The 55,719-nt window shown below is 68.5% G+C and carries 52 protein-coding genes (1 of these 52 only partly in view); 22 read left to right on the top strand and 30 right to left on the bottom strand.

Annotated elements, in window-relative coordinates:
• Positions 1–1,400, top strand: partial view of a TonB-dependent receptor gene (locus CHC02_RS10785; protein WP_089391468.1) — the 3' portion only. 1,090 nt of this gene lie to the left of the window's left edge; the window shows 1,400 of its 2,490 coding nt (coding positions 1,091–2,490); the start codon falls outside the window, past its left edge; the stop codon is at positions 1,398–1,400.
• A 682-nt stretch (positions 1,401–2,082) separates the two neighbouring features.
• Here CHC02_RS10785 and CHC02_RS10780 read toward each other — a convergent pair.
• The 5 genes from CHC02_RS10780 to rpoE are packed head-to-tail and all read right to left on the bottom strand — an operon-like array spanning position 2,083 to position 6,165.
• Complete coding sequence (locus tag CHC02_RS10780; protein ID WP_089391467.1) at positions 2,083–3,498, bottom strand: DegQ family serine endoprotease; 1,416 nt, start codon at positions 3,496–3,498, stop codon at positions 2,083–2,085.
• Between the two features lie 34 nt (positions 3,499–3,532).
• Complete coding sequence (locus CHC02_RS10775; RefSeq protein ID WP_089391466.1) at positions 3,533–3,988, bottom strand: SoxR reducing system RseC family protein; 456 nt, start codon at positions 3,986–3,988, stop codon at positions 3,533–3,535.
• Positions 3,985–4,941, bottom strand: a complete 957-nt coding sequence (locus CHC02_RS10770) for a MucB/RseB C-terminal domain-containing protein (RefSeq protein ID WP_089391465.1) — start codon at positions 4,939–4,941, stop codon at positions 3,985–3,987. Before CHC02_RS10770 ends, CHC02_RS10775 begins: the two co-directional genes overlap by 4 nt.
• A gap of 18 nt (positions 4,942–4,959) precedes the next feature.
• Positions 4,960–5,547: a sigma-E factor negative regulatory protein gene (locus CHC02_RS10765; RefSeq protein WP_089391464.1), complete on the bottom strand. Its 588-nt coding sequence runs from the start codon at positions 5,545–5,547 to the stop codon at positions 4,960–4,962.
• A gap of 30 nt (positions 5,548–5,577) precedes the next feature.
• Entirely contained in the window at positions 5,578–6,165 is a 588-nt protein-coding gene (gene rpoE / locus CHC02_RS10760) for an RNA polymerase sigma factor RpoE/AlgU (RefSeq protein WP_009616435.1), read from the bottom strand.
• A 394-nt stretch (positions 6,166–6,559) separates the two neighbouring features.
• Between rpoE and nadB the strand changes: the two genes are divergently transcribed.
• The 5 genes from nadB to pdxA all read left to right on the top strand — a co-directional run bounded on the left by nadB (position 6,560) and on the right by pdxA (position 12,487).
• Positions 6,560–8,164 carry an L-aspartate oxidase gene (gene nadB, locus CHC02_RS10755; protein WP_089391463.1) on the top strand — a complete coding sequence of 535 codons (1,605 nt, stop codon included), beginning with the start codon at positions 6,560–6,562 and terminating at the stop codon, positions 8,162–8,164.
• A 73-nt stretch (positions 8,165–8,237) separates the two neighbouring features.
• A complete protein-coding gene (locus CHC02_RS10750; protein WP_089391462.1) occupies positions 8,238–9,014 on the top strand; it encodes a DeoR/GlpR family DNA-binding transcription regulator in 777 nt (258 codons plus the stop codon).
• A gap of 207 nt (positions 9,015–9,221) precedes the next feature.
• Entirely contained in the window at positions 9,222–10,226 is a 1,005-nt protein-coding gene (locus CHC02_RS10745; protein ID WP_089391461.1) for a 2-keto-3-deoxygluconate permease, read from the top strand.
• Complete coding sequence (locus CHC02_RS10740; RefSeq protein WP_089391460.1) at positions 10,223–11,467, top strand: four-carbon acid sugar kinase family protein; 1,245 nt, start codon at positions 10,223–10,225, stop codon at positions 11,465–11,467. The genes CHC02_RS10745 and CHC02_RS10740 overlap by 4 nt, the downstream gene beginning before the upstream one ends.
• Before the next feature lie 18 nt (positions 11,468–11,485).
• Complete coding sequence (gene pdxA, locus CHC02_RS10735; protein WP_089391459.1) at positions 11,486–12,487, top strand: 4-hydroxythreonine-4-phosphate dehydrogenase PdxA; 1,002 nt, start codon at positions 11,486–11,488, stop codon at positions 12,485–12,487.
• A 2-nt stretch (positions 12,488–12,489) separates the two neighbouring features.
• Here the strand turns inward: pdxA and CHC02_RS10730 are convergent, their stop codons facing one another.
• A complete protein-coding gene (locus tag CHC02_RS10730; protein WP_089391458.1) occupies positions 12,490–12,942 on the bottom strand; it encodes a protein YgfX in 453 nt (150 codons plus the stop codon).
• Positions 12,926–13,180, bottom strand: coding sequence for an FAD assembly factor SdhE (locus CHC02_RS10725; RefSeq protein WP_089391457.1), 255 nt, complete (start codon positions 13,178–13,180; stop codon positions 12,926–12,928). Before CHC02_RS10725 ends, CHC02_RS10730 begins: the two co-directional genes overlap by 17 nt.
• Before the next feature lie 163 nt (positions 13,181–13,343).
• On the opposite strand from CHC02_RS10725, the gene ygfZ reads away from it, so the two are divergent.
• Positions 13,344–14,288, top strand: a complete 945-nt coding sequence (gene ygfZ / locus CHC02_RS10720) for a CAF17-like 4Fe-4S cluster assembly/insertion protein YgfZ (protein WP_089391456.1) — start codon at positions 13,344–13,346, stop codon at positions 14,286–14,288.
• A gap of 48 nt (positions 14,289–14,336) precedes the next feature.
• Positions 14,337–15,173, top strand: coding sequence for an HDOD domain-containing protein (locus CHC02_RS10715; protein ID WP_089391455.1), 837 nt, complete (start codon positions 14,337–14,339; stop codon positions 15,171–15,173).
• Positions 15,174–15,353: 180 nt separating this feature from the next.
• Here CHC02_RS10715 and CHC02_RS10710 read toward each other — a convergent pair whose 3' ends face one another.
• Both CHC02_RS10710 and CHC02_RS10705 read right to left on the bottom strand, forming a co-directional pair.
• Positions 15,354–16,742, bottom strand: coding sequence for a sensor histidine kinase (locus tag CHC02_RS10710; RefSeq protein WP_089391588.1), 1,389 nt, complete (start codon positions 16,740–16,742; stop codon positions 15,354–15,356).
• A 19-nt stretch (positions 16,743–16,761) separates the two neighbouring features.
• Positions 16,762–17,433 (bottom strand): response regulator, encoded by a 672-nt coding sequence (locus tag CHC02_RS10705; RefSeq protein ID WP_089391454.1) that lies wholly within the window; start codon positions 17,431–17,433, stop codon positions 16,762–16,764.
• Positions 17,434–17,617: 184 nt separating this feature from the next.
• Between CHC02_RS10705 and CHC02_RS10700 the strand changes: the two genes are divergently transcribed.
• The 4 genes from CHC02_RS10700 to CHC02_RS10685 are packed head-to-tail and all read left to right on the top strand — an operon-like array spanning position 17,618 to position 21,929.
• Positions 17,618–18,910, top strand: a complete 1,293-nt coding sequence (locus CHC02_RS10700; RefSeq protein WP_089391453.1) for an OprD family porin — start codon at positions 17,618–17,620, stop codon at positions 18,908–18,910.
• Positions 18,911–18,935: 25 nt separating this feature from the next.
• Entirely contained in the window at positions 18,936–19,913 is a 978-nt protein-coding gene (locus tag CHC02_RS10695; protein ID WP_089391452.1) for a Bug family tripartite tricarboxylate transporter substrate binding protein, read from the top strand.
• A gap of 17 nt (positions 19,914–19,930) precedes the next feature.
• A complete protein-coding gene (locus tag CHC02_RS10690) occupies positions 19,931–20,401 on the top strand; it encodes a tripartite tricarboxylate transporter TctB family protein (RefSeq protein ID WP_089391451.1) in 471 nt (156 codons plus the stop codon).
• Positions 20,402–20,411: 10 nt separating this feature from the next.
• The gene (locus CHC02_RS10685) at positions 20,412–21,929 is read left to right on the top strand and encodes a tripartite tricarboxylate transporter permease (protein WP_089391450.1); all 1,518 of its coding nucleotides are present in this window, start codon (positions 20,412–20,414) and stop codon (positions 21,927–21,929) included.
• A 118-nt stretch (positions 21,930–22,047) separates the two neighbouring features.
• Here CHC02_RS10685 and recJ read toward each other — a convergent pair whose 3' ends face one another.
• The 3 genes from recJ to CHC02_RS10670 all read right to left on the bottom strand — a co-directional run bounded on the left by recJ (position 22,048) and on the right by CHC02_RS10670 (position 25,574).
• Entirely contained in the window at positions 22,048–23,763 is a 1,716-nt protein-coding gene (recJ, locus tag CHC02_RS10680; RefSeq protein ID WP_089391449.1) for a single-stranded-DNA-specific exonuclease RecJ, read from the bottom strand.
• A 29-nt stretch (positions 23,764–23,792) separates the two neighbouring features.
• A complete protein-coding gene (locus CHC02_RS10675) occupies positions 23,793–24,332 on the bottom strand; it encodes a YaeQ family protein (RefSeq protein WP_089391448.1) in 540 nt (179 codons plus the stop codon).
• Positions 24,333–24,401: 69 nt separating this feature from the next.
• Positions 24,402–25,574 (bottom strand): GGDEF domain-containing protein, encoded by a 1,173-nt coding sequence (locus CHC02_RS10670; RefSeq protein WP_089391447.1) that lies wholly within the window; start codon positions 25,572–25,574, stop codon positions 24,402–24,404.
• A gap of 250 nt (positions 25,575–25,824) precedes the next feature.
• Here CHC02_RS10670 and CHC02_RS10665 point away from each other — a divergent pair, with 250 nt between their 5' ends.
• Both CHC02_RS10665 and CHC02_RS10660 read left to right on the top strand, forming a co-directional pair.
• Positions 25,825–27,024, top strand: a complete 1,200-nt coding sequence (locus CHC02_RS10665) for a CaiB/BaiF CoA transferase family protein (RefSeq protein WP_089391446.1) — start codon at positions 25,825–25,827, stop codon at positions 27,022–27,024.
• A gap of 853 nt (positions 27,025–27,877) precedes the next feature.
• Positions 27,878–28,201 (top strand): hypothetical protein, encoded by a 324-nt coding sequence (locus tag CHC02_RS10660; protein WP_089391445.1) that lies wholly within the window; start codon positions 27,878–27,880, stop codon positions 28,199–28,201.
• Between the two features lie 59 nt (positions 28,202–28,260).
• On the opposite strand, the gene CHC02_RS10655 is transcribed toward CHC02_RS10660, so the two are convergent.
• From CHC02_RS10655 to xerD, 5 genes are all read right to left on the bottom strand, one after another.
• Positions 28,261–28,545 carry a DUF3509 domain-containing protein gene (locus tag CHC02_RS10655; protein ID WP_089391444.1) on the bottom strand — a complete coding sequence of 95 codons (285 nt, stop codon included), beginning with the start codon at positions 28,543–28,545 and terminating at the stop codon, positions 28,261–28,263.
• A 131-nt stretch (positions 28,546–28,676) separates the two neighbouring features.
• A complete protein-coding gene (gene thrC, locus CHC02_RS10650; RefSeq protein WP_089391443.1) occupies positions 28,677–30,086 on the bottom strand; it encodes a threonine synthase in 1,410 nt (469 codons plus the stop codon).
• Between the two features lie 95 nt (positions 30,087–30,181).
• Positions 30,182–31,486, bottom strand: a complete 1,305-nt coding sequence (locus CHC02_RS10645; protein WP_089391442.1) for a homoserine dehydrogenase — start codon at positions 31,484–31,486, stop codon at positions 30,182–30,184.
• 172 nt (positions 31,487–31,658) lie between these two features.
• On the bottom strand, positions 31,659–32,387 hold the full coding sequence (locus tag CHC02_RS10640; protein WP_089391441.1) for a DsbC family protein: 729 nt from the start codon (positions 32,385–32,387) through the stop codon (positions 31,659–31,661).
• 390 nt (positions 32,388–32,777) lie between these two features.
• Positions 32,778–33,674, bottom strand: a complete 897-nt coding sequence (gene xerD / locus CHC02_RS10635; RefSeq protein ID WP_089391440.1) for a site-specific tyrosine recombinase XerD — start codon at positions 33,672–33,674, stop codon at positions 32,778–32,780.
• 93 nt (positions 33,675–33,767) lie between these two features.
• On the opposite strand from xerD, the gene CHC02_RS10630 reads away from it, so the two are divergent.
• Both CHC02_RS10630 and CHC02_RS10625 read left to right on the top strand, forming a co-directional pair.
• Positions 33,768–35,591, top strand: coding sequence for a cation:proton antiporter (locus CHC02_RS10630; protein ID WP_089391439.1), 1,824 nt, complete (start codon positions 33,768–33,770; stop codon positions 35,589–35,591).
• 123 nt (positions 35,592–35,714) lie between these two features.
• Complete coding sequence (locus CHC02_RS10625) at positions 35,715–36,389, top strand: cyclic di-GMP-binding domain-containing protein, MshE-related (protein ID WP_089391438.1); 675 nt, start codon at positions 35,715–35,717, stop codon at positions 36,387–36,389.
• A gap of 229 nt (positions 36,390–36,618) precedes the next feature.
• Here CHC02_RS10625 and rplS read toward each other — a convergent pair whose 3' ends face one another.
• The 5 genes from rplS to ffh form a co-directional block, all read right to left on the bottom strand.
• A complete protein-coding gene (gene rplS, locus CHC02_RS10620) occupies positions 36,619–36,969 on the bottom strand; it encodes a 50S ribosomal protein L19 (protein ID WP_089391437.1) in 351 nt (116 codons plus the stop codon).
• 43 nt (positions 36,970–37,012) lie between these two features.
• The gene (trmD, locus tag CHC02_RS10615) at positions 37,013–37,756 is read right to left on the bottom strand and encodes a tRNA (guanosine(37)-N1)-methyltransferase TrmD (protein ID WP_089391436.1); all 744 of its coding nucleotides are present in this window, start codon (positions 37,754–37,756) and stop codon (positions 37,013–37,015) included.
• A gap of 24 nt (positions 37,757–37,780) precedes the next feature.
• Positions 37,781–38,314, bottom strand: coding sequence for a ribosome maturation factor RimM (gene rimM / locus CHC02_RS10610; RefSeq protein ID WP_425262380.1), 534 nt, complete (start codon positions 38,312–38,314; stop codon positions 37,781–37,783).
• Between the two features lie 5 nt (positions 38,315–38,319).
• On the bottom strand, positions 38,320–38,568 hold the full coding sequence (gene rpsP, locus CHC02_RS10605; protein WP_089391435.1) for a 30S ribosomal protein S16: 249 nt from the start codon (positions 38,566–38,568) through the stop codon (positions 38,320–38,322).
• A 142-nt stretch (positions 38,569–38,710) separates the two neighbouring features.
• A complete protein-coding gene (ffh, locus tag CHC02_RS10600) occupies positions 38,711–40,084 on the bottom strand; it encodes a signal recognition particle protein (RefSeq protein ID WP_089391434.1) in 1,374 nt (457 codons plus the stop codon).
• Positions 40,085–40,276: 192 nt separating this feature from the next.
• Between ffh and CHC02_RS10595 the strand changes: the two genes are divergently transcribed.
• From CHC02_RS10595 to CHC02_RS10585, 3 genes are all read left to right on the top strand, one after another.
• Positions 40,277–41,077, top strand: coding sequence for a cytochrome C assembly family protein (locus CHC02_RS10595; RefSeq protein ID WP_089391433.1), 801 nt, complete (start codon positions 40,277–40,279; stop codon positions 41,075–41,077).
• A gap of 48 nt (positions 41,078–41,125) precedes the next feature.
• Positions 41,126–42,424, top strand: coding sequence for an HlyC/CorC family transporter (locus tag CHC02_RS10590; protein WP_089391432.1), 1,299 nt, complete (start codon positions 41,126–41,128; stop codon positions 42,422–42,424).
• Between the two features lie 269 nt (positions 42,425–42,693).
• Positions 42,694–43,995 (top strand): MFS transporter, encoded by a 1,302-nt coding sequence (locus tag CHC02_RS10585; RefSeq protein ID WP_089391431.1) that lies wholly within the window; start codon positions 42,694–42,696, stop codon positions 43,993–43,995.
• Positions 43,996–44,208: 213 nt separating this feature from the next.
• Here the strand turns inward: CHC02_RS10585 and CHC02_RS10580 are convergent, their stop codons facing one another.
• From CHC02_RS10580 to CHC02_RS10560, 5 genes are read right to left on the bottom strand one after another with little or no spacing between them, the layout of a single operon-like run.
• Positions 44,209–44,940, bottom strand: coding sequence for an SGNH/GDSL hydrolase family protein (locus CHC02_RS10580; RefSeq protein ID WP_089391430.1), 732 nt, complete (start codon positions 44,938–44,940; stop codon positions 44,209–44,211).
• Complete coding sequence (gene purT / locus CHC02_RS10575) at positions 44,937–46,118, bottom strand: formate-dependent phosphoribosylglycinamide formyltransferase (protein WP_089391429.1); 1,182 nt, start codon at positions 46,116–46,118, stop codon at positions 44,937–44,939. The genes CHC02_RS10580 and purT overlap by 4 nt, the downstream gene beginning before the upstream one ends.
• A 38-nt stretch (positions 46,119–46,156) precedes the next feature.
• A complete protein-coding gene (locus CHC02_RS10570) occupies positions 46,157–46,345 on the bottom strand; it encodes a DUF1289 domain-containing protein (RefSeq protein WP_089391428.1) in 189 nt (62 codons plus the stop codon).
• Entirely contained in the window at positions 46,342–46,866 is a 525-nt protein-coding gene (locus CHC02_RS10565) for a gamma carbonic anhydrase family protein (protein WP_089391427.1), read from the bottom strand. Before CHC02_RS10565 ends, CHC02_RS10570 begins: the two co-directional genes overlap by 4 nt.
• Before the next feature lie 39 nt (positions 46,867–46,905).
• The gene (locus tag CHC02_RS10560) at positions 46,906–47,502 is read right to left on the bottom strand and encodes a CoA pyrophosphatase (protein WP_089391426.1); all 597 of its coding nucleotides are present in this window, start codon (positions 47,500–47,502) and stop codon (positions 46,906–46,908) included.
• A gap of 137 nt (positions 47,503–47,639) precedes the next feature.
• Between CHC02_RS10560 and CHC02_RS10555 the strand changes: the two genes are divergently transcribed.
• Both CHC02_RS10555 and CHC02_RS10550 read left to right on the top strand, forming a co-directional pair.
• Positions 47,640–48,194 (top strand): NUDIX hydrolase, encoded by a 555-nt coding sequence (locus CHC02_RS10555; RefSeq protein WP_089391586.1) that lies wholly within the window; start codon positions 47,640–47,642, stop codon positions 48,192–48,194.
• A gap of 59 nt (positions 48,195–48,253) precedes the next feature.
• Complete coding sequence (locus CHC02_RS10550) at positions 48,254–48,754, top strand: L,D-transpeptidase family protein (protein WP_089391425.1); 501 nt, start codon at positions 48,254–48,256, stop codon at positions 48,752–48,754.
• Positions 48,755–48,805: 51 nt separating this feature from the next.
• On the opposite strand, the gene CHC02_RS10545 is transcribed toward CHC02_RS10550, so the two are convergent.
• From CHC02_RS10545 to purL, 3 genes are all read right to left on the bottom strand, one after another.
• Positions 48,806–49,123: a YqfO family protein gene (locus tag CHC02_RS10545; RefSeq protein ID WP_089391424.1), complete on the bottom strand. Its 318-nt coding sequence runs from the start codon at positions 49,121–49,123 to the stop codon at positions 48,806–48,808.
• A gap of 190 nt (positions 49,124–49,313) precedes the next feature.
• The gene (locus CHC02_RS30525; RefSeq protein ID WP_244160899.1) at positions 49,314–49,451 is read right to left on the bottom strand and encodes a CDGSH iron-sulfur domain-containing protein; all 138 of its coding nucleotides are present in this window, start codon (positions 49,449–49,451) and stop codon (positions 49,314–49,316) included.
• Positions 49,452–49,891: 440 nt separating this feature from the next.
• The gene (gene purL / locus CHC02_RS10535; RefSeq protein WP_089391423.1) at positions 49,892–53,788 is read right to left on the bottom strand and encodes a phosphoribosylformylglycinamidine synthase; all 3,897 of its coding nucleotides are present in this window, start codon (positions 53,786–53,788) and stop codon (positions 49,892–49,894) included.
• Between the two features lie 316 nt (positions 53,789–54,104).
• On the opposite strand from purL, the gene mltF reads away from it, so the two are divergent.
• Complete coding sequence (gene mltF / locus CHC02_RS10530; protein ID WP_089391422.1) at positions 54,105–55,574, top strand: membrane-bound lytic murein transglycosylase MltF; 1,470 nt, start codon at positions 54,105–54,107, stop codon at positions 55,572–55,574.
• Positions 55,575–55,719 lie beyond the last annotated feature (145 nt).

The raw sequence follows: 55,719 nt of genomic DNA, 5'->3' as shown, positions 1-55,719 counted from the left end.
AGAAATGCACCGGGATGATCAACCGCACCCGCACCACGCAGAGCAACATCGGCCTGTTCGAGCAGTTCTCGCTGCGCAACCGGCTGTTCGGCAAGGACAACCTGCTGTCCCTGGGCGGCGGCTTCGACTACAGCCAGGTACGCTTCCGGCAATCGGCCGAATACGGCGCGCTCACCGCCGACCGCGGCATCGTCGGCACGGGCGTGTACGCCGAGGCCGGCAACGCCTTCAGCCTGGACGGCGAGCTGGACGACCGGGCCGCGCGCCTGAAGGGCAACACCCGTACCTGGAGCCTCTACGGCAGCGACACCCTGAGCCTGGCCCCGACGCTCGACCTCACGCTGTCCGGGCGCTACAACGCCATCTCGGTGCGCAACCACGACCAGCTCTCCCACTACGAACTCGACGGCGACGCCCTGGGCGACAGCGTCGACGAGAACGCCTCGCTCAGCGGCAAGCACAGCTTCAACCGCTTCAACCCGGCCGTCGGCCTGACCTTCCACCCGACCCGCAGCCTGACCGCCTATGCCGGCTACAGCGAAGGCAGCCGGGCCCCGACCACCATCGAGCTGGGCTGCGCCAACCCGGAATCGCCCTGCCGCCTGCCCAACTCCATGGCCGGCGATCCGCCGCTCGACCAGGTGGTGACGCGGACCTGGGAAGCCGGCCTGCGCGGCCTGATCGGCGACAACCTGCAATGGAACGCCGGGCTGTTCAGCGCGCGCAACAGCAACGACATCCTGTTCGTGTCTTCCAGCACCAGCGGCAGCGGCTACTTCGCGAACTTCGGCGAAACCCGCCGGCGCGGCATCGAAACCGGTATCTCCGGGAACTGGGGCGACTGGGCGCTGGCCGCCAACTACACCTTCGTCGACGCCACCTACCGCTCGGGCGAGACCTTCCTGGGCGAGGCCAACAGCAGCACGGACGACGGCAACATCAGCGTGAAGTCCGGCGACCGCATTCCGCTGGTGCCGCGCAACATCCTCAAGCTGTCGGCCGACTACGCGGTGACCGAGCGCCTGAGCATCGGCGCCGACGCCATCAGCGTCTCCGGCTCCTACGTGCGCGGCAACGAGAACAACGACCATCAGAGCGGCGGCCTGTACCAGGGCGGCGGCGAGATCGGCGGCTACACCCTGTTCAACCTCAACGGCTCCTACCAGCTCACCCCGGCCTGGCGCATCTTCGCCCAGGTCGACAACCTGTTCGACCGCGAGTACGCCACCGCCGGCATGCTCGGTGCCAACCCGTTCGACGCCAATGGCGTGATGCGCACTGACGGCGCCGCCGGCAACGGCACGGTCAACGGCAGGCGCAGCAACTCCGTGGGTGAAACCTTCGTCGCCCCGGGGGCGCCGCGCACCGCCTGGCTGGGCGTGCGCTGGGCGTTCCTCTGAGCCGCGCTGAATGCACCCAAGAAAAAACGCCGCTTCCTGATGGGGAAACGGCGTTTTCGTGGGAGGTTAGCGCGGCGTAGCGCTCCGGGTGCTCGGATGTTTCTGTGGCGCTATCCGCCGAATCGCGGACAGAGTCCGCTCCTACGCTTACAGGGAAGCACGGGCGTAGGAGCGGACTTTGTCCGCGATTGGACTCACCGGCCACGCCGGACACTCCCGCGGCACGGCCGACGGCGGATAACCGCGAACGGTTATTCGCCCTACGCGGGAATGACATACGGTTCCAGGCAAGCACGGGTGTAGGAGCGGACCCTGCCCGCGAATCGCGCGCAGGGCGCGCTCCTACAGGTGGAGCAGCGGTGGTTGGGGTAGGAGGACCTTGCCCGCGATTGGATTCACCGGCCACGCCGGACACTCCCGTGGCACGGCCGACGGCGGATAACCGCGAACGGTTATTCGCCCTACGCGGGAATGACATACGGTTCCAGGCAAGCACGGGTGTAGGAGCGGGCCCTGCCCGCGAATCGCGCGCAGGGCGCGCTCCTACAGGTGGAGCAGCGGTGGTTGGGGTAGGAGGACCTTGCCCGCGATTGGATTCACCGGCCACGCCGGACACTCCCGCGGCACGGCCGACGGCGGACAACCCGAACGGTTATCCGCCCTGCCTACCCCTACCCGCCGGTCATTCGTCCAGCTTGAAGGTGATGAAGCTGGCACGGCCCTGGCGCAGAACGCGCATGGACACCGACTTGCCCTTCGGCAACGCCTTGGCGATCTCGGAGAAGGCCTTGGCGGATTCCACCGTGCGGTTGTTCAGGTGGGTGATGACGTCGCCCGGACGCAGGCCGATCATCGCCGCCGGACCGTCCTGGACGTCCTTGATCACCACGCCGCCCTTGATGTCCAGCGACTTGCGCTGCTCGGCGGTGAGGTCGGCGACGGTCACGCCCATGCGGTTGCTGCTGCGCTCGGCGCCCTGCCCTTCGACGGCGGCGACTTCCTCGTCCTCGTCCGGCAGGTTGCCGATGGTCATGTTCAGGGTCTTGCGCGAGCCATCGCGGAACACGTCCAGGGCCGCCTTGTCGCCCGGCTTCATGCCGCCGACCAGGTGCGGCAGGTCGGCCGACTCGTTGATGGTCTGGCCGTTCAGGCTGAGGATCACGTCGCCGACCTGCAGGCCGCCCTTGGCCGCCGGGCCGTCCTGCACCAGCTGGGCCACCAGGGCGCCGGCCGGCTTGTCCAGGCCAAGGGATTCGGCGAGGTCCTTGCTGACTTCCTGGATCACCACGCCCAGCCAGCCGCGGCTGACCTTGCCGCCTTTCTTCAACTGGTCGGCCACGTTCATGGCGACGTCGATCGGGATGGCGAAGGACAGGCCCATGAAGCCGCCGGAGCGGGTGAAGATCTGCGAGTTGATGCCGACCACCTCGCCCTGCAGGTTCAGCAGCGGGCCGCCGGAGTTGCCCGGGTTGATGGCCACGTCGGTCTGGATGAAGGGCACGTAGTTCTCGTTGGGCAGGCTGCGGCCCTTGGCGCTGACGATACCGGCGGTCACCGAGTGGTCGAAGCCGAAGGGCGAGCCGATGGCCAGCACCCATTCACCGACCTTCAGCTTGTCCGAGTCGCCCAGCTTGAGGGTCGGCAGGCCCTTGGCGTCGATCTTCAGCAGGGCCACGTCGCTGCGCGGATCGGCGCCGATCAGCTTGGCCTTGTGCTCGCTGCGGTCGGACAGGCGCACGACGATCTCGTCGGCGTCGGCGACCACGTGGTTGTTGGTGAGCACGTAGCCATCATCGGAAATGATGAACCCCGACCCCAGGGACTGTGCCTCGCGCTGCGCCCCGCGCGGCGGGCGCTGGCCACGCGGCATGCTGCGCTCGATGAAGTCGCGGAACATCGGCGGCAGGCCTTCCAGGTCGGGCATCTGCCCGCTGGCGACCTGGTCCGGCACCTTCTGGGTGGTACTGATGTTCACTACGGCCGGCGAAGCCTTCTCCACCAGCGGGGTGAAATCCGGCAATTCGGCGCGGGCGACCACAGACAGGCTCAAGGCCAGCAGGGCGACCATCGCGGCCATACTGCGTTTCAGGGTTTGCATGGACTACTGCTCCCGTATTCAAAGGGAAGTGGACTTAGGCGGGGCCCTCGGCCCCTGTGACCAGCGCACGCAGCACAACCGGCTGCAACGCCGGGTCATCCGAATGGCGCCGGGCATGGCGCCGTACCCACAGCCAGGTCACGAGGAAACCCGCGAGGCCGGCCAGGATCAACCAGGGCTCGGCGAGGCCGGCGCACCACGCCAGCAGCGTAGCGGCGAACAGGCCGAGCAGGGGGAATAGATAGAACATCAGGGCGCATTTCAACAAGAGGTCCTCGCGTATGCCGAGCACCACCTCGTCACCCACCCCGAGCCGGAAAGCAGAAAGGGCGCGGACTTCTCCGCGCCCCGAAGTGGAGCCCAACTGCTGTAGCAAACCCTGGCCGCATCCGGCCCTGGCGCTACAGGCTGAGCAGGTGCCCTGGCGCAGCGTCTGGACCCGCACTGCTGCGGTTTCGACGCCGATCACCCGCCCCCGCTCTTCGATCACTGCGCGGCGGCTCCCTGGGCGGGCGCCTGCGGCCGCACCGACATGGCGATGCGTTCGGCGGTCCCCGTGGGGATCTCGCCGACAACGGTGACCATCATGCCGCCATCCTCGGTACTGAGGCGCTTGGACACCACCGAGGTCGGGCCCAGCTGGGTGCGCGCGTCGTCGATCCTGGCGCCGTGCAGCGGCTCGATGAAGATCGAGAAACGCGCCAGGCCGTCGCCGTAGTCCATGCTGACGACCCGATCGTCCGATACCGGGCTGCGGCGTTCGTAGGTGTTGTTGAGGGTGAAGCCCGGCGGCACCCATTCCGAACGCCAGCTGCTGGCCACCGGGGCGTCCGGCTTGCCGGCGGGAACCGCCTGGCAGGCGTCGGAGGGCTGCAGGCCGCCGTCGTCCGGCGCCGCGGTGCTGAACTGGGTGAACTGCAGGCGCTCGAGCGCCTGGCCCTTCTCGTTGAGCAGCAGCGACTTCAGCGGCAAGCCGGTTTCCTGGTCCAGGTGCAGCTCGAAGCCGTAGCGGTACTGGTCGCGGGGGATCAGCCCGATCACCGTGGCCTCGCGCCCGGCGATGCGGGACTGGCCGACCACGCGGATGTCGTACCAGGAACCCAGGTCGCCCGAGGCCAGCTTGCGCACCGGCCACAATTGCCCGGCGCCCAGTTGCCCGGCCATGCCGCCGGCGATGCACTGGGTCACGCCATCGAGCTTGACCACTTCCTGGCGCGGGCCATCCAGCTGCAGCCAATGCTCGCGCACCGTGCCGTCGGGCTCGACCAGACGCCAGACTTCATGGGTGGAGAAGATGCCGTTGCGCTCGTAGACGAAGGTGCCCTGGAAGCTTTGTCGCTGCTGGCCCTCGGTCAGCCGCTTGACCCACGCCTGGACGTCGGCGGCCTGTACCGGCATGGCCAGCAGACCGCCCAGGAAAAACAACAGGAAAGTGGCGCGCATGACGCTCCTTAACGGGTTTCAGCGACTTTCCAGGCTGGCGGCTCGCGCGTAAGGCAGGGCGCTGTCGGTACCGTTCACCGCCGACTGCTGGGCATGCTGGCGGAGATACCCCGGAAGACGCTGTTCATGCCAGGTGGTGGGGCTGCCCGAACCACCAGTGATGACCTGCGGTGCATCCTCGTCCTGGTTGTAGCCGGCCAGTACCGCCGGGCCCTGCACCTGCGGCAGGGTGATCTGCGGCGTGGCGCCTTGCTGGGCCAGGCTCGGAGCAACGCTATCATTTTGATGGTATAGACGAACACCCGCCAGGACGGCCAGTGTCACCGAAGCGGCGACCGCCACGCGCCCGACGTTGCGCCACGGATTGCGCCGCGGCTGGGCCGGGGCGGCCTCCTCGGCCAGCGCCGCCGATACCGCCGCGGCGATATCCAGCTTGGGCAGTACCGGCTCGCGGTGCATCACCGACCGGGCCAGTTGATAGCGCGACCAGGTGGCACGCATTTCCGCATCTTCACCGCAGGCTGCGAGCACCCGGCGCAGTTCGAGTTCGTCCGCTTCGTTATCCATCAGTGCGGACAGCGACTCCTGCAGGGCTTCACGACTCATGGCGTACCTCTCTTGGCTGTTCCGCCGTATTCAGGGCTGTTCATCATGCAGCAACGGCTGCAAGGCTTTGTCTATCGCTTCCCGCGCACGGAAGATCCGTGAGCGGACCGTACCCACCGGGCATTGCATCACGGTGGCGATATCCTCGTAGCTCAATCCCTCGAATTCACGCAGGGTCAATGCCGTGCGCAGGTCCTCTGGCAGTTGCTGGATGGTGCGATGGACCGTTTCCTCGATCTCGTCCCGCAACATTGCCCGTTCCGGCGATTCGATGTCCTTCAGGGCGTGGTCGCCATCGAAGAACTCCGCATCCTCGGCTGTCACATCGCTGTCCGGAGGCCGCCGACCGCGCGCCACCAGGTGGTTCTTCGCGGTATTGATGGCGATCCGGTACAGCCAGGTATAGAAGGCACTGTCACCGCGGAAGTTGCCCAAGGCGCGATAGGCCTTGATGAAAGCTTCCTGCGCAACGTCCTGGGCTTCCTGGGCGTCGTGCACGAACCGCACGATCAGCCCGAGTATCTTGTGCTGGTACTTCAGCACCAGCAGATCGAAAGCCCGTTTGTCTCCGCGCTGTACCCGTTCAACCAGTTGCTGATCCTGTTCCTGGGTTAGCATGCATGCTCCTCAACAAGCCCGGAGGAGCTGCGAGCACCCTGCAGAATCGCTCTGCCAAGATAGACTCGGATGTCTTGCAAAAGTTCTCCCCTCCAAGCGTACGCCGCACAGTTTTTTTGTCGCTTTGCCGCGACCCGGCCGGACCCATTGTCCAAGCCCTTGAAAATTCACTGCAATCGGCGAACAACCACTGCCTTCTCGCCCTTCGGGAACCCCGCTGGAAGAAGGCTTCGGACATTCACCGTTAGAACCGGAAAGACTGAAATAGTTCCACCTGCCGCCCCTGGCGCATGAACGCCGGGGCTTGCGCCAGAAATACGGCGGCAGGCACAGGGCCGCTATTGTGCCGATCCCCCCTTCTATATACTAGGCCGCCACCAATCGGAATCCGGGCATGAGCGAGCACTTTCATCACGACGTCCTAGTGATCGGCAGCGGGGCCGCCGGCCTCAGCCTGGCCCTGACGCTGCCGCAGCACCTGCGCATCGCCGTGCTGAGCAAGGGGGAGCTGTCCCAGGGCTCGACCTTCTGGGCCCAGGGCGGCGTCGCCGCGGTGCTGGACGACACCGACACCGTCGAGTCCCACGTGCAGGACACCCTGGACGCCGGCGCCGGCCTGTGCCGCGAAGACGCCGTGCGCTTCACCGTCGAGCACAGCCGCGAGGCCATCCAGTGGCTGATCGACCAGGGCGTGCCCTTCACCCGCGACAACGAGGCCGGCCGCGAGGACAGCGGCTTCGAATTCCACCTCACCCGCGAGGGCGGCCACAGCCACCGGCGCATCATCCACGCCGCCGACGCCACTGGCGCCGCCATCTTCAACACCCTGCTGGAACAGGCCCGGCAGCGCCCGAACATCGAGCTGCTGGCGCAGCGGGTGGCGGTCGACCTGATCACCGAACGCAAGCTCGGCCTGCCCGGCCAGCGCTGCCTCGGCGCCTACGTGCTGAACCGCGACAGCGGCGAGGTGGACACCTTCTCGGCGCGCTTCACCGTGCTCGCCTGCGGCGGCGCCAGCAAGGTCTACCTCTATACCAGCAACCCGGACGGCAACTCCGGCGACGGCATCGCCATGGCCTGGCGCGCCGGCTGCCGCGTCGGCAACCTGGAGTTCAACCAGTTCCACCCCACCTGCCTGTACCACCCGCAGGCCAAGAGCTTCCTCATCACCGAGGCGCTGCGCGGCGAAGGCGCCTACCTGCGCCTGCCCAGCGGAGAGCGCTTCATGAAGCGCTTCGACCCGCGCGCCGAACTGGCCCCGCGGGACATAGTCGCGCGCGCCATCGACCATGAGATGAAGCGCCTGGGCGTGGACTGCGTGTACCTGGACATCAGCCACAAGCCGGCCGAGTTCATCAAGGAACACTTCCCCACGGTGTACGAGCGCTGCCTGACCTTCGGCATCGACATCACCCGCGAGCCCATCCCGGTGGTGCCGGCCGCCCACTACACCTGCGGCGGCGTGCTGGTGGACGAGCACGGCCACACCGACGTGCCGCACCTCTACGCCATCGGCGAGACCAGCTTCACCGGCCTGCACGGCGCCAACCGCATGGCCAGCAACTCGCTGCTGGAATGCTTCGTCTACGCCCGCTCCGCCGCCGCCGACATCCAGGCACGCCTGGAAAGCACGCCGGCCACCCCGGCGCTGCCGAGCTGGGACGCAAGCCAGGTCACCGACTCGGACGAGGACGTGATCATCGCGCACAACTGGGACGAACTGCGGCGCTTCATGTGGGACTACGTCGGCATCGTGCGCACCAACAAGCGCCTGCAGCGCGCCCAGCACCGGGTGCAGATGCTGCTCAGCGAGATCGACGAGTTCTACAGCAACTACAAGGTCAGCCGCGACCTGATCGAGCTGCGCAACCTGGCCGTGGTCGCCGACCTGATCATCCGCTCGGCCATGCAGCGCCACGAAAGCCGCGGCCTGCACTACACCCTGGACTACCCGGGGCTGCTTCCCGAGGCGCGCGACACCCTCCTCAGCCCCCGCTAGAACACCCCGCCCGCCACCGCGGGCGGCCTTCGCAGCGGCCAGCCGGCAGCCCCGACAACCCCGCGAGACCGCCATGAAACCGACCGACCGCCAGCGCGCCATCCTCGACCTCGTTCGCCACCGCGACACCAGCGTGGAAGAACTGGGCGCCGCCCTGGGCGTTTCGGAAGCCACCGTGCGCCGCGACCTCAGCCTGCTGGCCCGGCAGCGGCGGCTGGTGCGGACCCACGGCGGGGCCACCGCGCTGGTCGGCACCCACGAGCCGGAAGCGACCCTGGAGCAGCGCAACGCCAGCCACCGCGAGGAAAAGATGGCGATCGCCCGGGCCGCGGCCGCGCACATCCGCGAGGGCGACAGCATCTTCCTCGACAGCGGCACCACCTGCGCCGCGCTGGCGGCGCACCTGCGCGCGCTGCAGGACGTGCACGTGATCACCAACAACCTGCTGGCGGTCAGCGCGCTGGCCAATGCGCCGGGCGTGCGGATCACCCTGATCGGCGGCGACCTGCGCAGCACCGGCATGAGCACCTTCGGCCCGCTGGCGGAACTGTCGCTGAGCCGGCTGAGCTTCGACCGCGCCTTCCTCGGCGCCGACGGCGTCGTCGCCGAGCTGGGCCTCTGCGAAGCCAGCGCCCAGCAGGCCTACCTCAAGGAATGCGTGATCAGGCGGGCCGCCGAAGTGTACATACTGGCCGACGCCGAGAAGCTGGGGCGCGCGCGCCAGCAGCACTGGACGCCGCTGGAGCGGGAATGGCGCCTGATCACCTCGGCGCCGGACGACAGGACGCTCGAACCCTTCCGCCTGCTCGCCACGGCCACCGTCGAACTGGCCCCCGTCGCCGGCGCCTGAGCCAGCCCGCCCGCCGAAGCGAGGCCCTCCGTCTCGCCCCGCGACCATTAGCCCCCTTCCCTTGATCGAAATGCGCAAACTCATGATTGACTTGCGCAGTTCATGTCCTTTAAATCGCATCCTGATGATCGATTCGATCAAATTTATGAGCGTTTCGATCAAACACTCTCCATAACAAGTCGAACAAGAACGAACAGGTACCTGCCCATGATCCAGATCCCGATCAAGCGCACGATCGAGCGCATCCCCGGCGGCATGATGATCGTCCCGCTGCTGCTCGGTTCGCTGGTGGCCACCTTCGCGCCGGACACGCCGAAATTCTTCGGTTCCTTCACCAACGCCCTGTTCACCGGCGCGCTGCCCATACTCGCGGTGTTCTACGTCTGCATGGGCGCGAGCATCAACGTGCGCACCACGCCCTACCTGCTGAAGAAGGGCGGCGCGCTCTTCGCCACCAAGGTCGGCACGGCGATGCTCCTGGGCATCCTGCTCGGCCAGTTCCTGGGGGAACAGCCCATCTCGGCCGGGTTCTTCGCCGGCCTGTCCACATTGGCCGTGGTGGCGGCGATGAACGACACCAACGGCGGCCTGTACATGGCGCTGATGGGGCAGTACGGCCGCCCCGAGGACGTCGGCGCCTACTCGGTGATGTCGCTGGAGTCCGGCCCCTTCCTGACCATGCTCACCCTGGGCGTCGCCGGGCTCTCGGCCTTCCCCTGGCCGACCTTGCTGGGGGCGATACTGCCGCTGCTGCTGGGCATTCTCATTGGCAACCTGGACCGCGAGATGCGCGAATTCCTCGGCAAGGCGGTACCGGTGCTGATCCCCTTCTTCGCCCTCGCCCTGGGCGCCAGCCTGGACCTGCACAAGGTCTGGCAGGCCGGCGTGCTCGGCCTTCTGATGGGCGTGGCGGTGGTGGTGCTGACCGGCATCCCGCTGTACTTCGCCGACCGCCTGACCGGTGGCACCGGCGTCGCCGGCGCCGCGGCGGCCACCACGGCGGGCAATGCCGCGGCGGTGCCGGCCCTGGTCGCCGCCGCCAACCCGGTCTACGCCCCGGCCGCCGCCAGCGCCACCATGCTCGTCGCCTCCTGCGTGGTGGTCACCGCCATCCTCACGCCCATTCTCGTCTCGACCCTCGCCAAGCGCGTCAGGCAGCGGGCCGAAAGCGCCGGGCAGCGCGCCTCGATGGCGCCGGAGTCGCCCCGATGAACATGCTGATCATCGCCGACGACCTGTCCGGCGCGGCGGACTGCGCCGTAGGGTTCGCCAGCCTGGGCTGGCCGACCCTGGTGATGCTCGATGCCCGGCCGACGCAGGCGCAGGTCCAGGTCATCGCCGTGGATACCGACAGCCGCCGCCTGGACGCGGCACAGGCCGCGCAGCGCAGCGTCGCGGCCTTCCATGCCCTGGCAAGGCCATGCCAGCGGCTCTACAAGAAGATCGACTCGACCCTGCGCGGCAACTGGGCCGCGGAAGTCGCCGCGCTGCATCCCCTGGCGGGCCTGGCGCTGGTCGCCCCGGCCTTTCCGGAAATGGGCCGCACGGTGCGCGACGGCCAGGTGCGGGTGCACGGCGCGCCGCTGGAAAGCACCGACACCTGGCGCCTGGAGCATGCCGATGCGCCGGCCGACATGGCCAGGATGCTCGGCGACGCCGGGCTGCGCGTGGAACACTGCGCCCTGGAGCAGTTGCGCCAGTCGGCCGGGCAACTGCCCCGGCTCATCCAGTCGGCCCAGGAACGCGGCGTCCAGGCCCTGATCTTCGACGCCGAGACACCCGAGGACCTGCGCCTGCTGGCCCGGGAAACCGCGCAGCCGGAGCTGCGGGCGTTCTGGGTCGGCTCCGGGGGCCTGGCAAGGCAGATAAGGGACGTGCCGCCGCCCTCTTCTACTCCGGCCCCAAGCAAGGCCGAGCCTGCCCCCTCGCAGTTGGCGACCGTGGTGCTGGCCGGAAGCCTTTCCGCCGTCGCCGACCGCCAATGCGAGGAGCTGCAACGGCGCAGCGACATCCTTCCGCTCAGCCTGCCACCGGCGGTGCTGCGCCAGGGCAGCGACCACCCCGCCTGGCCGGAATGGCAGGCGCAGGTGGGCGCGCTGCTCGAACAGGGCCTGGACCTGCTGCTGCGCATCGGCCGCGACGAGCAACCCGACCCCGCCGAAGGCGCCCTGCTCTCGGCCAACCTCGCCGCCCTGCTGAAACCGCACTTCCACCGCGTCGGCGGCCTGGTCGCCACCGGTGGCGAAACGGCGCGGGCGATGCTCGGCGCGGTCGGCATCGACGGCCTGCAGCTAGTCGGCGAGATCGAGGCCGGCAGCGTCCTCAGCCACCCCCTGGCCCCGTCGGGCGGCCACCGCCCCGGCATCGTCACCAAGGCCGGCGCCTTCGGCAGCCCCGAAGCCCTCTATCGCGCGTGGCGCCACCTGCACGACGCGCAACAGTCCCCCTCCTGAATTCAGAGTGTCCCACCCATGAACAACTATCTTCCCGTAATCGGCATCACCATGGGCGACGCGGCCGGCGTCGGACCGGAGATCATCGTCAAGAGCCTGGCCAGCGCCGGGCTTCACCGATTCTGCCGGCCCCTGGTGATCGGCGATGCGCAGCGCCTGGAGAAGGCCGACCGGCTGCTCGGCGGGCTGGCCCGGGTAAGGCGCATCGAGGATGCCGACGACGCCCGCTTCGAGCCGGGCGTGATCGACTGCATCGACCTCGGCCTCATCCCCGACGACCTGCCGTTCGGCGTGCTGTCCGCCGTGGCGGGGGATGCGGCCTACCAGTTCATCGCCCGCGCGGTGGAGCTGGCCAAGGCCGGGAAGATCGACGCCATCTGCACCGCCCCGCTGAACAAGGAGGCCCTGCATGCCGGCGGCCACAAGTTCCCCGGCCACACCGAGCTGCTCGCCCACCTGACCCACGTCGACGAGGTCTCGATGATGCTGGTGGCCCCCAAGCTGCGGGTCATCCACGTCACCACCCACATCGGCATCATCGACGCCATACGCCGCATCGAGCCCGGCCTGGTGCAGCGCACCATCGAACGCGGCCACGAGACGCTGGTACGCTCCGGCATCCCACAGCCACGCATCGGCGTCTGCGGCATCAACCCCCACGCCGGGGAGAACGGCCTGTTCGGCTACGGCGAGGAGGAAGAGAAGATCATCCCCGCCGTCAGCCTGCTGCAGGCGCGGGGGCTGGACGTCACCGGCCCGCTGCCGGCCGACACCCTGTTCTACCGCGCCGGCCGCGGCGACTTCGACCTGGTGGTGGCCATGTACCACGACCAGGGGCACGGCCCGGTGAAGGTGCTCGGGCTGGAAGCCGGGGTGAACGTCACGGTCGGCCTGGACGTGGTGCGCACCTCGGTGGACCACGGGACCGCCTTCGACATCGCCGGCAAGGGGCTCGCCGACGAACGCAGCCTGCTGGAGGCGCTGCGCCAGGGCGCGGAACTGGCGAACAGGCCGCGCTGAGGCTAGCGCGGCGGCGCCCAGCGGCCGCGGCTGAAGCGCAGCCGCACGCGCAGGCGGCGGTGGGCCTCCGCCGCCAGGCTGTCGGGCGGCAGGCACAGGCCGCGGCCCAGGCGGCTACCCGGCAGGTGGAAACGCAGCACGATCAGCGCCGGCAGCGCGAGGCTGTCGGCGCGCAGTTGCACCGCCTGCCAGCCGCCGGCCGGGCTCCACAGCTGCCAGCCGTCGGCATCGTGGCGCAGGGCGCGGTAGGCATGGCGGCTACGCAGCAGGACCTGGCGCGGCAGCACCCACAGGGCGTGGCCCAGGCAGAGCAGCAGGCCCAGGGCCTGCCAGAAGGCGGAAAGGGCGGCCAGGCTCAGCGCCGCCACGGCGAGCGCCAGGCTCGCCAGGTAGGCCGCCAGCAACCGTCGGGACGGCCGCCAGCGGCATTCGAAGGCCTCAATCCGGTTGGACACGGGCCAGGATCATGCGCACGATGTGGCGCAGGTCGGCGTCTTCCGGCTCGCCGCGCTGCATGAACCAGCCGAACATGTCCTGGTCCTCGCACTCGAGCAGCTTGCGGAAGCGCGCCTGGTTCTCGGCGTCCAGGCCCGGGTAGACCTCCTGCACGAAAGGCACCAGCAGCACGTCCAGCTCCAGCATGCCGCGGCGGCTGTGCCAGAAGAGTCGTTTCAGTTCGATTTCGTCGGTCATTCTGCGGGTCCTCGGCGCTACATCGGAAACCCCACGGCGCGGCGCCTGCCGGATTCCGTGAAGCGAGCGGCATTATACGCATGCCCTCGCCCGGCGGCACCCGCTGACAAGCGCGGGCCCCGGCTCTATCATGGCAAGCCTAACTTTCTTCCAGCGACCCGCAATGGCCGATTCCGCGTTCTACACCGCCCTGACCCACGAAGGAGTCCTCGCCGTCCGTGGCGCGGACGCCGCCAAGTTCCTGCAGGGCCAGCTGACCTGCAACCTCAACTACCTCGACGCCAGCACCTCGAGCCTGGGCGGCCGCTGCACGCCCAAGGGGCGCATGACCTCCAGCTTCCGCATCGTCGCCGAGGGCGACGGCTACCTGCTGGCGCTGGCCGCCGAGCTGCTGGAAGGGCAACTGGCGGACCTGAAGAAATACGCCGTGTTCTCCAAGGCCAGCCTGGGCGACGCCAGCGCCGACTGGGTCCGCTTCGGCCTGAGCGGCGGCGACGCCGTGCTCGCCGGCCTCGGCCTGGACCTGCCCGCCGAGGCCGACCGCGTGGCGCGCAACGGCGACCTGCTGGCGATCAGCCTTGGCCATGGCCGCGCCGAACTCTGGGTACCGGCGGCCCGCGCCGGCGAAGTGCGCGAGGCACTGGACGCCGGCCTGGGCGAAGGCAGCCTCAACGACTGGCTGCTGGGCCAGGTGCGCGCCGGTGTCGGCCAGGTCTTCGGCGCCACCCGCGAGCTGTTCATCCCGCAGATGATCAACCTGCAGGCGGTCGGCGGCGTGAGCTTCAGGAAGGGCTGCTACACCGGCCAGGAAATCGTCGCGCGCATGCAGTACCTCGGCCGCCTCAAGCGCCGCCTGCACCGCCTGGCGCTGGACGCCGCCGAGCTGCCCGAGCCGGGCGCCGCGCTGTTCTCGCCGGTGCACGGCAGCAGCGTCGGCGAAGTGGTGCTGGCCGCCCGTGCCGCCGAAGGCATCGAGCTGCTGGCGGTGCTGCAGGACGACGCCGTGGCCGACGGCCGCGTGCGCCTCGGCCAGGCCGAGGACGGCCCGGCCCTGCGCCTGCTGACGCTGCCCTACGTGCTGGACAGCGACCGCGAGATCCAGCGCTGACCGAATCGCCTGCCGGGTGGGGAGCCCGGCGTCCCTCAAGGAAACGTCATGAGCAAGCTTGCCGAAAAAGTACAACAGGAACTGCTGCGGGCCATCGACAACGACGAACTGGTGCTGCCCACCCTGCCCGAGGTGGCGCTGCGGGTCCGCGAGGCGGCGGAGGACCCGGACGTCAGCATCCATGACCTGGCCCGGGTGATCGGCAACGACGCCGCGCTCACCGCGCGCATCATCAAGGTGGTGAACAGCCCGCTGCTGCGCACCAACAAGGAAATCACCGACCTGCAGATGGCCATCGGCCGCCTGGGCATCAACTACACCAGCAACCTGGCCACGGGCCTGGCCATGGAGCAGATGTTCCAGGCCACCTCCGACGTGGTCGACCGCAAGATGCGCGAGGTGTGGAACAAGAGCGTCGAGGTCGCCGGCATCTGCCACGCGCTGTGCCGCCACTACACCCGGCTGATGCCCGACCAGGCGACCCTCGCCGGCCTGGTGCACCAGATCGGCGTGCTGCCGATCCTCACCTACGCCGAGGAGAACGGCGAGCTGCTGGCCGACTCCATCAGCCTCAACCACGTGATCGAGCGCATCCACCCGGTCATCGGCGACCGCATCCTCAAGGCCTGGGAATTCCCCGCGCCCATCGCCGAAGTGCCCGGCCACTACCTGGACTTCACCCGCGACTCCGCCAAGGCCGACTACGTGGACATCGTCCAGGTCGCCACCCTGCAGAGCTACCTGGGCAGCCAGCACCCCTTCACCGAGCTGGACTGGAGCAGCATCCCCTCCTTCGCCAAGCTGGGCATCGACCCCCAGGCCAACCTCAACGAGGACGAGGACCTGTCGGCGGCCATGGAAGCGGCGATGGGGATGTTGCAGTAACGGGCCGGCAGAGGCCTACCCACGCGGCACGGCGTTTCCCTTGTAGGAGCGCGCCCTGCGCGCGAAATCGCGGGCAGAGCGCGCTCCTACAGATTGCTGTGAGGCATGGCATTCCCCCCGTAGGGCGCATAACGCCTACAGCGTTATCCGCCATTCCGGTGTTCCAGCCAACGATGGGGCCTAGACGGCCTGCTGCTCTTCGGCGGGAAAACTCACCCGCACCAGCAACCCGCCCAACTCGCCATGGGCCAGTTCGATGCGCGCCCGGTGCGCGGCGCAGATCTCCCCGACGATCGCCAGGCCCAGCCCGGTGCCTTCCTGGCGCTTGCGGTAGAAGCGGCCGAAGACCTTGTCGCGCTCCTCCGCCGGGATGCCCGGGCCGTCGTCCTCGACCTCCAGCACGCCCGGCGGGCCGACGCGGATCACCACGTTGCCGGCGGCATGGGCCAGGGCGTTGCCCACCAGGTTGTCGAGCAGTTCATGGAGCAGCGTCGGGTCGCCCTTGATCCACACCGGCCGCTCGGCCTCCAGGGCCAGGGCCACGCCGCGCGCGTGGGCCAGCGGCGCCAGCACCATGCCCTGCTCCCGCGCCAGGCCCCCCAGTTCGATGGCCTCGCCACCGCCCTCGGCGATGGCCCGGGCGCCGCTTTCCACCCGCGCCAGCGACAGCAGCTGGTTGGCCAGCCCGGTAACACGGTCCGTGTACTGCACCGCCTCTTCCAGGGTCTCGCGCCAGCGCTGCGGCTCCCGCTCGCGCAGGCCCAGTTCCAGCCGCGCCTTGAGCGCCGCCAGCGGCGTGCGCAGCTCGTGGGAGGCTTCGGCGATGAACTGCGACTGGCGCTCGAACAGGTTGCGCAGGCGCACCGTGAAATGGTTCAGCGCCGCCACCAGCGGGCGCAGCTCGCGCTGCACCGCCACCTGCGGCAGGGGCCGCAGGTCGTCCGCCTGGCGCTCCTCCACGGCCGCGCGCAGGCGGTCGAGGGGGCGCAGGCCGGCGCTCACCGCGTACCAGACCATGACCAGCGCGGCCAGCGCCGACAGCGCCAGGTTCAGCAGGGTGTCGGTGAGCAGGTCGCGGGCCAGGCGCTCGCGCGCGCCGAGGGTCTCGGCCACGCGGATCTCGGCCATGCCGTTGACCGTCGGCTGGCTGACCGGCTGCAGCAGGCTGACCACGCGCACGCCCTGGCCCTGGTACTCGCTGTCGTAGAAGCGCGCCAGCGCCGGGTAGTCGTCGGTGCGCGGGGTGCCGGAGGGCGGCGCCGGCAGGTTCTCGTAGCCGGAGATGGACTGCCCGCGGGTGTCGATCACCTGGTAGAAGATGCGCCCCGCGCTGTCGTAGGCGAAGCTGTCCAGGGCCACGTAGGGCACGTTGGCGCGCAGCATGCCGTCGCTGTCGTAGAGGCCGTCGGCGATGTTCCGCGCCGAGGCCAGCAGGGTGCGGTCGTAGGCGATGTCCGAGGCGTGGCGGGCGCGCTGGTAGGTGGTCAGGCTGCCCAGCAGCAACAGCACCAGCAGCAGCCCGCCCAGGCGCCACAGCAGGCGCCAGCGCAGGCTGCCGGAACCGGGCAGGGCCAGGCGCCGTGGCGCCTCAGGCATCGACCGCCTCGAGCAGGTAGCCCAGGCCGCGGAAGGTGACGATGCGCACCGCGCCGCCTTCCAGCTTCTTGCGCAGGCGGTGCACGTAGATCTCGATGGCGTCGGCGCTGGCGTCCTGGTCCAGGCCGAACACCTGGGCGGCCAGCTGTTCCTTGCTCAGCACCCGCCCGGGGCGGGCGATCAGCGCTTCCAGCACGGCCTGCTCGCGGGAGGTCAGGGTCAAGGGCTCGCCGGCCAGGCTGAAACGCCGCGCGCCCAGGTCGTAGACCAGTTCGCCGCAGCGCTGCTGCTGTTCGCCGCCGAGCACGCTGCGCCGCAGCAGGGCCTTCACCCGCGCCTCCAGCTCGCTCAGCTCGAAGGGCTTGGCCAGGTAGTCGTCGGCGCCGAGGTTCAGGCCATGGACGCGGTCCTTGACCTCGCCGCGGGCGGTCAGCATCAGCACCGGCAGGGTCTTGCCGCGGCCGCGCAGGCGCGCCAGCACCTCGAAGCCGTCCAGCCGCGGCAGGCCGACGTCGAGAATGGCCAGGGCGTACTCCTCGCTGGCCAGGGCCAGGTCGGCAGCCACCCCGTCGCGCAGCAGGTCGACCGTCCAGCCCGCGCCCTTGAGCGCCTGCTGCACGCTGTCGCCCAGTTGCGGATGGTCTTCGACCAGAAGGATGCGCACGGCGGTCTTCCTCGTTCGGCAGGGGTTGGAACGCGCAGTGTAACCGCATGTGATCACCTGTGAACGGCTGAAAGCCTGGTGAAAGGCAGCGGCGCTAGGATCGACCCCCAGACGACGAAGATCGTCCCCAAATCGGCTGGCGGCGTGGCGCCATCCAGACAAGAACAAGAAATGGAGTCCACCGATGCTGACTGTCCAGCACCCGGCCCGTGGGGCCAATCCCGTCTTTTCCCGTGTCTTCCCCGCCGGTTTCGGCGCGGCCCTGGCCCTTGGCGGCCTGGCCGGGGAAGCCGACGCTGCCGGCTTCGTCGAAGACAGCAGCCTGAAGCTGCAGACGCAGAACATCTACTTCAACCGCGACTTCCGCGACGGCGCCGGCCAGTCCAAGCGCGAGGAGTGGGCGCAGGGTTTCATCCTCGACTTCCAGTCCGGCTACACCGACGGCACCCTCGGCGTCGGCCTGGACGCCCTGGGCATGCTCGGCCTGAAGCTCGACTCCAGCCCCGAGCGCACCGGCAGCGGCCTGCTGCCCACCCACGACGACGGCCGCGCCGCGGACGAGTACAGCAAGCTCGGGCTGACCGCCAAGTTCAAGGTCTCGCAGACCGAACTCAGGCTCGGCAGCCTGGTCCCCGACCTGCCCACCCTGCAGCCCAACGACAGCCGCCTGTTCCCGCAGATCTTCGAGGGCGGCCTGCTGGAGTCCCGCGACCTGCCCGGCCTGGCCTTCACCGGCGGGCGCCTGGAGAAGGCCATCGACCGCGACTCCACCGACGCCCAGGACCTGGCGCTGAACAACAAGAACAAGCGCTTCACCGGCACCGTGGCCGGCGAGCACTACGACCTGGCCGGCGGCGACTACAAGTTCGACGACCACTTCACCGGCCGCTACCACTACGCCGAACTGGACGAGGTGTACCGCCAGCACTTCGTCGGCCTGCTCAGCAGCCACAAGCTGGGCGACGGCAAGCTGACCAGCGACTGGCGCCTGGCGATCAGCGACGACGACGGCGCCGCCCGCGGCGGCAGCATCGACAACCGCGCCTTCAACGCCATGCTCGGCTACGCCATCGGCGCCAACAAGTTCAGCGTCGGCTGGCAGCAGATGGACGGCGACAGCGCCTTCCCCTACATCGACGGCAGCAACCCCTACCTGGTGAACTTCGTCCAGGTCGGCGACTTCGCCGAAGCCAGGGAACGCTCCTGGCAGCTGCGCCACGATTTCGACTTCGCCGTGTTCGGCCTGCCCGGCCTGACCCTGATGAACCGCTACCTCAAGGGCGACAACGCCGAGATCAACGGCCGCGCCGGCGAAGGCCGCGAGTGGGAACGCGACACCGACCTCAAGTACGTGGTGCAGAGCGGCCCGCTTAAGGACTTCGGCGTGCGCCTGCGCAACGCCACCTACCGTTCCAACTTCGCGCGCAACGCCGACGAAACCCGCGTCTACCTCACCTATTCCCTGGCGATCTGGTAAACAACAACAAGATGAGGCCCCGAAGATGACCAAGCTCCGCACCCTTCCCCTGCTCCTCGCCGCCGGCGCGCTGTTCGCCGCGGCCGCCCACGCCGAGCCCAAGCGCCCGGAATGCATCGCCCCGGCCGCCCCCGGCGGCGGCTTCGACCTGACCTGCAAGCTGGCGCAGAGCGCCCTGCTGGACGAGAAGCTGCTGTCCAGCCCGATGCGCGTCACCTACATGCCCGGCGGCGTCGGCGCGGTGGCCTACAACGCCGTGGTGGCCCAGCGCCCGGCCGACGGCAACAGCATCACCGCCTTCTCCAGCGGTTCGCTGCTGAACCTGGCCCAGGGCAAGTTCGGCCGCTACGACGAGAACGCGGTGAAGTGGCTGGCGGCCATAGGCACCAGCTACGGCGCCATCGCCGTGCGCAACGACTCGCCCTACAAGAACCTCGCCGACCTGGTGGCCGCGCTCAAGGCCGACCCGGGCAAGGTGGTGATCGGCTCCGGCGGTACCGTCGGCAGCCAGGACTGGATGCAGACCGCGCTGATCGCCAAGGCCGCCGGCATCGACCCGAAGCGGCTGCGCTACGTCGCCCTGGAAGGCGGCGGCGAGATCGCCACGGCGCTGCTCGGCGGGCACATCCAGGTGGGCAGCACCGACATCTCCGACTCCATGCCGCACATCCGCGCCGGCAAGATGCGCCTGCTCGCGGTGTTCTCCGAGGAGCGCCTGCAGGACGAGGGCATGGCCGACATCCCCACCGCCAAGGAGCAGGGCTTCGACATCGTCTGGCCGGTGGTGCGCGGCTTCTACGTCGGGCCCAAGGTCAGCGACGAGGACTACCAGTTCTGGAAGGCGTCCTTCGACAAGCTGCTGGCCTCGGAGGACTTCGCCAGGCTGCGCGACCAGCGCGAGCTGTTCCCCTTCGCCATGACCGGGCCGGAGCTGGACAGCTACGTCAAGCAGCAGGTCGCCCGCTACCGCCAGATGGCCCATGACTTCGGCCTGATCCAGTAAGCCGCGAGGTTCCCGACATGCACGCCCCCCACTCGCTGCCGCAGCGGCTGTTCGCCGGTGCCTGGCTGCTGGCCTGCCTCGGCCTTGCGGCCATCGCCTGGGACTACCAGGCGCCCTTCTCCTACGAACCGGTGGGCCCGCGCGCCTATCCGCTGCTGTGCCTGGCGCTGATGGCGATCGGCCTGGCCTGGCTGATCCTGCGGCCCACGCCGGTGCGCCACGACGACGAGCAGCCGCTGGAAGGCGCGCTGCTGCGCAAGGTGGTGGCGTGCGTCGGCCTGCTGCTGGTCTACGCCGGGCTCTTCGAGCCGCTGGGCTTCATCCTCGCCAGCGCCCTGGTGGGCAGCTTCATCGCCCTGCTCTACGGCGGCAGGCCGGCCGTCAGCGTGGTCACCTGCACGCTGCTGAGCATCGGCCTGTACCTGCTCTTCGACCGCACCCTGGACGTCCCGCTGCCGCGGGGCGTGCTCGACTTCCTGCCCTTCTGAGGACACCGTCATGGATACCCTGAGCTATCTCGGGCAGGGCTTCGGCGTCGCCCTGAGCCCCTACAACCTGGTCACCGCGCTGATCGGCACGCTGATCGGCACCGTGGTCGGCCTGCTCCCGGGCCTGGGCCCGATCAACGGCGTGGCCCTGCTGATCCCGGTGGCCTTCGCCCTCGGCCTGCCGCCGGAGTCGGCGCTGATCCTGCTGGCCGCGGTGTACCTGGGCTGCGAATACGGCGGGCGGATCTCCTCGATCCTGCTGAACATCCCCGGCGAGGCCTCCACCGTGATGACCACCCTCGACGGCTACCCCATGGCGCGCCAGGGCCTGGCCGGCGTGGCCCTGTCGCTGTCGGCCTGGAGCTCGTTCATCGGCGCCTTCATCGCCACCTGCGGCATGGTGCTGTTCGCCCCGCTGCTGGCGAACTGGGCGATCGCCTTCGGCCCGGCGGAATACTTCGTGCTGATGGTCTTCGCCATAGTCGCGCTCGGCGGCCTGGCCGGCGACCGCCCGCTGAAGACGCTGCTGGCGGCGCTGCTCGGGCTGTTCCTGTCCAGTGTCGGCATCGACGCCAACAGCGGCGTGTACCGCTTCACCTTCGACAGCATCCACGTGGCCGACGGCATCCAGTTCGTGGTCCTGGTGCTGGGCCTGTTCTCGGTCAGCGAGATCCTCCTGCTGCTGGAGAAGACCCACCACGGGCACAAGGCCGTGGAAGCCAGCGGGCGCATGCTGTTCAACCTCAAGGAAGCCGCCTCGGTGTTCGTGGTCAACCTGCGCTGCGGCCTGCTCGGCTTCGTCATGGGCGTGCTGCCCGGCGCCGGCGCCACCCTGGCCAGCGCGGTGGCCTACATGACCGAGAAGAAGTACGCCGGCGAGAAGGGCAAATTCGGCCAGGGCGACATGCGCGGCCTGGCCGCCCCGGAAACCGCCATCGGCGCCTCCGCCTGCGGCGCCCTGGTGCCCATGCTGACCCTCGGCGTGCCCGGCTCGGGCACCACGGCGGTGATGATCGGCGCGCTCAGCCTGTACAACATCACCCCCGGCCCGCTGCTGTTCCAGGAGCAGCCGACCATCGTCTGGGGCCTGATCGCCTCGCTGTTCATCGCCAACCTGATGCTGATCATCCTCAACGTGCCCATGGTCCGGGTGTTCACCCGCATCCTCGCGGTGCCGAACTGGGCGCTGGTGCCGGGCATCGCGATCATCACCGCGATCGGCGTGTACGCCGTGCACGCCACCACCTTCGACCTGTTCCTGATGGTCGCCATCGGCATCCTCGGCTACATCCTGCGCAAGCTCGACTTCCCGCTCTCGCCGCTGCTGCTGGGCTTCATCCTCGGCGGGCTGATGGAGCAGAACCTGCGCCGCGCGCTGTCGATCTCCAACGGCGAGCTGGGCATCCTCTGGTCCAGCCCCATCGCCATCGGCACCTGGGCCCTGGTGGCGGCGATGCTCGGCCTGCCGCTGTACCGCGCCTGGCGCCGCCGCCTGGCCCGCCGCGGCGCGCAGCCGGCCAGCGCCTGAGCCCGGCAGAAGAACCACGCTCGCCGCGTTCTCTCCTGCGGCGATTTCAGACCCGCCCCGTGCGGGTCTTTTTTTGTCTGCGGCTGGCGCTCGTAAACCCCGCGATGGGCTGGCGGGTTCAGCGCGGCGCCAGGTGCACCACCATCAGCTGCACGCTCTCGTTGCCGCGGAATTCGTTGACGTCCAGCTTGTAGGCCATTTCCGCCCAGCGCACCGTCGGGTTCGGCCAGACCTCGCGGTCGACGTTGAAGGCGATGCCGTCCAGCTGCAGCGAGCCGCACTCGGTCTTGAGCACCAGCTTCAGGTGGCGTTCGCCGACGATGCGCTGCTGGACGATCTGGAACACCCCGTGGAACAGCGGCTCGGGGAAGTGCTGGCCCCAGGGGCCGGCCTGGCGCAGGGCGCGGGCCAGCTCCAGGTGGAACTCGGTCAGGCTCAGCTGGCCGTCGGAGAGGATGCGCCCGGTGAGGTCGTCCTCGCTGAGCTGGCGGCGCACCTCGGCGTCGAAGGCCGCGGCGAAGGCGCCGAAATGCCCCTGGGGCAGCGACAGGCCGGCGGCCATGGCATGGCCGCCGAACTTGCTGATCAGCCCCGGGTGGCGCGCGGCCACCGCGTCCAGGGCGTCGCGGATATGCAGGCCGGGCACCGAGCGGGCCGAGCCCTTGAGGCTGCCGTCGCCGGCGTCGGCGAAGGCGATGGTCGGGCGGTGGTAGCGCTCCTTCAGGCGCGAGGCGAGGATGCCGATCACCCCCTGGTGCCAGTCCGGATCGAACAGGCACAGGCCGAAGGGCATTTCCTCCACCGGCAGTTCCTTGAGCTGGGCCAGCGCCTCGCGCTGCATGCCCTGCTCGATGGCCTTGCGGTCCTGGTTGAGCTGGTCGAGCTGCACCGCCATGTCGCGGGCCAGGGCCTCGTCCTCGCAGAGCAGGCACTCGATGCCCAGGGACATGTCGTCCAGGCGCCCGGCCGCGTTGAGCCGCGGGCCGAGGATGAAGCCCAGGTCGGTGGAGGTGATGCGCCGGGCATCGCGCCCGGCCACTTCCAGCAGCGCGCGCAGGCCCGGGCGGGCGCGGCCGGCGCGGATGCGCGCCAGGCCCTGGTGCACCAGGATGCGGTTGTTGGCGTCCAGCGGCACCACGTCGGCGACGCTGCCCAGGGCCACCAGGTCGAGCAGCTCGGCCAGGTTCGGCTCCGGCGTGCCGCTGCGGGCGAACCAGTCCAGCTCGCGCAGGCGCGCGCGCAGGGCGAGCATCACGTAGAAGATCACCCCGACCCCGGCCATCGCCTTGCTGGGGAATTCGCAGCCCGGCTGGTTGGGGTTGACGATGGCGTCCGCCGCCGGCAGCTCCGGGCCCGGCAGGTGGTGGTCGGTGACCAGCACGCGCAGCCCGGCGGCCTTGGCCGCGGCCACGCCGTCGATGCTGGAGATGCCGTTGTCCACGGTGACCAGCAGCTCCGGGCGTTTCTCCAGGGCGACCGCGACGATTTCCGGGGTCAGGCCGTAGCCGTATTCGAAGCGGTTCGGCACCAGGTAGTCGACCCAGGCCGCGCCGAGCAGGCGCAGGGCCAGCACGCCGACACTGCTGGCGGTGGCGCCGTCGGCGTCGAAGTCGCCGACGTAGAGGATGCGCTGGCGCTTCTGCAAGGCGTCGACCAGCAGCTCGACGGCGGCGTCGATGCCCTTGAGCTGGCGGTACGGGATCAGCCGCGCCAGGCCCTTGTCCAGCTCCTCGGCGGACTTCACGCCACGGGCGGCGTACAGGCGGGTGAGCAGCGGCGGCAGGTCGCCGAGGTCGGGCAGGTGTTCGGGAAGCGGGCGGGGGTCGATGCGCATCGGTCGTACAGTGTCCTTTCCGGCGGCTTTTATCGCTCGCCCATCAGCCATTCCAGTTGCAGTTCGTGCTGGCCGTTCTCGTCGGTGACGAAGATCGTCCCCTCGCTGATCATCAGGGTCCAGTTGATCGAGCGCGGCAGGTCGCGGGCCAGTTCCTCCAGAGGCTCCTGAGGGACGGCGGCGACATTGAGGTTCTTCAGGTGGCGCACGCCGTCGAGGACCTTGGTGGTCCATACGCGCAGGTTGCCGTAGGCCAGCAGCGAGAGTCTTTCGCAACGCCGCGAGCACCACACCAGGCGCTCGCTGTCCGGCTGGCCGACCTCGATCCAGTGCAGGATGCGGTCGTCCAGGCTCTTCTCCCACAGCGACGGCTCCTCGACGTCCGACAGGCCCCGGCCGAAGGCCAGCTGCTCGTTGTACCAGAGCACGAAGGCGAGCAGGCGGACCGCCAGGCGCTCCTCGGTTTCCGAGGGGTGGCGGGCGACGGTGAAGCGCAGGGTCTCGTAGACGCCGCGGTCCAGGTCAGTGAGGCTGATGTCGGCCTTGTAGGGGGTGGCGGAGAGGGCCATGGTCTATCCCAGCGATGCGAAGGCGGCAAGTCTACCCCGATTGCGCCCGCCCTGCCGCCCTCGTCGCGCTCAGCGGTGGCCGCGGCCTTCGTGCCCCGGGCGGGAGGCCGACAGCTCGATGCGGTTGCGGCCCTTGGCCTTGGCCAGGTACAGCGCCTGGTCGGCCAGCGACAGCAGCCGCGCCAGCTCGTAGCCGCCCTCCTCGCTGGTGGCCACGCCGATGCTGACGCTGAGCAGGCCCTCACCGACGAACGGAACCTCGGCGAACTCCCGGCGGATGCGCTCGGCCACCTGGCAGGCGGCCTCGGTGCCGGCCCCGGTCAGCAGGCAGGCGAACTCCTCGCCGCCGATGCGCCCGAACACGTCCTGGCGGCGCATGCGCGAGGCGGTGATGCGGCTGAACTCCTGCAGGGCGCGGTCGCCCACCGGGTGGCCGTAGGCGTCGTTGAGGCGCTTGAAGTTGTCCAGGTCGCAGACCAGCAGCGCCACCGGCTCGCCGCGCTCGGCGCACAGGCGCAGCAGGCGCTCGCCGGAATCCATGAAGGCGCGGCGGTTGCCGATGCCGGTCAGGGGGTCGCTCAGGGCCGCCGAGCGGAACTTCAGCTCGGCGCGGTCCTTGACCATGGTCAGGGTGGTGAAGGCCAGGCCGACGGCGACCAGCATGGTCTCGAACACCAGCAGGGTGAACAGGGTGGTGTAGGTGCCCGAGGGCTCGCCCGGCACCGCGCCGCGGTCGACGAAGATGCGCAGGGTGTAGAAGCCCGCGTGGAACAGCAGCAGGGCCAGGGTCGGCCGCAGCGGCACTTCCAGGCGCCGGCGGCTGCGCCACAGCTCGGCGGCGGCGAGCAGGCAGTAGACCACGGTCAGCGCCGAGTGGACCTGGATGCGAGCGACCATCGACTGCAGGAAGGCCGGCCACAGGCACAGCAGCAGCCAGAGCACGGCCCCCGCGGCCACGCCGGGCCAGTAGGGCGCGCGCCCGGCGAACACGCGCATGCTGGTCCACAGCAGCGCGCAGGAAAGCATCACCACCACGTTGCCGGCGACGATGGCCAGCATCTCCAGGCCGAAGCTGCGCAGGGCGATGAGGAAGGTGGACAGCGCCCCGAGCAGGAGCATGCCGGCCATGTAGCCGAGGGTCGGCTCGCGGCGCCCGCCGTACCAGGCGAAGAACATCAGCACCCCGACCAGGGCGAGGATGTAGAGATCCACCAGCAGCAGGGTGGGCAGGCTCAGCGACATGCGCCCTCCTTCGGCATCCGGGGCGCAGGCGGCATGGGGTCGGCAGAAGGAGGAAGATCAACGGCACACATGAGCGGATACCCGGGCCGGCCTGAAAAAAGTGTGGGAATGCTCCCTACTCTACGCGCCCGGAGCCGATCGCGGAACGCCTTCACAACCGATCGGTCAGCTTTGCCCGCGCCGCCGGGCTACCCGTCGGCCGCGAGCCACGCTAGAGTCGCCCCACACTGCCCGACCGACGGAACACCCGATGAACGCCACCGCCAAACCCCTCGCCGGCCTCAAGGTCGTGGAGCTCGGCACCCTGATCGCCGGCCCCTTCGCCGCGCGCCTGTGCGCCGAGTTCGGCGCGCAGGTCACCAAGATCGAATCGCCCGACGGCGGCGACCCGCTGCGCAAGTGGCGCAAGCTCTACGAAGGCACCTCGCTGTGGTGGTTCGTGCAGGCGCGCAACAAGCGCTCGCTGACCCTCAACCTCAAGCAGGAAGCCGGCCGCGAGGTACTGAAGAAGCTGCTGGCCGAGGCCGACATCCTGATCGAGAACTTCCGCCCCGGCGTGCTGGAGAAGCTCGGCCTGGGCTGGGATGTGCTCCACGCGCTGAACCCGAAGCTGGTGATGGTGCGCCTGTCCGGCTTCGGCCAGAGCGGCCCCTGCAAGGACCAGCCGGGCTTCGGCGCGGTGGGCGAATCCATGGGCGGGCTGCGCTACATCACCGGCTTCGAGGACCGCCCGCCGGTGCGCACCGGCATTTCCATCGGCGACTCCATCGCCGCCCTGTGGGGCGTCATAGGCGCGCTCATGGCCCTGCGCCACCGCGAGGTCAACGGCGGCCAGGGCCAGGTGGTGGACGTGGCGCTGTACGAGGCGGTGTTCGCCATGATGGAGTCCATGGTCCCGGAGTTCGACGTGTTCGGCTTCATCCGCGAGCGCAGCGGCAACATCATGCCCGGCATCACCCCCTCCTCGGTGCACACCACCGCCGACGGCAGGCACGTGCAGATCGCCGCCAACGGCGACGCCATCTTCCGCCGCTTCATGCTCGCCATCGGCCGCCAGGACCTGGCCGACGACCCGCAGCTGGCCGGCAACGACGGCCGCGACGCGCGGCGCGACGAGCTGTACGGGGTGATCGACCGCTGGGCCCGCTCGCTGCCGCAGGAAGAGGTGCTGAAGGTACTGAACGAAGCCGAGGTGCCGGCCAGCCGCATCTACTCCGCCGAGGACATGTTCACCGACCCGCAATTCCTCGCCCGCGAGATGTTCCTCTCGGCGAAGCTGCCGGACGGCAAGCCCTTCAAGATGCCCGGCATAGTGCCCAAGCTCTCGGAAACCCCCGGCTCGGCCGAGTGGATAGGCCCGAAGCTGGGCGAGCACAACGACGCGATCCTGGCGGAACTGGGCTACGACGGCGAACAGATCGCCGCGCTGCGGCGTGATGGAGCGGTTTGAGCCGCGCCCCTGTAGGAGCGAGCTTGCTCGCGAACGGGGCTACCGGCTGACTGCGTGGCCACTCGTTCTGCCCAACGGTCCCCTCTCCCGCTTGCGGGGGAGGGTTAGGGAGGGGGTGCGGAGTCAAGCCCAGCATCGGTGTGTCGTCGACGTCCGCAACCCTCTCCCCAGCCCTCTCCCTGAAGGGAGAGGGAGCCGTTCGACGTCAAGCGAAACCAAGCAGACATCCTGCACGCCCGCCCGCTCTTGTAGGAGCGAGCTTGCTCGCGAACGGAGCTACCGGCTGACGCCATGGCCCCTCACTCTGCCCAACGGTCCCCTCTCCCGCTTGCGGGGGAGGGTTAGGGAGGGGGTGCGGAGTCAAGCCCAGCATCGGTGTGTCGTCGACGTCCGCAACCCTCTCCCCAGCCCTCTCCCTGAAGGGAGAGGGAGCCGTTCGGCGTCAAGCGAAACCAAGCAGTCATCCTGCACACCCGCCCGCTCTTGTAGGAGCGAGCTTGCTCGCGAACGGGGCTACCGGCTGGCTCCATGGCCCCTCGTTCTGCCCAACGGTCCCCTCTCCCGCTTGCGGGGGAGGGTTAGGGAGGGGGAGCGGCCCAGGCCCAGCGCCGTCGTATCGTCGAAGTCCGTTGCCCTCACCCCAGCCCGCTCCCGCAAGCGGGAGAGGGGGCTGTCCGCAGCGGCCGAACAGCACGTCGCTCGCCGGTTAGGCTGGTGTGCGGGCCGGACCTGGGTTCGCGAGCAAGCTCGCTCCTACAGGGAAAAGCGACCGGGCCGACTGATCCGCACCAGGAAATCCACTACCTGATCCTTTCGGCGTCCATTCCGGACGCTCCGCAGAGGAGACGGCTTCATGGAAACGAACCCGCATTGCCTGGACACGCTGCGCAAGCTGGCCCACGGCCTCGATCCGCGCACCGGGCAAGCCCTTCCCGGCGGCGATGCCTGCCAGGCGCCGGAGGTGATCCGCGCGCTGTTCCAGGCAATCCAGGCCCTCGAAGCCCAGGGCAAGGTGCGCCCGAGCCCGGAGCAGGCCGGCAAGCCCTGGAACGAGGAAGAGGAACAGGCCCTGTTGCAGCGCTTCGACGAGGGCGAACCTGTCACCGCCATCGCCCGCGCCCATGGCCGCACCACCGGGGCCATCCGCGCCCGCCTGGTGCAGTGCGGGCGGCTGTAGAAACGCAAATGCCGCCGCCCCGGGCCGGGGCGGCGGCATTCCCGATGGAGCTGGCGGGCTCAGGCGTCGTAGCTGAGCACCTGGGCGGCGCGCTGGCGCAGGGCGTGGATGACGTCGTTGCAGATCCGTCCCTCCTGGACCGCCAGGTCGCGGCTGATGGCCTCCAGCGCTTCCTGGCAATTGCGCTCGTCGGCCAGTTGGTCGCCACTGAGGACGCGACGCAGGACGACCTCGCCTTCGGAGGTGCTCAGGCTCAGCACCCGGCCACCGTCCGGACGCGCGGGTCCGAGATCGTGGGCGTATTGGCTGAAGATGGCTGCGAGCAGGGGCTCGAGTCGGTCCATGGGGTTCTCCTGGGATACAACGGATACGTCAGGAAAAGACCCCTTTCTGCAGGAAAAAGTTCAATAACCTCAGATATTTGCCCCGGAAACGAAAAAGCCCGCCAAGCTGGCGGGCTTTTCTTTCGACCGGCTTAGAGCGGTTTGCCGCGGTTGCCGTGGGCGCTGACGAAGGCCTGGACCTTGGCCAGTTCGTTGGGCAGCACGGTGCAGCGCTCTTCGCGCTGGAACAGGTCGGCCAGGTGCGCCGGCAGCGCCGGGACGGCCTCGATGCCGGCCTTTTCCACCGCTTCGGGGAATTTCACCGGGTGCGCGGTGCCCAGGGTGACCATGGGGATGGCCAGGCTGCGGCGGCATTCGCGGGCGGCGCGCACGCCGATGGCGGTGTGCGGGTCCAGCAGTTCGCCGCACTCGGCGTAGACCTCGGCGATGGTCTGGCAGGTCTGCTCGTCGTCCACCGCCAGGGAATCGAACAGGCGGCGCGCCTCGGTCCAGCGGTCGTCCTCGACGGACAGCTTGCCGGTGGCCTTGAAGGCGTCCATCAGCTCGGCGATGGCCTTGCCGTTGCGGCCATGCAGGTCGAACAGCAGGCGCTCGAAGTTGGACGAGACCATGATGTCCATGGACGGCGACAGCGACGCGTGCAGGGTGTCCTTGTCGTAGCGGTTGCCGGACATGAAGCGGTGCAGGATGTCGTTGCGGTTGGTCGCGACTATCAGTTGGCTGACCGGCAGGCCCATGTTGCGCGCCAGGTAGCCGGCGAAGATGTCGCCGAAGTTGCCGGTGGGCACCGAGAAGGCCACGGAACGGGCCGGCGCGCCGAGCTGGAGGGCGGCGTGGAAGTAGTAGACGATCTGGGCCATGATCCGCGCCCAGTTGATCGAGTTGACCGCCACCAGGCGGGTGCCTTTCAGGAAGCCCTGGTCGGCGAAGCTGGCCTTGACCATCTCCTGGCAGTCGTCGAAGTTGCCTTCGATGGCGATGTTGTGGATGTTTTCGCCGAGGATGGTCGTCATCTGCCGGCGCTGCACCTCGGACACGCGGTTGTGCGGGTGCATGATGAAGATGTCGACGTTTTCGCAGGCCTTGCAGCCCTCGATGGCCGCCGAGCCGGTGTCGCCGGAGGTGGCGCCCATGATCACCACGCGCTCGCCACGCTTGGTCAGCACGTGGTCGAGCAGGCGGCCGAGCAGTTGCAGGGCGAAGTCCTTGAAGGCCAGGGTCGGGCCGTGGAACAGCTCCAGCACCCATTCGTTGCCGTTGAGCTGGCGCAGCGGCGCCACGGCGTTGTGGGCGAAGACGCCGTAGGTCTCTTCGAGGATCTTCTTGAAGTCGGCGTCGCTGATGCTGCCGGCGACGAACGGGCGCATCACCCGGAAGGCCAGCTCGTGGTACGGCAGGCCGGCCCAGGAGGCGATCTCCTCGACGGTGAAGCGCGGCAGGTTTTCCGGCACGTAGAGGCCGCCGTCGCTGGCCAGGCCCGCCAGCAGCACGTCTTCGAAGTTCAGCGCGGGCGCCTGGCCGCGGGTACTGATGTAGCGCATAGATCAAACCTTCGGTTTGAGCTTCAAGCTTCAAGCTTCAAGCTTCAAGCGGAACCCCCGCTTGCAGCTTATGGCTTGCAGCTTGCAGCTCCGAGTTAATTGAGCTGTTCGACGCGAATGCGTACGACATTGCCGACCACGTCATCCAGCGCTTCCAGCGCGGCGATGGCTTCGATGATGCGGGACTCGAGCACGCGGTGGGTAACCAGGATCATCGGCACCAGACCGTCATGCTCTTCGACTTCCATCTGCATGATCGATTCGATGTTGATGCCGCGCTCGGAGAGGATGGTCGCCACCTGGGCCAGTACGCCCGGGTGGTCCTTGGCCTGGATGCGCAGGTAGTAGGCGCTTTCGCAGGCGTCGATCGGCAGGATCGGGTGGTCGGAGAGCGCGTCCGGCTGGAACGCCAGGTGCGGCACGCGGTTCTCCGGGTCGGTGGTGAGCACGCGGACCACGTCGACCAGGTCGGCGACCACCGAGGAAGCGGTGGGCTCCATGCCGGCGCCGGCGCCGTAGAACAGCGTGGAACCGGCGGCGTCGCCGTTGACCATGACGGCGTTCATCACGCCGTTCACATTGGCGATCAGGCGGTCGGCCGGGATCAGCGTCGGGTGCACGCGCAGCTCGATGCCCTTGTCGGTGCGGCGCGCCACGCCCAGGTGCTTGATGCGGTAGCCCAGGGCCTCGGCGTAGTTCACGTCGGCGGTGGTCAGCTTGGTGATGCCCTCGGTGTAGGCCTTGTCGAACTGCAGCGGGATGCCGAAGGCGATGGACGCCAGGATGGTCAGCTTGTGCGCGGCGTCGATGCCCTCGACGTCGAAGGTCGGGTCGGCCTCGGCGTAGCCCAGCGCCTGGGCTTCCTTGAGCACGTCGGCGAAGGCGCGGCCCTTCTCGCGCATCTCGGTGAGGATGAAGTTGCCGGTGCCGTTGATGATGCCGGCCAGCCAGTTGATGCGGTTGGCCGCCAGGCCTTCGCGGATCGCCTTGATCACCGGGATGCCGCCGGCCACCGCGGCCTCGAAGGCGACGATCACGCCCTTCTCGCGGGCCTTGGCGAAGATTTCGTTGCCGTGCACGGCGATCAGCGCCTTGTTCGCGGTGACCACGTGCTTGCCGTTCTCGATGGCCTTGAGCACCAGCTCATGGGCCAGGGTGTAGCCACCGATCAGTTCGATGACCACGTCGATTTCCGGGTTGTTCGCCACGTCGAAGATGTCGGCAGTGATGGGGGTGCTGCCGGTTTCGCATTTCGGGTTGGGGCGACGGGCGGCAATCTGCGCAACCTCGATACCACGCCCGGCACGGCGGGCAATCTCCTCGGCGTTGCGTTTGAGTACATTGAAGGTACCGCCACCGACGGTCCCCAACCCACAGATTCCCACTTTCACCGGTTTCACGCTGAAACTCCCCATCATCGCGGCAAACGGGGTACGCCCCGGCACGCGGCGCGCAGGCGGCGAGGACGGGGACGTACCGTACGAAGGCCGGGCGAGCGCCCGGCCTCATGGTTAAAGGAACCGCACATTACGAAGCGGCTCCCCATTAGTCAAATCAGGCGCAGGGCCCGATTCACTTGGTGTCCAGCACCAGCTTGGCGATTTCGCCGGCGCTCTGGTAGCCCGGCAGCATCTGGCCGCTTTCGAGGATGATCGCGGGGGTGCCCTGCACGCCGACCATCTGCCCCAGCTCGAACTGCTTGTCCACCGGGTTGGGGCACTGCGCGGCCTTGATTTCCTTGCCGTGGAACATGTCGGTCATGGCCGCGGCGCGGTCCTTGGAGCACCACACCGCCTGCAGCTGCTGGTCACCCGGGGACTTCGGCCCCTGGCGCGGGAAGGCCAGGTAGCGCACCTCGATGCCGCGCTTGTTCAGCTCCGGCACCTCGGCGTGCAGCTTCTGGCAGTAGGGGCAGGTGGTGTCGGTGAACACGGTGATGTGGGCCTTGGCCTTGCCCTGGGCGGGGAACACCACCATGTCGCTGGCGGGCAGGGCATTGATGGTCTTGGCCACGCCGGCCGCCTCGGCGACCTCGGTGATGTTGGTGGCCGCGCCATCCTTCACCTGGTAGATGTTGCCCTGCACGACGAAGTTGCCGTCGGTGCTGGCGTAGAGCACGCGGCCGCCCTTGAGCTGGACCTGGTACAGGCCCTGCACCGGGCTGGCGCTGATGGCTTCGATGGGCAGGTCGGGCTGCAGCGACTGCAGGGTCTTGCGGATGGTCTGGTCGGGCTCGGCGGCCAGGACGAAGGTGCTGGCCAGGCCCAGGGCCGCGGCAACCAGGAATCGGGACAGACGCATGGAAAACTCCTGTGGATGAACCCCGAAGACTATCACAGGGCGGCCCTCCACCGAACCGCACGCTTGTAGCACGAGGCTACAGGCCGCAGGCGGCAGCCGGTTTAGGTCAAGCGGCGGATAACCGCGAACGGTTATTCGCCCTACGGATGCGCGAACGTAGCGGCAACCTGTAGGAGCGGATTTATCCGCGATGACGGCGCGCGGGATCGGCCCATCGCGGACGAAGTCCGCTCCTACGCTGGCCGAGCCATGCCATTCTCCTGTAGGAGCGCGCCCTGCGCGCGAATCGCGGGCAGGGCCCGCTCCTACAATGGGGCGACATGGGAGACGCGAATTTCGATCCAGTCACCCCCGCGAACGAGGGAGCCCAGAAGACAGTTGCTCCTACGCTCAACCGCGCGGGTGGTGCTGAGCGTGCAGCTCCTGCAGGCGCGCGCGGGCGATGTGGGTATAGATCTGGGTGGTCGACAGGTCGCTGTGGCCCAGCAGCATCTGCACCACGCGCAGGTCGGCGCCGTGGTTGAGCAGGTGGGTGGCGAAGGCGTGGCGCAGGGTGTGCGGCGACAGCGACTTGCCGATGCCGGCCACCCTGGCGTGGTGCTTGATGCGGTGCCAGAAGGTCTGGCGCGTCATCTGCTCGCCGCGCAGGCTGGGGAAGAGCACGTCGCTGGGGCGGCCGCCGAGCAGGTCGCCGCGGGCATTGCGCATGTAGCGCTCGATCCACAGGATGGCCTCCTCGCCCAGCGGCACCAGGCGTTCCTTGCTGCCCTTGCCGAACACCCGCACCACGCCCTGGCGCAGGTTGAGCTGTTCCAGGGTCAGGCCGACCAGTTCGCTGACGCGCAGGCCGCAGGCGTAGAGCACCTCCAGCATGGCGCGGTCGCGCAGGCCCAGCGGGTCCTCGGTCTCGGGCGCGGCCAGCAGCGCCTCGACGTCGGCCTCGGACAACGACTTGGGCAGCGGCTTGCCCAGTTGCGGCAGTTCCACCTGCAGGGTCGGGTCCTCGGCGATGAGGTTCTCGCGCAGGCAGTAGCGGTAGAAGCCGCGCACCCCGGAGAGGAAGCGCGCGGTGGAGCGGGCCTTGTAGCCCTGGGCCAGGCGCCAGGCCAGGTGGTCGAGGATCAGCTCGCGGCCGGCGCGCTCCAGGGCCACGCCCTGCTCGCCCAGCCAGCCGTTGAACAGCGCCAGGTCGCTGCCGTAGGCCAGGCGGGTGTTGTCGGAGAGGCCTTTCTCCAGCCACAGGGCGTCGAGAAAACGGTCGATCAGGGGATGGGCAACGGGTGTCATGCGCTGGCGGTTTCTAAAGCGGTCGGGACGCGGCTAGTCTTCCACAGGCGGGCCGTCCGCGGCCAGCCAAACCCTCGTCAAGGAACCCCACGCATGGATGAAACCCGCGTTCTGCTTTCCCTCGGCGGCATCGGCGCCGGCGCCCTGCTCTGCCAGTGGCTGGCCTGGCGCCTGCGCCTGCCGGCGATCCTCTTCCTGCTGCTGTCCGGCATCCTCGCCGGCCCCCTGCTCGGCCTGCTCGACCCGCAGGCGCTGTTCGGCCCGCTGCTGTTCCCCCTGGTCTCGCTGTCGGTGGCGCTGATCCTCTTCGAGGGCAGCCTTACCCTGCACTTCAGCGAATGGCGCGAGATCGGCAAGGTGGTGCAGCGCATGGTCACCTGGGGCGCGCTGCTGACCTGGGGCGTGATCGCCCTGGCGACGCACTGGCTGCTGGGCTTCGGCTGGGAGATGGCGCTGCTGTTCGGCACCCTCACCCTGGTCACCGGCCCCACGGTGATAGTGCCGATGCTGCGCGTGGTGCGGCCGAAGGCGACCATCGCCAACATCCTGCGCTGGGAAGGCATCGTCATCGACCCGCTGGGCGCGCTGCTGGCGGTGGTGGTGTACAGCTTCATCGCCGCCAGCGACGCCGGCAGCGGCTGGCGCGACAGCCTGCTGACCTTCGCCGCGGTGATCGCCTGCGGCAGCGCCTTCGGCATCCTCGGCGGCCTGGCCCTGGGCCAGGTGCTGCGCCGCCAGTGGCTGCCGGACTACCTGCACAACCTGGCCGCGCTGTCGGCGGTGCTGGGCATCTTCATCGGCGCCAACCTGACGGTGCACGAGTCCGGCCTGCTGGCGGTGACGCTGATGGGCATGTGCCTGGCCAACATGAAGGGCGTGGACGTGCGGCAGATCCTGCACTTCAAGGAGAACCTCAGCGTGCTGCTGATCTCCGGCCTGTTCATCGTCCTCGCCGCGCGCCTGGACCTGTCCGCCCTGCTCGGCCTGGGCCCGGCGGCGCTGCTGGTGCTGGCGCTGATCCAGTTCGTGGCGCGGCCGCTGAACGTGCTGGTGAGCAGCGCCGGCTCGTCGCTGGACTGGCGCGAACGCGCGCTGCTGGCCTGGATAGCCCCGCGCGGGATAGTCGCGGCGGCGGTCTCGGCGATCTTCGCCATCCGCCTGCAGGAAGCCGGCCATGAACAGGCCCAGCTGCTGGTGCCGCTGACCTTCCTGGTGATCATCGGCACCGTGGTCCTGCAGAGCGCCACCGCGCGGCCCCTGGCGCGCCTGCTGAAGGTGGCGGAGCCGGCGCCCAGCGGCTTCCTCATCGTCGGCGCCAACCCGGTGGCGCGGGCCATCGGCACGGCGCTGAAGAACGCCGGCAGCCGCGTGCTGCTCACCGACTCCAGCTGGGAGAACATCCGCGCCGCGCGCATGGACAACCTGCCCACCTACTTCGGCAACCCCACCTCGCAGCATGCCGAGGCGCACCTGGACCTGGTCGGCCTCGGCCACCTGCTGGCCCTGTCGCCCTCGGGCGAGCTGAACACCCTGGCCTGCATGCGCTTCCGCCACGAGTTCGGCGCCCGCCTCTACAGCCTGACCAGCGGCCAGGAGAGCCGGCGCAGCGACAAGCACCGCGCCAGCGACCAGCACCGCGGGCAGAACCTGAGCCCGCGCGAGCTGAGCTACCCGCAGTTCGCCGGCCTGCTGTCCCGCGGCGCCGAGGTGCGCAGCACCCTGCTCAGCGAGAGCTTCGGCTGGGAGCGGTACCAGGCGCTGTACGGCAACGCCGCCACCCTGCTGTTCGCCCGCGACCCGTCGGGCTGGATGCACGTGGCCAGTAGCACCCGGCCCCTGACCCCCGGGGAGGGCTGGCTGGTGATAGCGCTGATCGAGGAAGGCGCCGACGCCGCCGGCAAGGAGGGCGACCGATAGTCGGAATGCCCCGGGATCGGCTGGCGAATCCTTCGTCAGCCTATCCTAAGATGGGTGACAGGCGGCGTGCCGGAAGCAATGATTGCACCACGCCATCATTCTTTGCCTACGCGGTCCACCACCATGTCCAATACCCAGAATTCCCGCCTCGGCCAGATTCTCGTCAACAAGGGCCTGATCAGCGCCGCCCAGCTGGACCAGGCGATCCAGCTGCAGTTGCGCAACGGCCTGCGCCTGGGGGAAACCCTGATCGCCCAGGGCTGGATCAGCGAGCGCCAGGTCAGGCGGGCGCTGAAGAAGCAGAACAACCTGCGCCTGGCCGCCACCCTGGTGGCGGCCCTGCTCGGGCCCTTCCAACTGGCCAGCGCGGACATCCAGCGCCAGGCTCCTGCGATCGGCCAGAGCCACCAGCAGCGCGGGCTGAAGCCGCTGAGCGACAGCGAGATGAGCGGCATCAACGCCCAGGGCTTCGACGAGGCGCTGCAGAGCCTGTTCGTCAGCGCCGAGGCCGGCGACGGCGTGGGCACCATGAAGCAGCTGGCGCGCCTGGTGCTGCCGGTGGTGGACAGCCTGCAGGCCGAAACCTCGATGAAGGACGTGGTCTACGACACCGAGCACCTGGCCTCCAACGTCAACCCCGACGGCTCCATCAGCCTGCGCCTGCCCAGCTCCATCGGCGAGATGCGCTTCGACAACATCCGCGTCGCCGGCGCCCCGCAGAGCCAGAGCATGGGCAGCCTGAGCCTGCAGGACATCGACCTGTCCCAGGCTTCGCTGCGCGTCAGCATGCGGCCGTGAGGCGGCCGGGAAGCCGGGAAACCGGGAGTCGTCTGTTGGCCTGATCGCGGACGGAGTCCTACGCACGCGCCCCACGGTTCCGGAGGCATAGTTGTAGGAGCGCGCCCTGCGCGCGAAATCGCGGGCAGGGCCCGCTCCTACAGGTTGCCATCACCTTCCCACCAAATCCCAGGCATGAAAAAAGCAGCCCGAGGGCTGCTTTTTTCCGGATCGACTGGGAGTCGTGGACTCAGACCAGTTTTTCCTTGATGCGCGCTGCCTTGCCGGACAGTTCGCGGAGGTAGTACAGCTTGGCCTTGCGCACGTCGCCGCGACGCTTGACGCTGATGCTGTCTACCAGCGGGCTGTAGGTCTGGAAGGTACGCTCGACGCCTACGCCGTTGGAGATCTTGCGAACGGTGAACGCGCTGTTCAGGCCGCGGTTGCGCTTGCCGATCACGACGCCTTCGAAGGCCTGCAGACGCTGACGGTCGCCTTCCTTCACTTTCACCTGGACGATTACGGTGTCGCCGGGGGCGAACGCCGGAATCTCTTTGCTCATCTGTTCAGCTTCGATCTGCTGAATGATCTTGTTGGTCATTTCGTGCTCCTAAGACAAGCGCTCGGCGCTCGCCATCGATACGTTAACTATCGTCCCGCTGGCGGATGTATTCCTCCAGCAGCTTCTTCTCTTCTCCAGAAAGCGAGCGGCAATCCAGAAGATCGGCACGTCGTTCCCAGGTCCTGCCTAGGGACTGCTGCAAACGCCAGCGCCGGATGTGTTCGTGGTTGCCGCTGAGCAGCACCTCGGGAACACGTTTGTCTGCGTACACCTCGGGGCGGGTGTAGTGCGGACAGTCGAGCAGGCCATCCGTGAAGGAGTCCTCCTCGGCGGAGTCCACGTGGCCCAATGCACCGGGCAACAACCGCGTGACCGCGTCGATCAGCACCATGGCCGGAAGCTCACCCCCGGACAGGACATAATCGCCAATCGACCATTCCTCATCGACATGCTCTTCAATGAAGCGCTCGTCGATGCCTTCGTAACGCCCGGCGATCAGGATCAGTCGTTCCTCGTTCGCCAGTTCCTTCACGGCCGCCTGCGTCAGCTTGCGGCCCTGCGGCGACAGGTAGATCACCTTCGCCGGTCCGCCTGCGGCTTGCCGGGCATCGCCCAGTGCGCCTTCCAGCGGCCTGATCTTCATCACCATGCCCGGACCACCGCCGAAGGGCCGGTCGTCCACCGTCTGGTGACGGTCATCAGTGTTGTTGCGTGGGTTGAAACACTCGAGCCGGATCAGCTCCTGTTTCACCGCACGGCTGGTGATGCCGTAGTCACTGATGGCGCGGAACATCTCCGGAAAGATGCTGATGACCCCGATCCACATGGGTTGAAACTCCTACCCTGCGGGTCAGAAATCCGCGTCCCAGTCCACCCTGATCTCGCCGGCTGCCAGGTCCACCGATTGCACGCATTGCTCCGTATAGGGCAACAGGCGCTCGCGGTCGTCCAGGCTGCCCGCACAGGGCTTGACCACCATCACGTCGTTGGCGCCGGTCTCCAGCATGTGGTCGAGTATCCCGAACAGTTGCCCGTTCGTATCGATCACCTTGAGACCTTCCAACTGGCTCCAGTAGAACTCGCCGTCGTCCAGCTCCGGGAGCTCGCTGCGCGGCACCAGGATCTCGAAATCCGCATAGGTGCGGGCGACTTCGCGATCATCCAGGCCCTTCAGCTTCGCCACCAGGACATTGCCCTGCACGCGGCCACTGACCAGTTCAGCCTGTCGAACCTCGGTGCCACGCCGTAGCGTCCAGCGCCGGTAGTCCAGCAGGTTGTCCAACGGGTCGGTAAAGGAATACACCTTCACCTCGCCACGAATGCCATGCACGGAAACTATCTTGCCGAGAACGATCATTTCCTCGGCGGCAGGCATCGTGCTCATCGACTTCAGGCAGCCTTGGCGGCTTCCTTGATCAGCTGGGCTACGCGCTCGGACGGTTGGGCACCCTGGCTCAGCCAGTAGTTCAGACGCTCCTGGTTGACCGAGAGCTTGACTTCGGCGCCAGTGGCGATCGGGTTGAAGAAACCGACGCGCTCGACGAAACGGCCGTCGCGAGCGTTGCGGCTGTTGGTCACGGTCAGGTGATAGAACGGGCGCTTCTTGGAGCCGCCACGAGCCAGACGAATGGTTACCATGCGTACGTTGTTCCTATGGTTTGCTTGCAAAAAAGAAATGCAGCCCCCGGGCATGGAGCCCGAAAGGCCGCATATTCTATGAGCTAAAGCCCCGCGCCGCAAGCCGCAGCACGTCGGCCCGCCAGGCAGGCGGGCCTGCGGCTCACATCTTCGGCATGCCGCCGGGGAACATGCTCCCCATGCCGCGCATCATCTTGGCCATGCCGCCCTTGGCGGTGACCTTCTTCATCATCTTCTGCATCTGCTTGTGCTGCTTGATGAGACGGCCGACGTCCTGCACCTGGGTGCCCGAACCCAGGGCGATGCGGCGCTTGCGCGAACCGCTGATCACTTCCGGGTCGCGGCGCTCGGCGGGGGTCATGGAGTTGATGATCGCCTCCATCTGCTTGAACTGCTTCTCCGCCGCGCCCTGGGCGTTGCCCATCTGCGCCAGGTTGACGCCGCCGAGCATCGGCAGCTTGTCCATCAGGCTGCCCAGGCCGCCCATGTTCTTCATCTGCTGCAGTTGGTCGCGGAAGTCCTCGAGGTCGAAGCCCTTGCCTTTCTTGATCTTCTTCGCGAGCTTCTCGGCCTTCTCGCGGTCCATGTTCTGCTCGGCCTGCTCGATCAGGCTGAGCACGTCGCCCATGCCGAGGATGCGCGAGGCCACGCGGTCCGGGTGGAAGGGGTCGAGGGCTTCGCTCTTCTCGCCCATGCCGAGGAACTTGATCGGCTTGCCGGTGATGGCGCGCACCGAGAGCGCGGCGCCGCCACGGGCGTCGCCGTCGACCTTGGTCAGCACCACGCCGGTCAGCGGCAGGGCGTCGTTGAAGGCCTTGGCGGTGTTGGCGGCGTCCTGGCCGGTCATGGCGTCGACCACGAACAGGGTCTCCACCGGCTGGATCGCCGCGTGGACCTGCTTGATCTCGTCCATCATATCGGCGTCGATATGCAGGCGACCGGCAGTATCCACGATCACCACGTCGATGAACTTCAGCTTCGCCTCGCGGATCGCCGCCTCGGCGATGGCCACCGGCTTCTGGCTGGTGTCGGAAGGGAAGAAGGTCACGCCGATGTCGCTGGCCAGGGTTTCCAGCTGCTTGATCGCCGCCGGGCGGTAGACGTCCGCCGAGACCACCAGCACGGACTTCTTCTTGCGCTCCTTGAGGAAGCGCGCCAGCTTGCCGGCGGTGGTGGTCTTGCCCGCGCCCTGCAGGCCGGCCATCAGGATGACCGCCGGCGGCGCGGCGTTGAGCGCCAGGTCCTCGTTGGCCGCGCCCATCAGCTCGACCAGCTCGGCCTGGACGATCTTCACGAAGGCCTGGCCCGGGGTCAGGCTCTTGGACACCTCGGTGCCGACCGCGCGCTCCTTGATGCGGTTGACGAAGTCCTTGACCACCGGCAGGGCCACGTCGGCCTCGAGCAGGGCCATCCGCACTTCGCGGAGCGTATCCTTGATGTTGTCCTCGGTCAGCTTGGCTTTGCCGGTGACCTGGCGCAGCGTTTGCGAGAGGCGGTCTGTAAGGTTTTCGAACATGCGCGTTCCTATCGGGCCGTGGCCGGCCGGGGTGGGCGTGGCAGCAAGCGCGGGATTATAACCAACTGCGAAGGCCACAGACACCGCCGATGATCCCGCCGCAGCGAGAAAGCGAAGCGTTCCCGGCTGCTTTCTAGGCACGGCCGTTCTGTGCCAAACTCGGCACCTTTCGAAGGATTCGCCCAAGAAGCTATGCACCCTCTGCTGCCCAGCCTGCTCGCCGCCCTCCTCTACCTGGGCGCCACGGCCTACCACGGTGTCTGCCTGGCGCGCCGCGCCGCGCCGAACAAACCCCTGCTGCTGGCGCTCGGCCTGGCCGCGCTGATCGCCCAGTGCCTGGGCCTGGCGCCGCAACTGCTGACCGACGCCGGGCTGGTGCTGGACTTCTTCAACGCCGCCAACCTGATCGCCGCGGCGGTGATCGCCCTGACCCTGCTGGCCTGCCTGCGCATCCCGGTGGAGAACCTGCTGCTGTTCCTCTTCCCCCTGGGCATGCTGACCGCCGCGCTGTCGGTGCTGGTGCCCCACGGCACCCTGGAGCCGATCAACGAGCAGCCGGGCATCCTCGCGCACATCCTGCTCTCGGTGCTGGCCTACGGCCTGCTCACCATCGCGGTGTTCCAGGCCCTGCTGCTGCTGGTGCAGGACCACCGCCTCAAGCACAAGCACCCGGCCGGGCTGATCCGCAACTTCCCGCCGCTGCAGACCATGGAAAGCCTGCTGTTCGGCTTCCTCTGGGGCGGCTGGGTGCTGCTCTCGCTGTCGCTGGTCTCCGGCTGGCTGTTCCTCGACAACCTGTTCACCCAGCACCTGGCGCACAAGACCATCCTCTCCTGCTTCGCCTGGGTGGTCTTCGCCGTGCTGCTGTGGGGCCGCCACCAGCTCGGCTGGCGCGGGCACAAGGCGATCCGCTGGACCCTGGCCGGCTTCTGCCTGTTGATGCTGGCCTACTTCGGCAGCAAGCTGGTCAAGGAATTCATCCTGCACATCTGAGCCCGGCGGCGCCTGGGCGCGCCCCGGAACGCTGAGGGAACCCGACGCATGGGCGACATCCATCCCGGCTACCTGATCGGCCTGCTGGTCGTCCTGCTGCTGTGCTCGGCATTCTTCTCCAGCGTCGAGACCGGGGTGCTCAGCCTCGACCGCTACCGCCTGCGCCACCAGGCCAAGCAGGGCAACCGCGCGGCGCGGCGCACCAGCTGGCTGCTGCTGCGCACCGACCGCCTGCTGGGCACCATCCTCATCGGCAACAACCTGGTCAACGTCATCGCCTCGTCCCTGGCCACCGTGCTGGCCCTGCGCCTGTGGGGCGACTTCGCGGTGGCGCCCACCGCCCTGGCGCTGACCCTGGTGCTGCTGATCTTCGGCGAGATCACCCCCAAGACCTACGCCACCCTGCGCCCGGAGCGCGTGGCCTTCCCCGCCAGCCTGCCGCTGCTGTGGCTGCAGCGCCTGTTCAGCCCGCTGCTGTGGCTGATGAACGGGGTGAGCAACGGCATCCTGCGGCTGTGCGGCCTGGACCCGGCGCAGCGCCGCAGCCGGCCGCTGAACAACGACGAGCTGCGCAGCGTGGTCAGCGAATCCAGCGAGAAGCTCAGCGCCAACCGCCAGGACATGCTGCTGAGCATCCTCGACCTGGAAAAGATCACCGTGAACGACCTCATGGTGCCGCGCAACGAGGTGCAGGGCATCGACCTGGACGATGACGTGGAGAGCATCATCGGCCAGCTGCGCAACACCACCCACACGCGCCTGCCGGTGTTCCGCAACGACATCAACCAGGTCGAGGGCATCGTCCACATGCGCCAGATCGCCCGCCTGCTGACGCACAACCAGTTGACCAAGGACAGCCTGCGCGCGGCCTGCCTGGAGCCCTACTTCATCCCCGAGAGCACGCCGCTGGCCACCCAGTTGATCAACTTCCAGAAGCAGAAGCGGCGCATCGGCATCGTCGTCGACGAGTACGGCGAGGTGATCGGCATCATCACCCTGGAAGACATCCTCGAGGAGATCGTCGGCGAGTTCAGCAACGCCGACGCCCTGCGCAACCCGGACATCCATCCCCAGGCCGACGGCACCTACGTGATCGACGGCTCGGCGAACATCCGCGAGCTCAACCGCGCCCTCGGCTGGCAGTTGCCCAGCGAAGGCCCGAAAACCCTCAACGGCCTGGTCACCGAGGCGCTGGAGCAGATTCCCGACTGCCCGGTGTGCCTGCGCATCGGCCCCTACCGCCTGGAAATCCTGCAGTCCGGCGAGAACCGCGTGAAGAGCGTGCGCGTCTGGCTCACCGGGCGCGCCGCCGCGCCGGCGCCGGGCAGCGCAGGCGGGCTTGCCTGAGCGGCCGGCCCGCGCCCTATAATCGCCCCCTGCTTACCCAGCATCCCGCGCCAGGGCCTGCGCTACCCGCGCAACGCCCGGCGCCAGTCGACCGCCCGCCAGCCCGAGCCCGGCCCCGTGCCTGCGCCCGGCCTCGCCCCGACCCGCCGCGAGGCTCCCGCGCCGGCCCCTACCCGGGTGGCGCTTCCCGCCTCGCGCACGGGCGACGCATCCATCGCCGCCGGACACGCCCGCAGAGCCGTGCCGGCCATGACTGACAGGGACATCCCATGACCACCGCCAGCCTTGCCGCTGCCGCCGAACAGCAACCCGCCAACTCCACCGCGCGGGTCGCGGTCGCCAGCTTCATCGGCACCGCCATCGAGTTCTACGACTTCTACGTCTACGCCACCGCCGCCGCCCTGGTGATAGGCCCGGTGTTCTTCCCGCAGACCTCGGGCACCGCGCAGATGCTCAGCGCTTTCATCACCTTCGGCATCGCCTTCCTCGCCCGGCCGCTGGGCTCGGCGCTGTTCGGCCACTTCGGCGACCGCATCGGGCGCAAGTCGACGCTGGTCGCCTCGCTGCTGCTGATGGGCCTGTCCACCACCCTGATCGGCCTACTGCCGGGCTACGACAGCATCGGCGCCTGGGCCCCGGCGCTGCTCTGCCTGCTGCGCTTCGGCCAGGGCCTGGGGCTGGGCGGGGAATGGGGCGGCGCCGCGCTGCTGGCCACGGAGAACGCGCCCAGGCACCGCCGCGCCTGGTTCGGCATGTTCCCGCAGATGGGCCCGTCGATCGGCTTCCTCGCCGCCAACGGCCTGTTCCTCGGCCTGGCCATGGCCCTCAGCGAGGAGCAGTTCCGCGCCTGGGGCTGGCGCATTCCCTTCATCCTCAGCGCGCTGCTGGTGATCGTCGGCCTCTACGTGCGCCTGAAGCTGGCGGAAACCCCGGTGTTCGCCAAGGCCATGGCGCGCCAGGAACGCTCCAGCCTGCCGATCGCCGAGCTGTTCGCCCACCACTGGCGCCCGGTGCTGCTGGGCGCCCTGGCCATGGTGGTGTGCTACGCCCTCTTCTATATCTCCACGGTGTTCTCGCTGAGCTACGGGGTGACCAGCCTGGGCTACAGCCGCGAGCAGTTCCTCGGCCTGCTGTGCTTCGCCGTGCTGTTCATGGCCGCAGCCACGCCCATCTCCGCCTGGCTGAGCGACCGCTACGGGCGCCGCCCGGTGCTGATCGTCGGCTGCGTCGCCGCCATCCTCTCCGGCTTCACCATGCAGCCGCTGCTGAGCCAGGGCTCGTCGGTGGAAGTGGCGGCCTTCCTGGCCCTGGAGCTGTTCCTCATGGGCGTGACCTTCGCCCCCATGGGCGCCCTGCTGCCGGAACTCTTCCCCACCCGCGTGCGCTACACCGGCGCCTCGGCGGCCTACAACCTGGGCGGCATCCTCGGCGCCTCGGTGGCGCCCTACATCGCCCAGAAGCTGGTGGGCATGGGCGGGCTGGGCTGGGTCGGCGGCTACGTGTCGGTGGCGGCGGCGCTGAGCCTGATCGCGGTGCTGTGCCTGCACGAGACGCGGGAGCAGGAGCTCTGATCGGCGGCGATCCCCTGTAGGAGCGCGCCCTGCGCGCGAATCGCGGGCAGGGCCCGCTCCTACAAGAGCAGCGGAAATACCATCGTAGGAGCGGATCTCATCCGCGAATCGCGCCGGAACCTCCGGCTATCGCGGACAAGGTCCGCTCCTACGGGGAAGGAATACCGTGTCTCCCGGGGACCTGTAGGAGCGGATTCCATCCGCGATCCGGCATCAGGCGCGGTCCGCGGCCACCAGCCAGTCCGCCAGATGTTCGCCCCACACCTGGTAGCCCAGCGCCGACGGGTGATAGCCATCGATGGCCAGGTACTGCGGCTGCATCTCCAACCCCACCGCGCAATAACCGGCACCTTCGGCGGTGACCAATGTCCGCAGTTGGCGGTCCAGCAAGGCCGCACGCCAGCCCAGCAATTGCCGCAACAGCCAGGGCAAGGCGCTGAAATGCCGCAGCGGCGGCACGGCGGTGCACACCACCCGCGCGCCGCCGGCCTGGAAATGCCCGACCAGGCGGGCGATGGATGCCTGCCAGCGCTCGCTGGAACTGAAATGGGTGGTGTCGTTGACGCCGAAGACCAGCGCCACCAGGTCGTAGCGCCCGTCGGCCAGCGGCAGCAGGCGCTCGCAGGCTTCGCTCGCGGTGATGCCGTTCTCCCCCAACGCCCGCCAGGCCACCGGCCGCTGCAGTCGCGCCGCCAGGGCAATAGCCAGGCGGCCGGCCAGGGCGAAATCCAGGCAGGAGGCGCCGACGCCGGCGACGGTCGACTCGCCGAGCAACAGCAGCCGCAGCGGTTCGCCGGGAAGTTCGGCGCCGGCCAGCCCCTCGCGGGAACCGGCCGCCGGCGCCAGGCGCAGGGCCGTGCGCCGGGTGCGCACGGCCAGTGGCAGGGCCAGCGGCATCAGCGGCAGCGCCGCCGCCCACCAGGCCAGCCCCGCCAGGCGGTTCACAGCTCGATGACCACCGCCTCGGCCGAACGGGTGGCCTTGGCCCGCGCTTCCTCGACGGACTCGGCGCGCGCCAGGGCCACGCCCATGCGCCGCTGGCCGGAGACTTCCGGCTTGCCGAACAGGCGCAGGGCGCTGTCCGGCTCGGTCAGCGCGGCGCCCAGGTTGCCGAAGCTGACCTGCCGCGACTCGCCTTCCACCAGGATCACCGCCGAGGCCGAGGGCCCGAACTGGCGGATCGCCGGGATCGGCAGGCCGAGGATGGCCCGCGCGTGCAGGGCGAACTCGGAGAGGTCCTGGGAGATCAGGGTGACCAGGCCGGTGTCGTGGGGGCGCGGCGAGACTTCGCTGAACCACACCTGGTCGCCCTTGACGAACAGCTCGACGCCGAACAGGCCGCGGCCGCCCAGGGCCTCGGTGACCGCCCTGGCCACCCGCTCCGACTCGGCCAGGGCCTTCGGGCTCATGGCCTGAGGCTGCCAGGACTCGTGGTAGTCGCCCTTCACCTGGCGGTGGCCGATGGGCGCGCAGAAGGTGGTGCCGCCGACGTGGCGCACGGTGAGCAGGGTGATCTCGTAGTCGAAGTCGATGAAGCCTTCGACGATGACCCGCCCCTTGCCGGCGCGGCCGCCTTCCTGGGCGTAGTCCCAGGCGGCCTTGAGGTCGGCGTCGGACTTGAGCACGCTCTGGCCCTTGCCCGAGGAACTCATGATCGGCTTGACCACGCAGGGGTAGCCCACGGCGGCGACGCCGGCGGCATAGTCCTCGTAGCTGTCGGCGAAGTGGTACGGCGAGGTGGGCAGGCCCAGCTCCTCGGCGGCCAGGCGGCGGATGCCCTCGCGGTTCATGGTCAGCTGCGCGGCGCGGGCGCTGGGCACCACGGTGTAGCCTTCGGCCTCCAGCTCGACCAGGGTGGCGGTGGCGATGGCCTCGATCTCCGGGACTATGTAGTGCGGCTTCTCCTGCTCGATCACCGCGCGCAGGGCGGCGCCGTCGAGCATGCTCAGCACGTGGCTGCGGTGCGCCACCTGCATGGCCGGAGCGTCGGCGTAGCGGTCGCAGGCGATCACTTCGCAGCCCAGGCGTTGCAGTTCGATCACCACTTCCTTGCCCAGCTCGCCGGAGCCACAGAGCAGTACGCGGGTCGCCGTGGGCGACAGGGGGGTTCCAATACGGGGCATTGCGTGCAACCTCGGGAAGGGGATGTTCTGTCGGCGCGCTAGAGCAGCACGCCCTGTTCGCGGGCGCGCTCGTGGCACTGGCGCAGCACCTCGCGGCGCTCGTCGTTGTCCATGCGGCCCCAGCGGGTGATCTCGTCCGCCGTGCGCTGGCAGCCGATGCACAGGTCCTGCTCGTCCAGGGTGCAGACGTAGACGCAGGGCGAGGCCACCGGGCGTTCCTGGCTCATGCTTCCTGCTCGACCAGGTCGCGGGCGTAGCGCTGGGCGTTGTGCACGTAGTGGGCGGCGCTGGCCTCGAGCATCTTCTTCTGCTGCTCGGTCAGCTCGCGCACCACCTTGCCGGGCGAGCCCATGACCAGCGAGCCGTCGGGGATCACCTTGCCCTCGGGGATCAGCGAGTTGGCGCCGATGATGCAGTACTTGCCGATCTTCGCGCCGTTGAGCACCACGGCGTTGATGCCGATCAGGCTGTAGTCGTCCACCGTGCAGCCGTGCAGCATGACGTTGTGGCCGATGGTCACGCCCTTGCCGATGTTCAGCGGGAAGCCCATGTCGGTGTGCATCACGGTGCCGTCCTGGACGTTGCTGTTCTCGCCGATGTGGATCAGCTCGTTGTCGCCCCGCAGCACGGCGTTGAACCAGACGCTGGCGCCGGCGTCCAGGCGCACCTTGCCGATCACCGCGGCGTTCGGCGCGATCCAGCTGTCGGGGTGGGTTTCGACTCGGGCATCGCCCAGGCGGTATTTCATCGGTGGCTCCTCAGGCATCTTGTTGTCGTACCGCGCCGCTCAGCTGAGCTTGATGAATTGCGGCGGCGCTTGGTGCAGGTCGATGGGCTCATCGAACAGCAGGTTGACCAGCTCGACGACCATGATCGCCGACAGGCCCCAGATCTTGTACTCACCGAAGCGGTAGCTGGGCACGTACCAGCTGCGCCCGAAGTAGTCGATGCGGTGGGTCATTTCCCGCGGGTCGCCGCGGAAGAACTCCAGCGGCACCTTGAACACCGCGGCGATCTCGCCATCGTTGGGGGTGTACTCGACGAAGTCGGGTACGAAACCGACGAACGGCGTCACCTTGATGCCGTGGCGCGAGACCAGGGTGCTCAGCGGCCCGACCACCTCCACCAGGCTCGGCGGCAGGGCGATCTCCTCCTCGGCCTCGCGCAGGGCGGTGTGGATCAGGTCGACGTCCTCGGGGTCGCGCCGCCCGCCGGGGAAGGCCACCTCGCCGCTGTGGGTGGACAAGCCGGTGGCGCGCAGGGTCAGCACCAGCTCCTCGCTGGGGGTGATGGGCAGCAGCACCGCCGCTTCGGGGAAGCGCTGCTCGCTGTTCAGGTCCTGTGGGGTGTGCGCCGTGATACGCCGGCGCAGCTCGTCCAGCATGCGGACATCCTGCGTGTAAGGCATTCGCTCAATTATGGAATCATGGCATGAAAGGCGGCCTCGCCCCAAGCCCCACCCCCTTGCTGCGCGGGCCTTCCGGCGAGCAAGATGGCAAGATCGATTCCCAGGGAAAGTGCATGAAATTCTGCAGTCAGTGCGGCGCCAGCGTGAGCCTGCGCATCCCCAGCGGCGACAACCGGCCACGCTATGTCTGCGACCAGTGCCAGACGGTGCATTACCAGAACCCGCGCATCGTCGCAGGCTGCCTGCCAGTGTGGGAGGGGCGCATCCTCCTGTGCCGCCGCGCCATCGCCCCGCGCCAGGGCTTCTGGACGCTGCCGGCGGGCTTCATGGAGAACGGCGAGACCCTCGAGCAGGCCGCCGCCCGCGAGACGCTGGAGGAAGCCTGCGCCCGCGTCCGCCAGTTGCAGCTCTATACCCTGTTCGACCTGCCGCACATCAGCCAGGTGTACATGTTCTTCCGCGCCGAGCTGGCCGACCTGGACTTCGCCGCCGGCGAGGAAAGCCTGGAGGTGGGCCTGTTCGAAGAATCGGCGATTCCCTGGTCGGAGCTGGCTTTCCCCACCGTGGGCCGTACCTTAGAATGCTACTTCAGCGACCGGCAGAGGCAGGACTTCCCGGTGCGCAACGAGGCCATAGCACCCATGCCGGGCCACCACAAGAAGACCTGAACACTTTGCAGGGCCGTGCATCGCGGCGCTTTATCGAACATCCGGGGGATCGTCTTTCCATGCGCTGGCTGCTTGCCTTTCTGTGCCTGACCTTTGCCGCCTTCTCGCAGGCCAATGCGACGCCGACCCTGGAAGGCCGCATCGACAAGGTGCTGGTGCTCAAGTCCGAGCACAAGCTGCACCTGCTGAGCAACGGCAAGATCCTCAAGAGCTACCGCATCTCCCTGGGCAAGAGCCCGCGCGGCACCAAGCTGGCCGAGGGCGACAACCGCACGCCGGAAGGCTTCTACTGGATCGACTGGCGCAAGACCAGCGACAAGTTCAACCTGTCCATGCACATCTCCTACCCCAATGCCCGCGACGTGGTGCGCGCCCGCGAGAAGGGCCTGTCGCCCGGCGGCATGATCATGATCCACGGCACCCCGCTGAGCGACGAGTACCCGGAGTGGTACTTCTCCACCCTGGACTGGACCAACGGCTGCATCGCCATGACCAACCCGGACATGCGGGAGGTCTGGAGCCTGGTCAAGGACGGCACGCTGATCGAGATCCGCCCCTGAGCGGAGAACGGAAAAGGCGCCCGAGGGCGCCTTTTTTAATGTCCGCGGCGGCTAGAACACCATGTCCGACAGCCGCCACACTTCGAAGGCCGGTGTCTCGTAGGGGTGCGCGGCCTTGAGCGCCTTGACCGAGTCGTGGATCAGCTCGTCGGCCACCACCATCTCCACCTTCCACTCGGCCACCTGCTCGAGCAGGCCGGCCGCGCCGAGGAAGGGATTGCTGCCCTGCAGCGGGCGGAACTGGCCCTGGCCGAGGGCCTGCCAGCAGCAACTGTCATAGGCACCGATGCGTCCTGCACCTGCGGCGAACACCGCTTTCTTCACCGTCTCCAGGTGAGTCTCGGGAACATAGAAGCAGAGTTTGTACATCGGACGCTCCGTGGCGGAAAACGGGACCGGGTGGGGAGTCGAGGAGCGAATGCTGCCACAGGTGGTGGCATTTTGCCTCCATTGACTCGACGGTCATGCTCGGCAAATTTCGACAGCGCGATTGCCTTCACGTTCTGGAGGAAAATTCCCAAGATTTGTAAAACGTGATGGAGTGCAGATTCAGTCGAAATCACTTTCCGATAAAGCGCCGCCAGCGCCCAGCCCAACCTTCGGTGGGGGGCGCGTGGCTGCCATCGCAGTAAGGCAGGTCGGCCGAACGGCCGCAGCGGCAGAGCAGCAGGAACTGCTCGCGCGGCGCGACCCACACCAGCGCCCGGGCGCAGTCCGCCGGGCAATCCGGCAGTGTCGGCGAACGGCCGCAACGGCACAGGCGCAGAGCCTGGCCGGCCTCCACGTGGCGGACTTCGGGAAGTATCTCCGACTCGGCCAATGCCCCCTCCTCTTCCAGGATTCCCGTAGCAGTGATTATCGCGGACGGAGTCCGCTCCTACACCCGCGCTCGACCGTAGGGCGCATAACCGTTCGCGGTTATCCGCCGCCGGCCAATGCACCGAAGCCCGATGAAAAATGGCGGATAACGCTTTAGGCGTTATGCGCCCTACGCCATCCCCACCCACGCCACTCCCCCGTAGGAGCGGACTCCGTCCGCGATGGCCCGCCCCACGCGCCATCGACCCGGGAGAAACGGCGCCACAACGAAAAAGGGGAAGGCCGAAGCCTTCCCCTGTTCCCGTCCCGGGCTCGAACTCAGCCCACCCAGACGCGGGCATTGCGGAACATGCGCATCCAGCCGCCGTCTTCCTGCCACTCGTCCGGGCGCCAGGAGTTCTGCACGGCGCGGAACACCCGCTCCGGGTGCGGCATCATGATGGTCACGCGGCCGTCGCGGCTGGTCAGGCCGGTGATGCCGCGCGGCGAGCCGTTGGGGTTGGCCGGGTAGGTCTCGGTGACCTTGCCGTGGTTGTCGACGAAGCGCAGCGCCACGCAGCCGGACAGGTCGGACTCCAGTAGGGCCTCTTCGCTCTCGTATTCCGCATGGCCTTCGCCGTGGGCGATGGCGATGGGCAGGCGCGAACCGGCCATGCCCTGCAGGAAGATCGACTGCGACTCCTGCACCTGGACCACGGCCACGCGCGCCTCGAACTGCTCGGAGCGGTTGCGCACGAAGTGCGGCCAGAACTCGGTGCCGGGGATCAGCTCGTGCAGGTTGGACATCATCTGGCAACCGTTGCACACGCCCAGGGCGAAGCTGTCCTTGCGCTCGAAGAAGGCCTGGAAGCCGTCGCGGGCACGGGCGTTGAACAGGATCGACTTGGCCCAGCCTTCGCCGGCGCCGAGCACGTCGCCGTAGGAGAAGCCGCCGCAGGCCACCAGGCCCTTGAAGTCTTCCAGGCTGACGCGGCCGGCGAGGATGTCGCTCATATGCACGTCCACCGCGGCGAAGCCGGCGCGGTCGAAGGCCGCGGCCATTTCCACCTGGCCGTTGACGCCCTGCTCGCGGAGGATCGCCACCTGCGGGCGCACGCCCTTCCTGATGTAGGGCGCGGCGATGTCGTCGTTGACGTCGAAGCTGAGCTTGGCGGACAGGCCGGGGTTGTCCTCGGCCAGCAGGCCGTCGAATTCCTCGTCGGCGCAGTCGGCGTTGTCGCGCAGGCGCTGGATCTGGTAGCTGGTCTCGCTCCAGATGCGCTGCAGCAGGCGGCGCTCGGCGCTATAGACCGGCTCGCCGTTGAAGCCCAGCTCGATGGCGTCGCCGTTGACCGGCTGGCCGATCACCGCCACGCAGTCGCCCAGGCCGGCGGCGCTGAACTGCGCCAGCACTTCCGGGGTGGCCGCTTCGCGGACCTGGATGATCGCGCCCAGCTCTTCGCTGAACAGCGCGGCATTGAGTTCCTCGCGGCTGGAGGCCAGGTCGTCGAGGCGCAGGGCCAGGCCGCAGTGGCCGGCGAAGGCCATTTCCAGGGCGGCGGCCAGCAAGCCGCCGTCGGAACGGTCGTGGTAGGCCAGCAGGTGGCCGTCGGCGTTGAGGCCCTGGATCACCGCGAAGAAGGCCTTGAGGTCCTCGGCGTCGTCGACGTCCGGGGCCTGCTGGCCGAGCTTGCCGTAGGTCTGCGCCAGGATCGAGCCGCCCAGGCGGTTCTTGCCGCGGCCCAGGTCGATCAGGATCAGGTCGGTCTCGCCCTTGTCCAGGCGCAGTTGCGGGGTGAGGGTGCGGCGCACGTCGGTGACCGGGGCGAAGCCGGAGATGATCAGCGACATGGGCGCGGTGACGCTCTTCTCCACCTCGCCATCCTGCCAGCGGGTCTTCATGGACATGGAGTCCTTGCCCACCGGGATGGTGATGCCCAGCGCCGGGCACAGCTCCATGCCCACCGCCTTGACGGTGTCGTACAGGCGCGCGTCCTCGCCCGGGTGGCCGGCGGCGGCCATCCAGTTGGCGGACAGCTTGATGTCGGCGATCCTGGCGATGGGCGCGGCGGCCAGGTTGGTGATGGTCTCGCCGATGGCCATGCGGCCCGAGGCCGGGGCGTCGAGCAGGGCCAGCGGGGTGCGCTCGCCCATGGCCATGGCTTCGCCGGTGTAGACGTCGAAGCTGGTGGCGGTGACGGCGCAGTCGGCCACCGGCACCTGCCAGGGGCCGACCAACTGGTCGCGGGCCACCAGGCCGGTGATGGTGCGGTCGCCGATGGTGATCAGGAAGTTCTTGCTGGCCACGGCCGGGTGGCGCAGCACGCGCTCGGTGGCTTCGCCCAGGTCCAGGGCGGCGGCGCTGAAGTCGTCGCCGACCTCCGCTTCACGGCTGACCGAGCGGTGCATGCGCGGCGGCTTGCCGAGCAGCACGTCGAGCGGCATGTCCACCGGCTTGTTGCCGAAGTGGCTGTCGGCGACGGTCAGGTGTTTTTCCTCGGTGGCCTCGCCGACCACCGCGAACGGGCAGCGCTCGCGCTCGCAGATGGCCTTGAAGGTCTCGAAGTCGGCGGCGTCGACCGAGAGCACGTAGCGCTCCTGGGATTCGTTGCACCAGATTTCCAGCGGGCTCATGCCCGGCTCGTCGTTGGGCACCGCGCGCAGTTCGAAGCGGCCGCCGCGGCCGCCGTCGTTGATCAGCTCCGGCAGGGCGTTGGAGATGCCGCCGGCGCCGACGTCGTGGATGAACTTGATCGGGTTCTGCTCGCCCAGCTGCCAGCAGCGGTCGATGACCTCCTGGCAGCGGCGTTCCATTTCCGGGTTCTCGCGCTGCACCGAGGCGAAGTCCAGGTCGGCAGCGCTGGCGCCGGTGGCCATGGACGAGGCGGCGCCGCCGCCCAGGCCGATGAGCATGGCCGGGCCGCCGAGCACGATCAGTTTGGCGCCGACCGAGATCTCGCCCTTCTGCACGTGGTCTTCGCGGATGTTGCCCAGGCCGCCGGCGATCATGATCGGCTTGTGGTAGCCGCGCACTTCCTCGCCGCGGGGGGTGGCGATGGCCTGCTCGAAGGTACGGAAGTAGCCGGTCAGGTTGGGGCGGCCGAACTCGTTGTTGAACGCGGCGCCGCCCAGCGGGCCCTCGATCATGATGTCCAGCGCGGTGACGATGCGCTCGGGCTTGCCGTAGGGCACTTCCCAGGGCTGCTCGTAGCCGGGGATGTTCAGGTTGGAGACGGTGAAGCCGACCAGGCCGGCCTTGGGCTTGGCGCCGCGGCCGGTGGCGCCTTCGTCGCGGATCTCGCCGCCGGAGCCGGTGGAGGCGCCGGGGAAGGGGGCGATGGCGGTCGGATGGTTGTGCGTCTCGACCTTCATCAGGATGTGCACCGGCTGTTCGCTGGCGCCGTACTGGCGGGTCTGCGGGTCGGGGTAGAAGCGCCCGGCGACCGAGCCGGTCATCACCGCGGCGTTGTCCTTGTACGCGGACAGCACGCCTTCACGATGCATCTCGAAGGTGTTCTTGATCATGCCGAACAGGCTCTTGTCCTGGGCCTGGCCGTCGATGTCCCAACTGGCGTTGAAGATCTTGTGGCGGCAGTGCTCGGAGTTGGCCTGGGCGAACATCATCAGCTCGACGTCGTGGGGGTTGCGGCCCAGCTCGACGAAGCTCTTCACCAGGTAGTCGATCTCGTCCTCGGCCAGGGCCAGGCCCAGGTCGAGGTTGGCCTTTTCCAGCGCGGCGCGGCCGCCGCCGAGGATGTCGACCACGGTCAGTGGCTTGGGCTGGGCGTGGCTGAACAGGCCGGCGGCCTCTTCCATGTTCGCCAGCACCAGTTGCGTCATGCGGTCATGCAGGCGCGCGGCGACCTGCGCGGCATCGGCCTCGGACAGCTCGCCGGCGACGTAGTAGGCGATGCCGCGCTCGATGCGCTCGAGCTTCGCCAGGCCGCAGTTGTGGGCGATGTCGGTGGCCTTGCTCGACCACGGCGAGATGGTGCCGAAGCGCGGCACCACCAGGAACAGGCGGCCGCGGGGCTCCTGCACCGGCACGCTCGGGCCGTACTTCAGCAGCCGGCCGAGCACCTGTTCCTCATCGGCGGTCAGCACGCCACTGACCTCGGCGAAATGCGCAAACTCGGCGTACAGCCCGGTGACAGCGGGTACCTGCCGGGTGAGCAGGTCGAGCAGTTTGCCGTGGCGGAAGGCGGAAAGGGCGGGAGCGCCGCGCAGGATCAGCATTGTCGGAACAGCCTCTGGAGACAGGGGAATTCGCAGGGCCGGGAGGGCCGGCCCGCAGAGGCCGTGCATTCTACCGTAAAGCGTGCCCCGGCGGCACCTGCAGCTCGGCCGACGGCGAGGGCTTTCTGCCATTGGGCGGGGGAGCGGCGCCATTCATCTTCGAACGCTTTCGAGCGGGGCCGCCGCACGCCCCGCGGACGGCGCGCCCCGGGGCCCCTGACCGGCGTCTGGCTCGGCGTCTGAAACGAAGCCGCTAGCAGAGATACCCCGGGCTGTCCAGATATTGGGCTCCGCGACCTTGGCGTATACTGCGCCGATGTTTGCCCTGAACCCGTCACGCGTGCGCTCCGCCGTATGGATCCTGGCGACCTGTATCTTTCTGCTGCTCTCCGGCTGTAGCGAGGCGAAAGCCCCGACAGCCCTGGAGCGGGTGCAGAAGGACGGAGTGCTGCGGGTGATAACCCGCAACAGCCCGGCCACCTACTTCCAGGATCGCAACGGCGAGACCGGCTTCGAATACGAGCTGGCCAAGCGCTTCGCCGATCACCTGGGCGTGAAGCTGCAGATGGAGACCGCCGACAACCTCGACGACCTCTACAGCAAGCTCGGCCAATCCGGCGGCCCCGACCTGGCGGCCGCCGGCCTCACCCCCGGCGGCGAGCGGGAGACCTCCGTGCGCTTCTCGCACTCCTACCTGGACGTCACCCCCCAGGTGGTCTATCGCAACGGCGACCCGCGCCCCACCCGCCCGGACGACCTGGTCGGCAAGCGCATCGTGGTGCTCAAGGGCAGCAGCCACGCCATGCAGCTGGCCGAGCTGAAGAAGAAGTACCCGAAGCTGGAGTACAAGGAGTCCGACGCCGACGAGATGGTCGACCTGCTGCGCATGGTGGACGTCGGCGACATCGACCTGACGCTGATCGACTCCAACGAGCTGGCGATGAACCAGGTCTACTTCCCCAACGTGCGCGTGGCCTTCGACCTCGGCGACGCCCGCGGCCTGGCCTGGGCCCTGCCCGGCGGGACGGACGACAGCCTGTACGCCGAGGTCAACAGGTTCCTCGACAAGGTCAAGCAGGACGGCACCCTGCAGCACCTGAAGGACCGCTACTACGGCCACGTCGACGTGCTCGGCTACGTCGGCGCCTACACCTTCGCCCAGCACCTGCAGCAGCGCCTGCCGCGCTACGAAACGCACTTCAAGCAGATCGCCCAGACGCTGAAGATGGACTGGCGCCTGCTCGCCGCCATCGGCTACCAGGAATCCATGTGGCAGCCCGACGCCACCTCCAAGACCGGCGTGCGCGGCCTGATGATGCTGACCAACCGCACCGCCAGGGCCATGGGCGTGTCCAACCGCCTGGACGCCAAGCAGAGCATCCAGGGCGGCGGCAAGTACTTCGACCAGATCCGCGACGAACTGCCGGACAGCATCAAGGAACCGGACCGCAGCTGGTTCGCCCTGGCCTCCTACAACATCGGCAGCGCCCACCTCGAGGACGCCCGCAAGCTGGCCCAGCAGGAAGGCCTGAACCCGGACAAGTGGCTGGACGTGAAGAAGATGCTGCCGCGCCTGGCGCAGAAGCAGTGGTTCCGCAAGACCCGCTACGGCTACGCGCGCGGCGGCGAGACCGTGCACTTCGTGCAGAACGTGCGGCGCTACTACGACATCCTCACCTGGGTGACCCAGCCGCAGCTCGAAGGCGGCCAACTGGCCGAAAGCGGCCTGCACCTGCCCGGGGTGAACAAGACCCGGCCCAGCGAAGAGCCTGACGAGAAGCTCTGAAGCGCAGAGCATCGCGGACGGAGCCCTACGACCATTCCCCCCCTGGAACTGTAATTGGATGGACTCACCCTCACCGAGGCGTCGAGGCGCCACGGTGGCATTCTAAGAGGCCAGCGACAGTGAGGGTGAGGCCATGAAAAAGCAT

The organism is Pseudomonas delhiensis, from assembly GCF_900187975.1.
Classification (GTDB): Bacteria; Pseudomonadota; Gammaproteobacteria; order Pseudomonadales; family Pseudomonadaceae; genus Pseudomonas; species Pseudomonas delhiensis.
Note: the sequence above shows the minus strand (reverse complement) of the source record. Positions and strands in the feature narration are given on the sequence as shown.

Coding starts and splice junctions, on each gene's coding strand:
- CHC02_RS10700 (WP_089391453.1), top strand. CDS start 17,618: ATGCTGACTGTCCAGCACCCGGCCCGTGGGGCCAATCCCGTCTTTTCC.
- CHC02_RS10550 (WP_089391425.1), top strand. CDS start 48,254: ATGCGCTGGCTGCTTGCCTTTCTGTGCCTGACCTTTGCCGCCTTCTCG.
- CHC02_RS10590 (WP_089391432.1), top strand. CDS start 41,126: ATGGGCGACATCCATCCCGGCTACCTGATCGGCCTGCTGGTCGTCCTG.
- CHC02_RS10740 (WP_089391460.1), top strand. CDS start 10,223: ATGAACATGCTGATCATCGCCGACGACCTGTCCGGCGCGGCGGACTGC.
- trmD (WP_089391436.1), bottom strand. CDS start 37,756: ATGTGGATCGGGGTCATCAGCATCTTTCCGGAGATGTTCCGCGCCATC.
- CHC02_RS10630 (WP_089391439.1), top strand. CDS start 33,768: ATGGATGAAACCCGCGTTCTGCTTTCCCTCGGCGGCATCGGCGCCGGC.
- rpoE (WP_009616435.1), bottom strand. CDS start 6,165: ATGCTAACCCAGGAACAGGATCAGCAACTGGTTGAACGGGTACAGCGC.
- CHC02_RS10715 (WP_089391455.1), top strand. CDS start 14,337: ATGAGCAAGCTTGCCGAAAAAGTACAACAGGAACTGCTGCGGGCCATC.
- CHC02_RS10660 (WP_089391445.1), top strand. CDS start 27,878: ATGGAAACGAACCCGCATTGCCTGGACACGCTGCGCAAGCTGGCCCAC.
- CHC02_RS10750 (WP_089391462.1), top strand. CDS start 8,238: ATGAAACCGACCGACCGCCAGCGCGCCATCCTCGACCTCGTTCGCCAC.
- recJ (WP_089391449.1), bottom strand. CDS start 23,763: ATGCGCATCGACCCCCGCCCGCTTCCCGAACACCTGCCCGACCTCGGC.
- CHC02_RS10685 (WP_089391450.1), top strand. CDS start 20,412: ATGGATACCCTGAGCTATCTCGGGCAGGGCTTCGGCGTCGCCCTGAGC.
- CHC02_RS10770 (WP_089391465.1), bottom strand. CDS start 4,941: ATGCGCGCCACTTTCCTGTTGTTTTTCCTGGGCGGTCTGCTGGCCATG.
- CHC02_RS10640 (WP_089391441.1), bottom strand. CDS start 32,387: ATGCGTCTGTCCCGATTCCTGGTTGCCGCGGCCCTGGGCCTGGCCAGC.
- CHC02_RS10670 (WP_089391447.1), bottom strand. CDS start 25,574: ATGTCGCTGAGCCTGCCCACCCTGCTGCTGGTGGATCTCTACATCCTC.
- mltF (WP_089391422.1), top strand. CDS start 54,105: ATGTTTGCCCTGAACCCGTCACGCGTGCGCTCCGCCGTATGGATCCTG.
- CHC02_RS10725 (WP_089391457.1), bottom strand. CDS start 13,180: ATGACCGACGAAATCGAACTGAAACGACTCTTCTGGCACAGCCGCCGC.
- CHC02_RS10745 (WP_089391461.1), top strand. CDS start 9,222: ATGATCCAGATCCCGATCAAGCGCACGATCGAGCGCATCCCCGGCGGC.
- CHC02_RS10560 (WP_089391426.1), bottom strand. CDS start 47,502: ATGCTGGACGAGCTGCGCCGGCGTATCACGGCGCACACCCCACAGGAC.
- nadB (WP_089391463.1), top strand. CDS start 6,560: ATGAGCGAGCACTTTCATCACGACGTCCTAGTGATCGGCAGCGGGGCC.
- thrC (WP_089391443.1), bottom strand. CDS start 30,086: ATGCGCTACATCAGTACCCGCGGCCAGGCGCCCGCGCTGAACTTCGAA.
- rimM (WP_425262380.1), bottom strand. CDS start 38,314: ATGAGCACGATGCCTGCCGCCGAGGAAATGATCGTTCTCGGCAAGATA.
- CHC02_RS10765 (WP_089391464.1), bottom strand. CDS start 5,547: ATGAGTCGTGAAGCCCTGCAGGAGTCGCTGTCCGCACTGATGGATAAC.
- CHC02_RS10625 (WP_089391438.1), top strand. CDS start 35,715: ATGTCCAATACCCAGAATTCCCGCCTCGGCCAGATTCTCGTCAACAAG.
- CHC02_RS10690 (WP_089391451.1), top strand. CDS start 19,931: ATGCACGCCCCCCACTCGCTGCCGCAGCGGCTGTTCGCCGGTGCCTGG.
- xerD (WP_089391440.1), bottom strand. CDS start 33,674: ATGACACCCGTTGCCCATCCCCTGATCGACCGTTTTCTCGACGCCCTG.
- CHC02_RS10595 (WP_089391433.1), top strand. CDS start 40,277: ATGCACCCTCTGCTGCCCAGCCTGCTCGCCGCCCTCCTCTACCTGGGC.
- pdxA (WP_089391459.1), top strand. CDS start 11,486: ATGAACAACTATCTTCCCGTAATCGGCATCACCATGGGCGACGCGGCC.
- CHC02_RS10555 (WP_089391586.1), top strand. CDS start 47,640: ATGAAATTCTGCAGTCAGTGCGGCGCCAGCGTGAGCCTGCGCATCCCC.
- CHC02_RS10545 (WP_089391424.1), bottom strand. CDS start 49,123: ATGTACAAACTCTGCTTCTATGTTCCCGAGACTCACCTGGAGACGGTG.
- CHC02_RS10665 (WP_089391446.1), top strand. CDS start 25,825: ATGAACGCCACCGCCAAACCCCTCGCCGGCCTCAAGGTCGTGGAGCTC.
- CHC02_RS10570 (WP_089391428.1), bottom strand. CDS start 46,345: ATGAGCCAGGAACGCCCGGTGGCCTCGCCCTGCGTCTACGTCTGCACC.
- CHC02_RS10695 (WP_089391452.1), top strand. CDS start 18,936: ATGACCAAGCTCCGCACCCTTCCCCTGCTCCTCGCCGCCGGCGCGCTG.
- purL (WP_089391423.1), bottom strand. CDS start 53,788: ATGCTGATCCTGCGCGGCGCTCCCGCCCTTTCCGCCTTCCGCCACGGC.
- CHC02_RS10655 (WP_089391444.1), bottom strand. CDS start 28,545: ATGGACCGACTCGAGCCCCTGCTCGCAGCCATCTTCAGCCAATACGCC.
- purT (WP_089391429.1), bottom strand. CDS start 46,118: ATGCCCCGTATTGGAACCCCCCTGTCGCCCACGGCGACCCGCGTACTG.
- CHC02_RS10780 (WP_089391467.1), bottom strand. CDS start 3,498: ATGCAAACCCTGAAACGCAGTATGGCCGCGATGGTCGCCCTGCTGGCC.
- CHC02_RS10675 (WP_089391448.1), bottom strand. CDS start 24,332: ATGGCCCTCTCCGCCACCCCCTACAAGGCCGACATCAGCCTCACTGAC.
- rpsP (WP_089391435.1), bottom strand. CDS start 38,568: ATGGTAACCATTCGTCTGGCTCGTGGCGGCTCCAAGAAGCGCCCGTTC.
- CHC02_RS10585 (WP_089391431.1), top strand. CDS start 42,694: ATGACCACCGCCAGCCTTGCCGCTGCCGCCGAACAGCAACCCGCCAAC.
- ffh (WP_089391434.1), bottom strand. CDS start 40,084: ATGTTCGAAAACCTTACAGACCGCCTCTCGCAAACGCTGCGCCAGGTC.
- CHC02_RS10565 (WP_089391427.1), bottom strand. CDS start 46,866: ATGAAATACCGCCTGGGCGATGCCCGAGTCGAAACCCACCCCGACAGC.
- ygfZ (WP_089391456.1), top strand. CDS start 13,344: ATGGCCGATTCCGCGTTCTACACCGCCCTGACCCACGAAGGAGTCCTC.
- rplS (WP_089391437.1), bottom strand. CDS start 36,969: ATGACCAACAAGATCATTCAGCAGATCGAAGCTGAACAGATGAGCAAA.